At 69.3% G+C, this 54877-nt stretch carries 58 protein-coding genes, 4 tRNA genes and 1 pseudogene (2 of these 63 only partly in view); 38 read left to right on the forward strand and 25 right to left on the reverse strand.

Going from position 1 to position 54877, the window contains the following annotated elements; translation table 11 throughout:
- The 9 genes from AC5L38_RS16580 to AC5L38_RS16620 form a co-directional block, all read left to right on the forward strand.
- Window positions 1-382, forward strand: partial view of a hypothetical protein gene (locus AC5L38_RS16580; RefSeq protein WP_495243688.1) — the final stretch only. The gene continues 1484 nt to the left of window position 1, outside the view; the window shows 382 of its 1866 coding nt (coding positions 1485-1866); the start codon falls outside the window, past its left edge; the stop codon is at window positions 380-382.
- 7 nt (window positions 383-389) lie between these two features.
- Complete coding sequence (locus tag AC5L38_RS16585) at window positions 390-2243, forward strand: hypothetical protein (RefSeq protein ID WP_495243689.1); 1854 nt, start codon at window positions 390-392, stop codon at window positions 2241-2243.
- A gap of 1 nt (window position 2244) precedes the next feature.
- The gene (locus AC5L38_RS16590; RefSeq protein ID WP_495243690.1) at window positions 2245-2655 is read left to right on the forward strand and encodes a hypothetical protein; all 411 of its coding nucleotides are present in this window, start codon (window positions 2245-2247) and stop codon (window positions 2653-2655) included.
- Window positions 2656-2748: 93 nt separating this feature from the next.
- Window positions 2749-3165 (forward strand): hypothetical protein, encoded by a 417-nt coding sequence (locus tag AC5L38_RS16595; protein WP_495243691.1) that lies wholly within the window; start codon window positions 2749-2751, stop codon window positions 3163-3165.
- Window positions 3162-3632 (forward strand): hypothetical protein, encoded by a 471-nt coding sequence (locus AC5L38_RS16600; RefSeq protein WP_495243692.1) that lies wholly within the window; start codon window positions 3162-3164, stop codon window positions 3630-3632. Before AC5L38_RS16595 ends, AC5L38_RS16600 begins: the two co-directional genes overlap by 4 nt.
- Window positions 3633-3663: 31 nt before the next feature.
- On the forward strand, window positions 3664-3876 hold the full coding sequence (locus AC5L38_RS16605) for a hypothetical protein (RefSeq protein ID WP_495243693.1): 213 nt from the start codon (window positions 3664-3666) through the stop codon (window positions 3874-3876).
- On the forward strand, window positions 3860-4585 hold the full coding sequence (locus AC5L38_RS16610; protein ID WP_495243694.1) for a CHAP domain-containing protein: 726 nt from the start codon (window positions 3860-3862) through the stop codon (window positions 4583-4585). The genes AC5L38_RS16605 and AC5L38_RS16610 overlap by 17 nt, the downstream gene beginning before the upstream one ends.
- 89 nt (window positions 4586-4674) lie before the next feature.
- Window positions 4675-4929: a hypothetical protein gene (locus AC5L38_RS16615; RefSeq protein WP_495243695.1), complete on the forward strand. Its 255-nt coding sequence runs from the start codon at window positions 4675-4677 to the stop codon at window positions 4927-4929.
- A 188-nt stretch (window positions 4930-5117) separates the two neighbouring features.
- Window positions 5118-5747, forward strand: a complete 630-nt coding sequence (locus tag AC5L38_RS16620) for a hypothetical protein (RefSeq protein ID WP_495243696.1) — start codon at window positions 5118-5120, stop codon at window positions 5745-5747.
- A 103-nt stretch (window positions 5748-5850) separates the two neighbouring features.
- Here AC5L38_RS16620 and AC5L38_RS16625 read toward each other — a convergent pair whose 3' ends face one another.
- The gene (locus tag AC5L38_RS16625; protein WP_495243697.1) at window positions 5851-6039 is read right to left on the reverse strand and encodes a hypothetical protein; all 189 of its coding nucleotides are present in this window, start codon (window positions 6037-6039) and stop codon (window positions 5851-5853) included.
- Between the two features lie 133 nt (window positions 6040-6172).
- Here AC5L38_RS16625 and AC5L38_RS16630 point away from each other — a divergent pair, with 133 nt between their 5' ends.
- Complete coding sequence (locus AC5L38_RS16630; RefSeq protein WP_495243698.1) at window positions 6173-6442, forward strand: hypothetical protein; 270 nt, start codon at window positions 6173-6175, stop codon at window positions 6440-6442.
- Window positions 6443-6687: 245 nt separating this feature from the next.
- Here the strand turns inward: AC5L38_RS16630 and AC5L38_RS16635 are convergent, their stop codons facing one another.
- The 6 genes from AC5L38_RS16635 to AC5L38_RS16660 all read right to left on the reverse strand — a co-directional run bounded on the left by AC5L38_RS16635 (window position 6688) and on the right by AC5L38_RS16660 (window position 11075).
- Entirely contained in the window at window positions 6688-6810 is a 123-nt protein-coding gene (locus tag AC5L38_RS16635) for a hypothetical protein (protein WP_495243699.1), read from the reverse strand.
- Between the two features lie 145 nt (window positions 6811-6955).
- The gene (locus AC5L38_RS16640) at window positions 6956-8812 is read right to left on the reverse strand and encodes a hypothetical protein (RefSeq protein WP_495243700.1); all 1857 of its coding nucleotides are present in this window, start codon (window positions 8810-8812) and stop codon (window positions 6956-6958) included.
- Complete coding sequence (locus tag AC5L38_RS16645; protein WP_495243701.1) at window positions 8809-9855, reverse strand: hypothetical protein; 1047 nt, start codon at window positions 9853-9855, stop codon at window positions 8809-8811. Before AC5L38_RS16645 ends, AC5L38_RS16640 begins: the two co-directional genes overlap by 4 nt.
- A 149-nt stretch (window positions 9856-10004) precedes the next feature.
- The gene (locus AC5L38_RS16650; RefSeq protein WP_495243702.1) at window positions 10005-10190 is read right to left on the reverse strand and encodes a hypothetical protein; all 186 of its coding nucleotides are present in this window, start codon (window positions 10188-10190) and stop codon (window positions 10005-10007) included.
- A 133-nt stretch (window positions 10191-10323) separates the two neighbouring features.
- Complete coding sequence (locus AC5L38_RS16655) at window positions 10324-10533, reverse strand: hypothetical protein (RefSeq protein ID WP_495243703.1); 210 nt, start codon at window positions 10531-10533, stop codon at window positions 10324-10326.
- Window positions 10530-11075, reverse strand: a complete 546-nt coding sequence (locus AC5L38_RS16660) for a hypothetical protein (protein WP_495243704.1) — start codon at window positions 11073-11075, stop codon at window positions 10530-10532. Before AC5L38_RS16660 ends, AC5L38_RS16655 begins: the two co-directional genes overlap by 4 nt.
- A gap of 134 nt (window positions 11076-11209) precedes the next feature.
- Here AC5L38_RS16660 and AC5L38_RS16665 point away from each other — a divergent pair, with 134 nt between their 5' ends.
- Window positions 11210-11941, forward strand: coding sequence for a GntR family transcriptional regulator (locus tag AC5L38_RS16665; RefSeq protein WP_495243705.1), 732 nt, complete (start codon window positions 11210-11212; stop codon window positions 11939-11941).
- A gap of 299 nt (window positions 11942-12240) precedes the next feature.
- Window positions 12241-12657, forward strand: a complete 417-nt coding sequence (locus AC5L38_RS16670) for a GntR family transcriptional regulator (RefSeq protein ID WP_495243706.1) — start codon at window positions 12241-12243, stop codon at window positions 12655-12657.
- 118 nt (window positions 12658-12775) lie between these two features.
- Here the strand turns inward: AC5L38_RS16670 and AC5L38_RS16675 are convergent.
- Window positions 12776-12848: transfer RNA gene (locus tag AC5L38_RS16675), tRNA-Lys, on the reverse strand.
- Window positions 12849-12964: 116 nt separating this feature from the next.
- On the opposite strand from AC5L38_RS16675, the gene AC5L38_RS16680 reads away from it, so the two are divergent.
- On the forward strand, window positions 12965-13588 hold the full coding sequence (locus tag AC5L38_RS16680) for a 3'-5' exonuclease (RefSeq protein WP_495243707.1): 624 nt from the start codon (window positions 12965-12967) through the stop codon (window positions 13586-13588).
- A 61-nt stretch (window positions 13589-13649) separates the two neighbouring features.
- On the opposite strand, the gene AC5L38_RS16685 is transcribed toward AC5L38_RS16680, so the two are convergent.
- Window positions 13650-14807 carry an acyl-CoA dehydrogenase family protein gene (locus AC5L38_RS16685; RefSeq protein ID WP_495243708.1) on the reverse strand — a complete coding sequence of 386 codons (1158 nt, stop codon included), beginning with the start codon at window positions 14805-14807 and terminating at the stop codon, window positions 13650-13652.
- Window positions 14808-14959: 152 nt separating this feature from the next.
- On the opposite strand from AC5L38_RS16685, the gene AC5L38_RS16690 reads away from it, so the two are divergent.
- A complete protein-coding gene (locus AC5L38_RS16690) occupies window positions 14960-15433 on the forward strand; it encodes a PspC domain-containing protein (RefSeq protein ID WP_495243709.1) in 474 nt (157 codons plus the stop codon).
- A gap of 1 nt (window position 15434) precedes the next feature.
- On the opposite strand, the gene AC5L38_RS16695 is transcribed toward AC5L38_RS16690, so the two are convergent.
- Together AC5L38_RS16695 and AC5L38_RS16700 are read right to left on the reverse strand one after the other, a co-directional pair.
- Window positions 15435-16730, reverse strand: coding sequence for an MFS transporter (locus tag AC5L38_RS16695; RefSeq protein ID WP_495243710.1), 1296 nt, complete (start codon window positions 16728-16730; stop codon window positions 15435-15437).
- A 168-nt stretch (window positions 16731-16898) separates the two neighbouring features.
- Window positions 16899-17249 carry a metallopeptidase family protein gene (locus AC5L38_RS16700; protein WP_495243764.1) on the reverse strand — a complete coding sequence of 117 codons (351 nt, stop codon included), beginning with the start codon at window positions 17247-17249 and terminating at the stop codon, window positions 16899-16901.
- 34 nt (window positions 17250-17283) lie between these two features.
- Between AC5L38_RS16700 and AC5L38_RS16705 the strand changes: the two genes are divergently transcribed.
- The 4 genes from AC5L38_RS16705 to AC5L38_RS16720 all read left to right on the forward strand — a co-directional run bounded on the left by AC5L38_RS16705 (window position 17284) and on the right by AC5L38_RS16720 (window position 19231).
- The gene (locus tag AC5L38_RS16705) at window positions 17284-18786 is read left to right on the forward strand and encodes a metallophosphoesterase family protein (protein WP_495243711.1); all 1503 of its coding nucleotides are present in this window, start codon (window positions 17284-17286) and stop codon (window positions 18784-18786) included.
- A gap of 92 nt (window positions 18787-18878) precedes the next feature.
- Window positions 18879-18951, forward strand: a tRNA-Glu gene (locus AC5L38_RS16710).
- Between the two features lie 103 nt (window positions 18952-19054).
- Window positions 19055-19129 (forward strand) — tRNA-Asp (locus AC5L38_RS16715).
- A gap of 28 nt (window positions 19130-19157) precedes the next feature.
- Window positions 19158-19231, forward strand: a tRNA-Phe gene (locus AC5L38_RS16720).
- 718 nt (window positions 19232-19949) lie between these two features.
- On the opposite strand, the gene AC5L38_RS16725 is transcribed toward AC5L38_RS16720, so the two are convergent.
- Window positions 19950-20693 (reverse strand): tyrosine-type recombinase/integrase, encoded by a 744-nt coding sequence (locus tag AC5L38_RS16725; RefSeq protein WP_495243712.1) that lies wholly within the window; start codon window positions 20691-20693, stop codon window positions 19950-19952.
- 488 nt (window positions 20694-21181) lie between these two features.
- Between AC5L38_RS16725 and AC5L38_RS16730 the strand changes: the two genes are divergently transcribed.
- Together AC5L38_RS16730 and AC5L38_RS16735 are read left to right on the forward strand one after the other, a co-directional pair.
- Window positions 21182-21598: an NUDIX domain-containing protein gene (locus AC5L38_RS16730; protein ID WP_495243713.1), complete on the forward strand. Its 417-nt coding sequence runs from the start codon at window positions 21182-21184 to the stop codon at window positions 21596-21598.
- A 77-nt stretch (window positions 21599-21675) separates the two neighbouring features.
- On the forward strand, window positions 21676-21957 hold the full coding sequence (locus AC5L38_RS16735) for a hypothetical protein (RefSeq protein ID WP_495243714.1): 282 nt from the start codon (window positions 21676-21678) through the stop codon (window positions 21955-21957).
- 330 nt (window positions 21958-22287) lie between these two features.
- Here AC5L38_RS16735 and AC5L38_RS16740 read toward each other — a convergent pair whose 3' ends face one another.
- From AC5L38_RS16740 to AC5L38_RS16760, 5 genes are all read right to left on the reverse strand, one after another.
- A complete protein-coding gene (locus tag AC5L38_RS16740; RefSeq protein WP_495243715.1) occupies window positions 22288-22689 on the reverse strand; it encodes a PIN domain nuclease in 402 nt (133 codons plus the stop codon).
- Window positions 22686-22910, reverse strand: a complete 225-nt coding sequence (locus AC5L38_RS16745) for a type II toxin-antitoxin system VapB family antitoxin (RefSeq protein ID WP_329087211.1) — start codon at window positions 22908-22910, stop codon at window positions 22686-22688. The genes AC5L38_RS16740 and AC5L38_RS16745 overlap by 4 nt, the downstream gene beginning before the upstream one ends.
- A gap of 331 nt (window positions 22911-23241) precedes the next feature.
- Complete coding sequence (locus tag AC5L38_RS16750) at window positions 23242-24507, reverse strand: IS110 family RNA-guided transposase (protein WP_495243716.1); 1266 nt, start codon at window positions 24505-24507, stop codon at window positions 23242-23244.
- Between the two features lie 313 nt (window positions 24508-24820).
- Window positions 24821-25114, reverse strand: coding sequence for a hypothetical protein (locus AC5L38_RS16755; protein WP_495243717.1), 294 nt, complete (start codon window positions 25112-25114; stop codon window positions 24821-24823).
- Between the two features lie 86 nt (window positions 25115-25200).
- Entirely contained in the window at window positions 25201-25509 is a 309-nt protein-coding gene (locus AC5L38_RS16760; RefSeq protein ID WP_495243718.1) for a tyrosine-type recombinase/integrase, read from the reverse strand.
- Between AC5L38_RS16760 and AC5L38_RS16765 the strand changes: the two genes are divergently transcribed.
- Window positions 25490-25750 carry a type II toxin-antitoxin system Phd/YefM family antitoxin gene (locus AC5L38_RS16765; protein ID WP_364213058.1) on the forward strand — a complete coding sequence of 87 codons (261 nt, stop codon included), beginning with the start codon at window positions 25490-25492 and terminating at the stop codon, window positions 25748-25750. The two genes, AC5L38_RS16760 and AC5L38_RS16765, sit on opposite strands and share 20 nt — an antisense overlap.
- The gene (locus tag AC5L38_RS16770) at window positions 25735-26142 is read left to right on the forward strand and encodes a PIN domain-containing protein (protein ID WP_495243719.1); all 408 of its coding nucleotides are present in this window, start codon (window positions 25735-25737) and stop codon (window positions 26140-26142) included. Before AC5L38_RS16765 ends, AC5L38_RS16770 begins: the two co-directional genes overlap by 16 nt.
- A 474-nt stretch (window positions 26143-26616) precedes the next feature.
- On the opposite strand, the gene AC5L38_RS16775 is transcribed toward AC5L38_RS16770, so the two are convergent.
- On the reverse strand, window positions 26617-27546 hold the full coding sequence (locus AC5L38_RS16775) for a hypothetical protein (RefSeq protein ID WP_495243720.1): 930 nt from the start codon (window positions 27544-27546) through the stop codon (window positions 26617-26619).
- A 268-nt stretch (window positions 27547-27814) separates the two neighbouring features.
- Here AC5L38_RS16775 and AC5L38_RS16780 point away from each other — a divergent pair, with 268 nt between their 5' ends.
- The gene (locus tag AC5L38_RS16780; protein WP_495243721.1) at window positions 27815-28375 is read left to right on the forward strand and encodes a hypothetical protein; all 561 of its coding nucleotides are present in this window, start codon (window positions 27815-27817) and stop codon (window positions 28373-28375) included.
- A 175-nt stretch (window positions 28376-28550) separates the two neighbouring features.
- Here the strand turns inward: AC5L38_RS16780 and AC5L38_RS16785 are convergent, their stop codons facing one another.
- Window positions 28551-29615 carry a LacI family DNA-binding transcriptional regulator gene (locus tag AC5L38_RS16785; RefSeq protein ID WP_495243722.1) on the reverse strand — a complete coding sequence of 355 codons (1065 nt, stop codon included), beginning with the start codon at window positions 29613-29615 and terminating at the stop codon, window positions 28551-28553.
- An 808-nt stretch (window positions 29616-30423) separates the two neighbouring features.
- On the opposite strand from AC5L38_RS16785, the gene AC5L38_RS16790 reads away from it, so the two are divergent.
- The 4 genes from AC5L38_RS16790 to AC5L38_RS16805 all read left to right on the forward strand — a co-directional run bounded on the left by AC5L38_RS16790 (window position 30424) and on the right by AC5L38_RS16805 (window position 35742).
- Complete coding sequence (locus AC5L38_RS16790) at window positions 30424-32487, forward strand: cellulase family glycosylhydrolase (RefSeq protein ID WP_495243723.1); 2064 nt, start codon at window positions 30424-30426, stop codon at window positions 32485-32487.
- A gap of 83 nt (window positions 32488-32570) precedes the next feature.
- Window positions 32571-34028 (forward strand): arabinofuranosidase catalytic domain-containing protein, encoded by a 1458-nt coding sequence (locus tag AC5L38_RS16795; protein ID WP_495243724.1) that lies wholly within the window; start codon window positions 32571-32573, stop codon window positions 34026-34028.
- Window positions 34029-34520: 492 nt separating this feature from the next.
- Window positions 34521-35063 carry a signal peptidase I gene (gene lepB / locus AC5L38_RS16800; RefSeq protein WP_495243725.1) on the forward strand — a complete coding sequence of 181 codons (543 nt, stop codon included), beginning with the start codon at window positions 34521-34523 and terminating at the stop codon, window positions 35061-35063.
- 190 nt (window positions 35064-35253) lie between these two features.
- On the forward strand, window positions 35254-35742 hold the full coding sequence (locus tag AC5L38_RS16805; RefSeq protein ID WP_495243726.1) for a barstar family protein: 489 nt from the start codon (window positions 35254-35256) through the stop codon (window positions 35740-35742).
- 145 nt (window positions 35743-35887) lie between these two features.
- On the opposite strand, the gene fmdA is transcribed toward AC5L38_RS16805, so the two are convergent.
- Entirely contained in the window at window positions 35888-37144 is a 1257-nt protein-coding gene (fmdA, locus tag AC5L38_RS16810) for a formamidase (protein WP_495243727.1), read from the reverse strand.
- A gap of 103 nt (window positions 37145-37247) precedes the next feature.
- On the opposite strand from fmdA, the gene AC5L38_RS16815 reads away from it, so the two are divergent.
- From AC5L38_RS16815 to AC5L38_RS16850, 8 genes are all read left to right on the forward strand, one after another.
- On the forward strand, window positions 37248-37442 hold the full coding sequence (locus AC5L38_RS16815) for a hypothetical protein (RefSeq protein ID WP_495243728.1): 195 nt from the start codon (window positions 37248-37250) through the stop codon (window positions 37440-37442).
- Window positions 37443-37720: 278 nt separating this feature from the next.
- A complete protein-coding gene (locus AC5L38_RS16820; RefSeq protein WP_495243729.1) occupies window positions 37721-38656 on the forward strand; it encodes a PaaX family transcriptional regulator in 936 nt (311 codons plus the stop codon).
- A gap of 539 nt (window positions 38657-39195) precedes the next feature.
- Complete coding sequence (locus AC5L38_RS16825; protein ID WP_495243730.1) at window positions 39196-40416, forward strand: cellulose binding domain-containing protein; 1221 nt, start codon at window positions 39196-39198, stop codon at window positions 40414-40416.
- 215 nt (window positions 40417-40631) lie between these two features.
- Window positions 40632-41117 (forward strand): hypothetical protein, encoded by a 486-nt coding sequence (locus tag AC5L38_RS16830; RefSeq protein WP_495243731.1) that lies wholly within the window; start codon window positions 40632-40634, stop codon window positions 41115-41117.
- Window positions 41118-42068: 951 nt separating this feature from the next.
- On the forward strand, window positions 42069-42989 hold the full coding sequence (locus tag AC5L38_RS16835; RefSeq protein WP_495243732.1) for an ABC transporter ATP-binding protein: 921 nt from the start codon (window positions 42069-42071) through the stop codon (window positions 42987-42989).
- A 70-nt stretch (window positions 42990-43059) separates the two neighbouring features.
- The gene (locus AC5L38_RS16840; protein ID WP_495243733.1) at window positions 43060-43845 is read left to right on the forward strand and encodes an ABC transporter permease; all 786 of its coding nucleotides are present in this window, start codon (window positions 43060-43062) and stop codon (window positions 43843-43845) included.
- 74 nt (window positions 43846-43919) lie between these two features.
- Window positions 43920-45200 (forward strand): sensor histidine kinase, encoded by a 1281-nt coding sequence (locus tag AC5L38_RS16845; RefSeq protein ID WP_495243734.1) that lies wholly within the window; start codon window positions 43920-43922, stop codon window positions 45198-45200.
- Window positions 45197-45862 carry a response regulator gene (locus tag AC5L38_RS16850; RefSeq protein ID WP_495243735.1) on the forward strand — a complete coding sequence of 222 codons (666 nt, stop codon included), beginning with the start codon at window positions 45197-45199 and terminating at the stop codon, window positions 45860-45862. Before AC5L38_RS16845 ends, AC5L38_RS16850 begins: the two co-directional genes overlap by 4 nt.
- Window positions 45863-46096: 234 nt before the next feature.
- On the opposite strand, the gene AC5L38_RS16855 is transcribed toward AC5L38_RS16850, so the two are convergent.
- Window positions 46097-48220: an MGMT family protein gene (locus AC5L38_RS16855; protein WP_495243736.1), complete on the reverse strand. Its 2124-nt coding sequence runs from the start codon at window positions 48218-48220 to the stop codon at window positions 46097-46099.
- A gap of 416 nt (window positions 48221-48636) precedes the next feature.
- On the reverse strand, window positions 48637-49377 hold the full coding sequence (locus tag AC5L38_RS16860; protein WP_495243737.1) for a hypothetical protein: 741 nt from the start codon (window positions 49375-49377) through the stop codon (window positions 48637-48639).
- Window positions 49378-49567: 190 nt separating this feature from the next.
- Between AC5L38_RS16860 and AC5L38_RS16865 the strand changes: the two genes are divergently transcribed.
- A complete protein-coding gene (locus tag AC5L38_RS16865; protein ID WP_495243738.1) occupies window positions 49568-50347 on the forward strand; it encodes an SDR family NAD(P)-dependent oxidoreductase in 780 nt (259 codons plus the stop codon).
- A gap of 27 nt (window positions 50348-50374) precedes the next feature.
- Here AC5L38_RS16865 and AC5L38_RS16870 read toward each other — a convergent pair whose 3' ends face one another.
- Window positions 50375-51430, reverse strand: a complete 1056-nt coding sequence (locus tag AC5L38_RS16870) for an SMP-30/gluconolactonase/LRE family protein (protein ID WP_495243739.1) — start codon at window positions 51428-51430, stop codon at window positions 50375-50377.
- Between the two features lie 228 nt (window positions 51431-51658).
- Window positions 51659-52579 carry a helix-turn-helix domain-containing protein gene (locus AC5L38_RS16875; protein ID WP_495243740.1) on the reverse strand — a complete coding sequence of 307 codons (921 nt, stop codon included), beginning with the start codon at window positions 52577-52579 and terminating at the stop codon, window positions 51659-51661.
- Between the two features lie 345 nt (window positions 52580-52924).
- On the opposite strand from AC5L38_RS16875, the gene AC5L38_RS16880 reads away from it, so the two are divergent.
- On the forward strand, window positions 52925-53398 hold the full coding sequence (locus AC5L38_RS16880) for a hypothetical protein (RefSeq protein ID WP_495243741.1): 474 nt from the start codon (window positions 52925-52927) through the stop codon (window positions 53396-53398).
- Between the two features lie 143 nt (window positions 53399-53541).
- On the opposite strand, the pseudogene AC5L38_RS16885 reads toward AC5L38_RS16880, so the two are convergent.
- Window positions 53542-53986: pseudogene (locus AC5L38_RS16885) on the reverse strand (helix-turn-helix domain-containing protein); the annotation flags it as partial.
- A 57-nt stretch (window positions 53987-54043) separates the two neighbouring features.
- Between AC5L38_RS16885 and AC5L38_RS16890 the strand changes: the two are divergent.
- On the forward strand, window positions 54044-54877 hold the 5' portion of the coding sequence (locus tag AC5L38_RS16890) for a hypothetical protein (protein WP_495243742.1). Its footprint extends 90 nt past the window's final position; 834 of the gene's 924 nt are visible here — the first part of the coding sequence; it begins with the start codon at window positions 54044-54046; the stop codon falls past the right edge of the window.

Here is a 54877-nt window from a genome sequence, read left to right on the forward strand (position 1 = left end):
CGTGAACGCGACCGGAGTCACGGTCCCGATCAACAGCATCGTGGAGATCACCAACGCCGGGAACAGCGAGACCAATCCGCTGATCATCTTCCCAGGTCTGACCGTCGGTCCTCGCCTGCACAACCTCACCCTCGACCGGGTGACCGAGTGGAACCTGACCGTCCCGTCCGGCCAGGAACTCATCGTCGACACCGACCTGGGCACAGCCAAACTGCACGACGCCACCTCCGGCGCCGAGCTGGCTGACGTCGGCAACGACATGTCGTTCGGCTCGGTCTCCATCTGGGACTGGATCCTCGACCGCGGCCCCCAGGACGTGGAGTACACCGCGGCCAGTGGGGGCTCGCAGGCCGAGGTCCTCTACCGCGACGCATGGGACTAGGGGTGCCGTGACCGCGTCCTACCGCTCCATCTCCTCAGGCACCACCTCAGGCGCCGACGAGACGATCCTGGTCCCCCGCCCCGCCGGAATGGCGCCCACAGACATCCTGTGGGCGATCCAGGCTGCGCTGTTCGACGACTTCGACGACATCGAAGACCCGGCCGGGTGGATGCCCGTCGGAGACCAGATCATCGACGATTCGCTGGGCCTGTACGCGCGCCTGTACCGGCGTACCGGGCCCGGCGGCGGGACAGGCCCGTACGCCTTCCCTCACGCCGGGCCGAACGCAGGCGCGGTGGTCATCGTCACCGCGGACGGGGCGTCCACCACGGTCCCGATGCGGGTCGCGGTCGGCCCTTGGTATGAGGTCGCGGATCAAGCGCCCACCCCCAACGTCGCCCCGGCCGCCGCCAGTCACCTGGAGATCCGGATCGGTGTCGCGTTCGCCCCGGACACGCTGTCGTGGTCGGCGCCGTCCGGGTACGTGACGCGCCGCGTCACCACCGCAGGCGAGGCCTTGACGGTGCTGGTCGCGACCCGGGAGATCAGCTCCAGCGCGCCGTCCGGCCCGAAGTCGTTCACCGCGTCCGAGTCGCAGGTGTTCGGCTCGCACGGCATCACCATCTCGATCCCGTCCGCGGTGACCGTCCCGGACGTGCCGCCGGTCCCGGTGGATGCGCCCGGCGCGGGCGACGCGCTCTACTCCTACCGGTTCTCCCGCCTGTTTGGCGGCCGGTTGGGTGACCTCGACCTGCACGGCGTCAGCTTCGAGAAGCGCATCAGCAGGCGGGGACAGATCAACGTCGGTAACTTCTCCGCGACCTACCCGATCGCGAACGAAAACGAGGGCGACCTGGTCGCGAAGATCATCCCTCGGCGTCCGTCGGATCTGCTGCGCGGGCCCGGCGTCACCGTGGTGGACATCTGGCGGGCGGGCGACGACCACTGGGGCCGGTACTGGATCATCGGCGCGAAGATCAGCAAGAAGCGCCGAACCAGGCCTGTCCTGACCCTGTCGGGCGTCGACATGATCGCCTACCTGTCCTACGTCGAACTGGAGGAAGCCCTCGGCCCGTTCGAGGACGAAGACCGGGTCGAGATCGTCCGCCAGCTCATCGACCACCTGCAGAGCCAGGAGCACGCCGACATCGGCCTCCTGGTCCAGGGCGGCCTGTCGGAGTCCACGCTGACCCGCACCTACGAGGCCCACAAGGGTAAGTACGGCCAGCATCTGGCCGATGCCACCGCGGGCACCGACGGCATCGAGCTGATGGTCAACACCGAGCTCGGCGCCGAAGGGGTGGAGTTGCACCTGGTGTGGGGCCAACCGCTCGGCGACGCCGACGCCCCGCACATGTTCACCGACTCGCCGGGCGGCGGGGAGATCCTCGACGTCGACATCGACATGACGCCGCTGACGCGGGGCACCCGGTGGCGGGCCCGCGGCGACTCCATCGACACCGACGCCTCCACCACCTCGGAGCCGCTGCTGTCGGCCGCCTACTCCTCGCCGCATCTGGCGACCGGGGTGTGGCCGCGTATCGACCGGACCGTGGACCGGCCCGGGGTGACGAGCCTGGCGCAGTTGAACGCGGTGGCCGCCGAGCTCGCTGCGACCTCCGGCGGCGCCCCGCACGTCATGTCCGTCGCCGTCCTGCTCGGCGAGCAGCCGACCATCCACCCGAACAAGCTCGGCGACACCGCGCGCATCGTCATCACCGACGAGTGGTTCCGGCGAGTCAACAGCGGCGCCGGCCTGGACGAGCGGCGCCGGATCCTCGGCATGAAGGTCACCCCGGTCGGCCGCGAAAACGGTCGTGATGAGGCAGAGCTGTTCATCGACGACCAGGAGGTGGAGTGACGTGGACGGGTTCCCCGCCGACCAGGCCCGCGACATGCGGGACGTGCAGCGCGGCCTGGAGACGGCGCAGCGGTCCGCGGCCACCGGCCGCCCGCTCACCGAGGCGTCCAAGGGCTGGATTCTGCGCGCCATGGACAGCCCGGACCCGGAACAGCTGGAGCCGGGCGACGTCTGGATCTTCGCCTCAGGCGGGCGGCTGCACGCGATGGAGTACACCGGCAGCGAGGAAGTGCTGGAGGTGCCGGATTTCCCGCAGGGCACCGGCGTATCGAACCCGGCGTTTCCCCTGACCAACGCAACACCGTCGTACAACCAGGCGCAGATCCAAACGATCGTTGACACCGTCGACAACCTGAACACCGCGCTCGTGGCGCTGTTGAACTCGTTGCGCGGCGCGGACCTCATCGCCTGACCCCTTGATCGTGCCGTCCGCGCGTGCGGGCTGAATGCGCTCCGAGGGAAGGCGCGCGGCCGGCACCCACTTTCCCTCCGACGAAGGGCCGCCATGCTTCGCGCTCTGAAGGCTCTCGACGCACGTCTCGGCCACCGCGGCGCCGATCTCCTGATGCTCGGCGCCCTCGACTTCGTCTATGGCATCGGCCTGCTCACTCCCACGCCGGAGTCTGCCTCCACCAGCACCTACCTGTACCTGGCCAGCATCGCCCCCCACTCGGTGTGGGCGGGCATGTGGTTCCTCGTCGGCGCCATCTGCCTGCAGCAGGCCTTCTCTGTTCAGGACCGGGTCGGGTTCGCGGCCGCCTCCGCGCTGAAGATCTTCTGGGGGTTGTTACACCTCGTGGGCTGGCTCGCGGCTGATGTGCCCCGTGGCTACGTCTCGGCGGCCATCTGGCTCGCGGCCGCCGCCTGGGTGCTCAACTCGGCTCGCCGTCAGGAGGGTTACGGCGCGGGCGGTACGGCATGACCACGGAGACCATCGCCGCGATCGTCGCCGGCATCGCCGCGGTGTTCGCGGCGATCGTCTCCGGGCGCGCCTCGACGAAGGCCAACAAGATCAAGGCCGAGTCCGACGAGCGGATCGCCGCCCGGCAGGCGGTGAAGGACGCCTACGAGTCGGCCAAGACCTTCTACGAGGGCATGGTCGTGGAGCTCAAGGCCGAGCTGGAGCGGCTGCGCGCGAACATCAGCCGGCTGGAGGAGCAATCGGCCCGGGTCACCGAGCAGCTGGCGCGCGAGCAGGACGTCAGCCAGACCCTCCGGGCCCAGATCGAGGAGCTCCAGACCCAGGCCCACTCCTTGAAGGAGCAGCTGCGCGACCACGACCGGCAGACGGCCCGCTGGCAATCCATGGTCGAGCAGCTCAACACCCGCATTGAGGAGCTCAACACCCAGCTCGCCGAGGTCGGCACCCCGCCCCCGGCGCTGTTTTGAAACCGGGCCCATCGAGATGGAAGGAACCCTGATGACCGACCACCACGCCGAGGACCGCGAGCCGTTTCCTCCGCAGCCCGTCGACGGCGCCGCGGTGCGGCCCGAGGACGGCGACCAGAGCCCGCCCGACGACGTCGACGAGGACGCCGAGGAGGACGGCGCTCACGGCCAGGGCGACGAGGACGCCGAGGAGGACGGCGCTCACGGCCAGGGCGACGAGGACGCCGATGGCGACCGCGGCTGAGCGCGGGCTGATCGGCGCGATCCGCGCCGAGCTCGGCTACCGGGAGAAGGCAGGCGGCTGGACGAAGTTCGCCGCCTGGTACGAGGAGAACAAGCCCGCGCCCGGGTTCAGCCGGGGCGCCTGGTGCCAGATGCTCATCTCGTGGGCGGCCGCGCAGGCGGGCATCCCCGAGAGCGTCATCCCGCGCATGGCCTACACCCCGTACGCCGCGCAGTGGTTCCAGGACCGGGGCCAGTGGGGCCAGACCCCACGGCCGAACGCGCTCGTGTACTTCGACTGGGGCGGCACCAAGCGCATCGCGGCGATCGACCACGTCGGTGTCGTCCTGCGCGTTCTGCCCGACGGGCGGATCCGCACGCTGGAGGGCAACACCAGCAACCAGCTGCAGGAGCACACCCGATCGCTGGCCGGAGTGGCCGGGTTCGGCTACCCCAACTACGCCGCGGCCGCCGCGGTCGCGGATCCCACGGAGGCCCTCGTGGACAAGCTCCCCCTGCTCAAGCCGGGCGCCACCGGCCGCCACGTCAAGACCGTGTTCTTCCTGCTGCAGGCGCGCGGCTACGGCAAGGACCTGAACCCGACGGTCGTCGACCCGACGGTGTACTCGCCGCCGGTCGCCGCCGAGGTGCAGCGCCTGCAGGGCGACAAGGGCCTGACCCGAGACGGCGAGGTCGGGCCGAAGACCTGGCCCAAGCTGCTCGGCCTGTGAGACGCACCGACCCTCACCGCGCCGGCCCGCTGGTCGAGCGCTCCCCACACTCCCCGCCGTGGTGGCGGGCTGTCCCATTGGAGGGACGTATGCACGGAGAACCTGTCACCGAGTCCTCGCCGGTCGAGGCGAAGGTCAAGTGGGCGTCGTTCGGCGGCTACGCCGGATCCGTCGCGCTGCTGGCCGTGCTCCAGGCGGTCGACGCCGATCACTCGCTGATCGCGTTCTGGCCGGACTGGCTGGAGGCTCTCACGATTCCGCTGCTGCCGACGGCGATCGCCGCGGTGGCGGGGTACCGGGCCAAGCACACCGCTCGCCCGGACCTCCCGGACTCACAGCGGTAGATCGGCGCTCGCCCGTCCTCCCCTTCAGGGAGGGCGGGCGATCTTCGCGCGTCCGGCATCAATCGGGCAGATGCCCCCATACACGAATGGTGAGCATAAATGCTCATTGTCCCGGTCCATTGCGCACGCATCTGACACTCTGGTGCAGCCGCGCCACGGCCTTCCCTTCCTCCCCTCTGGAGTCATCCATGCGTTTCAAGACGCCTGCCGCCCTGCTGGCGACCGCGGTCCTCGCGGTCGGCCTGTCCAGCGTCACCACCGCCTCGGCCGCGCAGGCCGCCCCCGGCGACGTGGTGTACTCCTGCGTCCACAAGAAGACGCGCTACGTCCGCATCGTCAACGCCAGCGCGAAGTGCCGGACCACCGAGGCGCCGCTGTCGTGGGGCGGCCAGGGGCAGAGCACGGTGTCGGGCCCCGGCCCGCAGGGCGAGCGCGGCCCGGCCGGCCCGCAGGGGCCGAAGGGTGAGGCGGGCATCGGCACCCAGGGGCCGCGCGGTCTGCGCGGCGTCCCGGGGGCGACCGGTCCCGCCGGTCCGACCGGTCCGGCGGGCAAGCCCGGCGCGGACGGCGAGGACGGCGCGGACGGCGAGGACGGCGCGGACGGCCAGGACGGGAAGGACGGCGGGCTGCCCGCCGTCTACGCCTACAAGGTCGGCCCCGTCTGGACCACCTGCAAGCTGCTGAGCGGCTACGCCATCGCGGCGTATGACTGCAAGGTCACCAAGGAGCCGGCGAAGGGCAACCCGGCGCCGACGCCCACCCCGACGCCGTCCTCCTCCTCGACCGGCGGGCAGGGTACCCCGACGCCGGCCCCGTAGCCCGTACGCACGAAAGCGCCGCCCTCCCCATCCGGGGAGGGCGGCGCTTTTCCGTGTGACAGCAGGACGTCCGCCCCGCCGGGTGGCGGGGCGGGGTGGCCGCTCAGGCGCAGCACTCGCAGTAGCGGTGGCGCAGGGCGTCGCGCTCGATCGCCGCGTCCACGTGGCCCTGCTCCTGCGGGGTGAACCCGGCCACGATGCTCTGCCGGGCGGCGGGGGTGAGGCGCTCCATCAGGCGGGCGACGAGGGCGTCGGCGGTGAGGAGGTTCTCGAGGGGGTTCTGGGTGCTCATGTCGGGCTCCGTTCGTCGTTCCTGCTGTCATGTATGACTGTACCGGAAAAGCTGCATTGGACGTACCGGAAAAGCTGCGATCACGCCATCTGTTACTCACCTGTGACTGTCGTCTTTGTGGTACGGTCAACGCATGGCAGACACCGCACTCGACATCGTGGGAGCCCTGGAGATCTGCGCCAGGGCCGAGCAGGAACACGGGGTACCGGTCAAGGTCGGCACCGTCAGGTCGTGGGAGAAGCGCCGCGCCGCCTGGGTCGAGGCCGGCCGCCCCTCCCGCAACGCCTCCCGCCCGAAGGAGGAGCCGATGCCCGACCCGCTCGGCGAGGTCAACGGCTCTCCGGCGTGGTCCTGGGCCATCGTCGAGCCATGGATGAAGCGCTCCGGCAAGCTCGACAAGTAGACCCCGGACACGCGCGACGCCCGCACCTCGGCCGAGGTGCGGGCGTCGTCTCATCTCACCGGCGGGGGATCTCCCCCTTGCCGCCGCACCGGCGGCACGCGCCGTACGCCTCCCGGTTCCACGCCGACATCCGCCGGCCCGGGGAGGACCGGCAGGACGGGCACCGCCGCAGCGGATGCCGGCGCCGATCCCACCGCCACGCGATCGCCGCCACCGTGATTCCCACGATCACCAGCTCCACGCCGTCACCGGCCCCGGGCGCCGAAGGTGATACCGACCTGGGCGACGTCCTCGCCCGCCTCGTTGACCACGGTTTCGCCGGTCCTGCCGGTCTTCGTGCTCTTGCCGGTCTTCTTGTCCTTCGCCATGGTGCCTCCTTCGGTCCCCCAGGCGGGCGCCCGGGAGTGGTTTCTGGGTGTGCGGGAAATGGCCCTACCGCCCCTACCGCGCAGGTCAGGCACGGTAAGGGCCAGGTAGGGGCAGCTGGTCGGGTAGGGGCCCGGTAGGCCCGGGTCAGACCCCGGCGCCCGCGGCCGCGAGGTCCTCGCGCCGGTAGCCCTGCAAGACCCGGCCGTCGATCTTCACCGACCGCGGCGCGACCCCGTACGGCTTGAGCGCGGCGGCGATCCGCTCCGGAGTCCACCCCGGGCCCAGCGCCTCGACCAGGTCGACGGTGTGCAGCCGCCCCGCCTCCTCGATGGCGGCCAGGATCTCCCGCGCCGGGTCGACGTCGACGGCGGCCGCGCTCTCCCGGGCGGGCAGCGTCCCGGCCGCCCGGCGCAGCTCGTACGCGACGTCGGCGACGTCGGTGAGGTCGGTTCCCTGGTCGTCGAGGAAGTACGAGCGCAGCCGCGCAGGGTCCGCGCCGTCCGCGTCCAGGATGCCGACGCCGCGGTGAGACCGGGGGATCTCGGAGGCGTCGTATCCGGCGCCGACCGCGCCGGGGCCGAGCACCGCGTTGGAGGCGATGCTGTCGGCGCACCGCATCGCCCACCTGAGGGAACACACCCCCTTGAGCTTCGGCGGGATGCCCTCCCGCGTGGTCCGCTGCGTCGCCAGGACCAGGAGCACACCGGCGGCCGGGCCGCGCGAGGCGATGTCCACCATCAGCTCCACGATCTCCTCGCCGTGCTCGGAGGAGACGTAGTAGCGGGTCTCGTCGACCACCGTGAGTTCGATGTCGATGCCGAGCTGGCGGCACAGCTCGGGCGTCAACTTCGTCGAGCCGCCCGCCTCGTCGAGCATGTCGAAGACGCGTTCCATCTGTGCCTGCATCCGCAGCAGGTGGTGCAGCAGTCCCTTGGCGTTGCGCTTCTCGGCGGTGTGCGCGACTCTCCTCCACGGCCGGTGGTCACCGGCGCCCTTGCCGTCCCACAGATGGATGCGCACGGTGGGCGCCAGCGCGGCGGCCGCGAGGATCCCGTTGACCGCCGCCGACTTCCCGGCGCGTGGCTCCCCGGCGACGATGAGGGAGGCGTCGACCAGGCGCAGCCACTCCTCCTCACCGCGCCCGTTGGGACCGGCCGGGACGCCCCGCCAGAAGTCCCACGGCTCGGTGCGGCCGATCAGCGGGTGCGGGTACACCTTGAGGAACGGGTCGGCCTTGGCGACGAACACGGCGAGCTGCCCGGCGTGCTCGTCCAGCGCCTTGAAGAACACCTGGCTCTCGCCAGTGCCGAGCGCGCTGGCGAACGCGCCTTCCTTGCCGAGGGCGGCCCGTGCCCGGTCGCCGGGCGCCAGCTGCAGCACGGTGGACCAGCCGCCGTCCTCGGCCAGCACCGGCGCGGCCAGCTTCATCCCCTCGGGGCGGCCGAGCCGCGCGGCGATCGCCGCCTTGACCACGACGCCCTCGGCCGGGGTCCGGCCGGTCCCAAGCCCGGGGAAGCGCAGCGGCACCGGGCGGGCCTTGACGCGCTTGCGGACCTCGGCCGCAGTGCCGACGCTCACCACGGCACCGGCCGCCAGGAGCGCCGCCGACCCACCCGTGACGTACGCGCCCATCGCGGACGACAGGACGTACCCGCCGCCTACCCACCACGCGGTGCGGCGCCGCCGGGTCCGTACCCGCTCGACGAACTTCAGGTCGTCGGCGCGGGCGTAGTCATCGGCGCGTACCCATCGCCAGTACGCGCGGGCTAGCAACGCGGTCCCGTCGACGGGCGCCGTACCCGCCCGCCACACCAGCCGCCCGGCGCGTACCCCGTACCGGCCCTGCCGTACCCGGTGCGCGGCCGTACGTACCCGCACCCGTACCTCCCGGGTACGGCTGCGGGTACGGCGCTCCCAGAACTCGGTCGGCGTCGACGGGCGGACGAACTCGGCGAGCGGCTCGGCCTCCTCGGCCGGCCGCTCGGTGGTGCTGATGCTCACGCGCTTACCTCGTGCCGGGTACGGGCAGCACCGCGCGGCCCCTCGACTAGATCGGTCAGGTACGCCTGCACCCGCTCGGCCCGCGGCTGCCCGCAGGCGAGCTCCCGCTTGATCGTCTTGATGGGCGGGACCTCGGCCAGCTCGCCGCCGGGCGCGAAGGTCTGCACCGCGCGCAGGTACAGCTCGCGCGGCTCCGGCACCTCGGGGAGCACGGGGATGACCTGCTGCTGGCCCTCGGCCGGAACGGGCGCGGAACGATCCGGAACGACCTCCGACCACTCCGGAGCGGCGCCCAGGTGCGGCTGTACCTCTTCGGGTACGGCGTCGCCGGGGGCGTACCCGCCCGAGTACGGGGCCGGGTCGACCGGCCCGGCCAGGTCCTCGCTGAACTCCCGCCACCGGTCGGCGTAGGAGTCCAGGGGGGATGGGACGGGGGCGACGCCGGGCGGCAGGAGTACGGTCGGCGCGGCCGCGGGTACGACGTCGGGCGCGCGTACCTCAGCGGGTACGGGGGCGGGTACGGCGGGCGCCTGGCGCACCTCGGCGGGTACGTCCTCGGGTACGTCGGCCCGGCCGATCATGCCGAGCAGGTGCACCAGGCCGCCGAGCGCGATCGGCGGCAGGATCGACACCGCGACGATCAGTACCCACGCCGAGTCGCCGAGTACGATCACCCGGGCCTCGATCAGGTGGTACACCGCGTTGCCGAGTACGGAGACGAGCACCGCGGCGAGCGCGTGCCAGAACGCGTGCTGGCGTACCTCGGCGCTGTACCTCGCCTTGTTCGTCGTGATGCGCGCGGCGCCGACCCCGTAGGCGTCCACGCTGAGCGGCACGAGCCAGCTCATCGGGAGCTCGGCGCCGAACACGTCGAAGATCTTGGTCCAGCCCGCCAAGAGGCCGAGACCGGCCAGCGCGGTGAAGGACGCGATGACGGTGGAGCCCGCGACCATGCCGACCGTGATGATCACAGTCCAGTCGCGGCGGTGCGGGGTGGCGCGTATGGGTAGCGCGATGGAGGTGGTGCTCGTACTCTCGGCCATGCTGCTCGGTCTCCAGGTAGGTGGGGATCAGGCGGTGACCCTGCCGGCGCTCGAACGCCGGCAGGGTCGTTGTGTTTTCAGGGGCCCCCGCGCGCGCTGCCCTTCAGCGCGCGCGGGGGCCGGGGCCGGCAGGAAGAGAGGGGGCTCTGCTACCTGCCGGAGTGGGGGGTGGTCCCGTCCTCGCTGTGCTCGTCGGGCGGGGCGTCGTCGGCGTGCTGGGGGAAGCGCTTCTTGATCGCCTCCAGAGCTGCAGCCGGGTCCTTGTCGAGCTGCTCCAGGATCTGGTCGAGGAGATCGTCGGCGCTCTGATCGGGGGTGGGCTCTGGGGTGGTCACATGCTCTCCGGTGAGTAGGGGTGGTCCCGCCCTGCCCATCCGCGCGAGGGGCGTCCACTTCCGTCCAAGTGGTGGGCGGGACCACGGTTGGCCCGGCTGCCGCCGCCCCCGGCGGGCACCGGCAGCCGGGGGATCATAGGCGGCGGGTGATCACCTGGCCGACGTCCGCCGAGGTGTCCAGCGGGGCGTGCTTCTTGTCCGGGCTGGACCTGGAGGTGCAGGCGACCCGGTCGAGCTTCGGGTCGAGCCGCCAGTCCAGATAGATGAACCCGTGCAGACCGGAGCGCCGCTCAAGGTCGAGGTGGCAGAAAGCACAGATCGCGTGGGGGTCGCTGAAGCTCACGTCTTCTCCAACTCGTCGACGAGGCCGAGGGGAGTACCTGCGGTCAGCGTGCGATGGATGCCTGCTTTCACTTCCTCGCGGGTGACGTCGGTGTCGCGGGTGGCCCACCAGTGATCGATGTCGCTGGTCCACACAGTCCAGCCGGGAAAGCGGTCGGCGATCATCGCCCGTACGGCGTCGATCCATGCGGTGCGGGCCTCGGTCTCGGTGGTGAACCACCGGGCTCCGGCTGCTTCGCCGTCGCGGCAGGCGAGGTGGAACAAGCCGGTGCCAGGGTCGATCAGTACAGCCGCCTCGACGTCGGCCGTGGGCCAGATGACAGAGACGACGCGCTGGTCGTGGGTCAGGATGCTGCTGGCGACGCTGCGCCAGAACGCGGCCTCAGCCTGCGCGAGGGTGGGGTAGGGGTCGCCCTTGGACACGCTGGAGGAGACCAGGACGACGGCGGGATCTGGAGTGTCGATCAGGTGCCAGTACTCGTCGCGCCAGGTGTAGGACAGGTGAGCGTGATGTGCCGGATCATGGGGGACAGCAGCAGGCATGGGCGCTCCAAGGCGACGCCGTATACAGAGTGAATAAGTTTGTATACGAACTTGCCCGACCGTGTACGGTGCTGTCAAGCCAATCTGAAGTTCGGGGGGTAGAAGTGACCGAGAGGCCACACGCCTATCTCCGCGTGGCTGATCATCTGCGCGACCTGATCACAACGGGCGAGCTCGCCCCAGGCACGAAGCTTCCAGCGCAGCGACTGCTCGCCGAGGAGCACGGAGTCTCGGACATCCTCATCCGGCGGGCGCTGGAGATCCTCCGCAACGAGGGCTTGATCGAATCGCGGCAGGGCTCCGGCACGTATGTCCGGGAGCGCCCGCCCGTGCGACGCATCTCCATGGACCGCTACCTCGCCGACGCCGGCCCCCAGGAACAGCCCCAGACGTCGTTCACGTACGACGCCGGGATCGCCTGGTCGCAGTACAGGCTGGACAAGGCGTTCCGGTGGATCGAGGCCGACGAGCGCCTGGCCGATCTGTTCGGTGTCGACCCCGGCGCCAGAGTGCTGGAGCGCCGGTTCGTCTTCTATGCCTCCGGCTCGCCGTCCCAGATGTCGCGCTCGTGCCTGCTGGCCGTCGACGTCGAGGGCACGCCGGTCGCTGACCCGCACAACGAGCCGTGGCCCGGCGGCAACATCGGCCAGCTGCGGACGCTCGGCATCGAGGTGGACCGCATTACCGAGGACACCGCGACGCGCATGCCGACGCCGGAGGAGACTGACCTGCTCGGGATCGCGGTCGGGGTGCCGGTGTTCTCGATCACCCGTCTGATGTACGCGGCCGGGCGCGTGGTCGAGGTCGCGGACCCGATCGTCATCCCTGGGGATCGCGCCGTGCGGGTGGACCGCATCGTCCTGTAAGGAGCGCGGTGCGCTGGCCGATGCTGGCCATGATCGAGTTCGCATAACCTCGCTGCCACTTGATCGGCAGAGGGACGATTGAGAGGCGACCCCGCACACTCCCAGCGCGGGGTCGCCTCTCGCCCAGACCGGACATGGTGCTCCTGGACATGCCCGGACGGGCCGCCTGACCCTGCTTGCTAGCGACTGATCGCAGCAAGTTGGACGCTCACCGTAACCTTGGTACTGACAAGCGCACAAGAGTATCAGCGCTTATAGTCATTTACACAGGCGCTGACCTGCGCCTATACCCTCGCCGTGTGTCCATAGATCGTGACTCCTACACACCTGCGTATCTCCAGCTCGCGGATCTCCTGCGGGCGCGGATCGGCAAGCTCCCGCCCGGGGAGAAGCTGCCGAGCGAGACGGAGCTGATGAAGGAGTACGACCTCGCGCGGATCACGGTGCGCGCGGCGATCAAGGAGCTCCGAGGCCAAGGCCTGGTGGAGACCCGGCGCCGTGGGGGGTCGTACGTCCGGAGGGAGATTCGGGTGCCCATGGACATCGAAGGGCCGGCCGACGTGAGTGCGCGGATGCCGACGCCCCAGGAGCGCAAGGAAATGAAGATCCCCGAGGGGGTCCCGCTGCTCGTGATCGAGCGCGAGGGACCGGAGGGTCCGGTGACGGAGCTGGTGCCGGCGGACAGGGCCGTCTTGAAGATCAACAGACGGGACTGAGGTACGGATTTCCGCGAGGATCCGCGAGGTTCCGCATCCCTTCAAGCTGTCACTTTATGCTGTCACGGGGCCTGACCTGGCGATCATCAATAGCCCGTATCGCCAGGTCAGGCAGGGGTAGGGCGCCTGGGACTCGAACCCAGAACCTACGGATTAAAAGTCCGCAGCTCTAACCATTGAGCTAACGCCCCGCAGGTGACAGCGTACCGAGGATAGTGTCCACTAACGTCCGTCGCCAGGCCCATTCATGGTCATCTGTTTGTGGAACGCCCGGTGAGAGGCGGGGGCGGCTCCTAGAGTGGCAGGCATGACGAGCTCGGGGCTTGAGCCCGCCCTCACCTCCCATGTCTCCACGCGCCCAGGTTATGTGGTGGTCGACGTGGAGACCACAGGTTTCTCGCCGTCGAGGGGCGACCGGATCTGCGAGATCGCGCTCATCTCGCTGGACGCCGGGGGCGAGATCGTCGACGAGTGGCACTCGCTGGTCGACCCCCGCCGCGGCACCGGGGCCGTTCACGTCCACGGCATCACCAACGCGATGGTCCAGGGCGCGCCGGTGATCGAGGAGGTGCTGGACGAGATCTGGCGGCGGGTCGCGGGCCGGGTTCTGGTGGCCCACAACGCCTCCTTCGACCTGCGCTTCCTGCGGAGCCTTCCCGGCAGCGAGTGGGTGACCGAGACCCTGTGCACGCAGCGGCTCGCGCCCGCCTTCATCCCCGAGGGCAGGTGGACGCTCGCCGCGTGCTGCGAGCGCGCCGGAATCCCGCTCCTCGGCGCGCACGCCGCGCTGGCCGACGCCCGCGCCGGCGCCGAGCTGCTCCGCTTCTACCTACGTACGGGCGCCTCCTGGGAGGCGGAGCTCGCCAGGGCGGCCCAGGCCCCCGAGTGGCGTCCCTCCGGGCTGCCCCAGCGGCCTCCCCGCCGCCGATGAGCCCTGAGCGGGAGCCACGGGCGAACCTCGGACGGGAGCCGCGGGCGAACCCCGGGCAGGATCAGCGGTAGGCGGCGATCCCGGTCAGGGCCTCGCCGAGCACGAGCGTGTGGATCTCCTCGGTCCCCTCGTACGTCAGGACGCTCTCCAGGTTGTTCATGTGCCGGATCACCGGATACTCCAGCGTGATGCCGTTGCCGCCCAGGATGGAGCGTGCCTGGCGGGCGATGTCCAGGGCGGCGCGGACGTTGGCGAGCTTGCCGAAGCTGATCTGGCGCGGGGTGAGGGTTCCCGCGTCCTTGAGGCGGCCCAGGTGGAGGGCGGTGAGCTGCGACTGCCCCAGGCCGACGTACATCCAGGCGAGTTTCTCCTGGGTCAGCTGGAAGCCGCCGATGGGCCTGCCGAACTGGACGCGGGAGACGGCGTAGTCGGTGGCCGACTCCAGGCAGGCGCGGGCGGCGCCCACCACGCCCCACACGATGCCGAAACGGGCCTCCGACAGGCACGACAGCGGGCCCTTCAGGCCGTGCACCCCGGGCAGTACGGCGGACGCGGGCAGCCGGACGTCGTCGAAGTACAGCGACGAGGTCACCGAGGCCCGCAGGGACATCTTCCGGTGGATCTCCGGGGCGGTGAAGCCCGGGGTGTCCGTGGGCACCACGAAGCCGCGGACGCCGTTCTCGGTCTGCGCCCAGACCACGGCGACATCGGCGATGGAGCCGTTGGTGATCCACATCTTGGCGCCGTTGAGGAGCCAGTCGCCCGAGGGGTCCTGCTTGGCGTGGGTGCGCATGCCCGCCGGGTCGGAGCCCTGGTCGGGCTCGGTCAGGCCGAAGCAGCCGATCGCCTCGCCCGCGGCCATCCGGGGCAGCCACTCCTCCTTCTGCTCCGCGGAGCCGTACTTCCAGATCGGGAACATCGCGAGCGAGCCCTGCACCGACACGAACGACCGCAGCCCGGAGTCCCCCGCCTCCAGCTCGCGGCAGGCCACGCCGTACGAGACGGCGTCGAGGCCCGCGCAGCCGTACCCCTCCAGGTGCATGCCCAGCACGCCGAGCGAGCCGAGGGCCGGGGCGAGCTCGCGGGCGGGGAAGACGGCCTCCTCGAACCAGTCGCCGACGTGGGGGAGGATCCGGTCCGCGACGAGGTCCCGTACGGTGTCGCGGATGAGGCGCTGCTCCTCGGAGAGCGTGTCGTCGATGCGCAGGAGATCGTCCATGGGCTTCCCTCTCTCTCGGCCCTGTCAGGGTATTACCGGTGCGGGTGGGACGGGGGTCAGGGTCACTTTCGGCCCGGGGCGGGGTGTATGTCAGGGTCGTGCCAGGGGGAATCCCGATGTGAGGAACGTCCCCCCTCGGGCAGTCTGAGGACATGAACGAAAACGACTTCGCAGGCGTCAAGAAGCTCCAGCGGACCAGGGACGGTCGCATCATCGCGGGTGTGGCCTCCGGCCTCGGACGCTACGTCGGGGTGGACCCCAACATCATCCGGGCGGCCCTCGCCATCGCCACCTTCTTCGGTGGCCTCGGGGTGGCCGTCTACGCGATCGGCTGGGTGCTCCTGCCCGACGAGAACAAGGACAGGTCGGTCCTGCAGGACGTGATCGACAAGAACAAGGACAACCCGATCTGGGTGGACGCCAGGACCAAGGCCGAGCAGAGCTGGGCCAAGGCCACCAGCAAGGCCGCCGACAAGGTCGCCGACCACCACCGCGCGCCGTACCAGCCGGCCCCGGAGTACACCACCACCCACCAGACCCCCTTCCCGCCCGCCCCGCCCGTCGCCCCCCAGGCGCCGTACGGCACGGCGCCGCGGCAGGACGACGACACCCGCCCCCAGGTGTGAGTCAGGAGGTCGCCTCCGCGCGAACCCTCTCGATGATCTCCCTGCGGGACCTCCTCCAGAACACGGCCAGCGCGGCCGACAGGGCGAGCCCGGCCGCGCCGGCCAGCGCGACGACCGTCTCGGGACCGAGGTGGTCGGCCGCGGCCCCACCGGCCAGGATGCCGATGCCCTGGGAGGCCAGCAGGCCCGACTGGACCAGGCCGAAGGCCTGTCCCCGCTGCTCGGCGGGGACGCACTGCACGAAGGCGGCGTTGGCCGCGAGCTGGTAGGCCCCGCCCAGGCCGGACACGAACCACAGCAGCAGCACCACAGGAAGCGGTGGCTGCGCGGCGCACAGGATCAGCGGCGCGCAGGTCAGCATCGCCATCCAGCCCATCGACCGCAGCCGGTTCGATGGGCTGACGTAGCGGCTGTAGAGGAACGCGCCGACGACCGTACCGGTGGGCATGGCGCCCATCAGCAGGCCGGTGACCAGCGATAGCTCCTGGGGATTTCCGGTCAGCTCGTCGGCGTACGGGCTCGCGATCCCCTCGGGCAGCACGTAGAAGCCGCAGAGCCAGGCGAAGAGCACCAGCGTACGCAGCCGGGGGTCGCCGAAGACCAGCCTGGCGCCCGCACGGGTCATCGTCCACATCGAGGGCCGGTTCTCGTCGGCGGGGATGGGGGCGGGACGCCGCCGTACCCCCGAGACGATGATGAGCGCGGAGGCCAGGAAGGTCGCCGCGTCCAGCGCCAGAGCGCGGTACGGCCCCATTCCCATGATCAGGACGCCGCCGGCGGCGAAGCCGAGCATCTGCGCGCCCTGATTGGTCATGTTCTGCAGGGCGGACCCCGCCACGTAGCGGTCGCCTTCGAGCAGCTCCGGCAGCAGGGCCGCCCGCGCCGCGGAGAACGGTGCGCTGAGCAGCACGACGCAGAAGACCAGCGCGCACAGCGCGGCGAACGAGACGCCGGGTACCGCCATGAGCGCGACCAGGAGGGCCCGCAGCAGGTCGCAGGAGATCATGATGCGCCGGCGGGCGTAGCGGTCGGCGAGCCCCGCGAGAAGCGGCCCGCCGATGATCGGTGGCAGGTAGGTCAGGGCGTAGACCGACGCCGTCGCCAGGGGAGAGTCCGTCCGTTCGAAGACCAGGACGGACAGCGCCACTCGTGAGAGCTGGTCACCGAGGAGAGAAAGCCCCTGGCCGAGCCAGAGCGCGCGGAACTCCCTGATGGCGATGACCTCGCCGTAGGTCGCTTGGCGTTCCGCCGGACGGCGATGCCGCCCGGGTAGTCGGCCGGACTTGGTCGCCGCCATAGGACTCCGCTGAGCTCGCAGGCACACTGACTGTGGGTGTTCACTGTGTAACCTACGGTGCCTGTTGCGAAGCCCGCGCGCAACCGAAAGCAATCAAGCGCATGCAAACCGTAATGATAAGCGGCGACATTCCGGAAAGAAGGGCTTTGAGATGCTGTGCGGGGTTACTTACCAGCCCAGCTCGTGCAACCGGTCATCGTCGATGCCGAAATGGTGGGCGATCTCATGAACAACGGTTATCTGCACCTCTTCGACGACCTGTTCCTCTGTGTCGCAGATCGAGCAGATGGGGTTGCGGTAGATCTCGATCCGGTCGGGTAGCACTCCTGCGTACCACTCGCCACGCTCGGTGAGTGGGATACCCGTGTAGAGACCTAGAAGATCCGGTTCTGGTGGGTCGTCGACGACGACGAGCACCACGTTGTCCATGACTTTCGTCAGCTCGGGGGGAATGGTGTCCAGGGCTTCTGCCACGAGCTCCTCGAACTTCTCCCGCGAGATCTCGATCACACCCGTCATTCTGCCCCGTGAACCCGGGTAGAGGTGGAGGCGCATGAAATTCGCTGATTGGACCCAGAGAGCCCGCCGTCTCGTCACCGGGCGAATCGCCCGCGGTGTGGTCGTCGCCGCCGTCGCCCTGGCCGGGGCGTGGCTCGGCATCATGCTGGGCGGGGCCGTACGGTCCAACGTCGGCCCTGTGGAGCTCGGCATGTCGGCCGAGCCCTCGTGGGCCGGGGAGACCGTCGTGGACGCTCACCCTTTCGGCACACTCCTGTTCGACACCCATGACGCCCCGGTCGGCCTCCGCGTGACCCTGGAGAACATCAACCCCGACCGGGCCCGCGGCTTCCTGGACGACCCCAGGTTCTCCGCCGACCGGCTCCCCGCGCTCCTGGAGGAGGAGCTGGGCGCCGGCGTCAGGACGCTGATCCTGCGCGCCGCGCTCTGCGGCGTGACGGGGGCCCTGATCACGTCCCTGATCGTCTTCCGGCGCCCGGGACCGGCCCTGGCGGGCCTGCTGGGCATCACCGTCGCGATAGCCGGTACGGGCGCCGCCATCGCCCTGACCTTCCGGCCCGACTCCGTGGTGGAACCCAAGTACACCGGCCTGCTGGCCGGCGCGCCGTCCCTCGTCGGCGACGCCGAGTCGATCGTGACCAGGTTCGAGTCCTACCGGGTCCAGCTCGCCAAGCTCGTCAACAACGTCTCCCAGCTCTACGACGTCGTCTCCGCCCTGCCGGTCTACGACGCCGACCCCACCTCGATCCGGGTGCTGCACGTCTCCGACATCCACCTCAGCCCCATCGCCTGGAACCTCATCCGCTCGGTCACCGCCCAGTTCAAGATCGACGCGATCATCGACACCGGCGACCTGACCGACCACGGCACCGGCCCCGAGGACAGGTTCACCGAGGAGATCGGCACCTTCGGCGTCCCGTACGTCTTCGTCAGGGGCAACCACGACTCCATGGTCACCCAGCGGGCCGTGGCCAGGCAGAAGGGCGCGGTCGTCCTCGACGGCGAGGCCAAGACCGTGGCGGGGCTGCGCATCTACGGCATGGGCGACCCCCGGTTCACCCCGGACAAGTCCGTCCCCGTCGACTCCAACCTCGAATCGCTCGCCGCCCTCGGCCGCTCGCGCGCCGCCGAGCTGGCGAAGCTGCCCAAGCGGGTCGATCTGGTCGCGGTCCACGACCCGACGATCGCCAAGGGGTTCTCCGGGGCGGTCCCGATGGTCCTCACAGGTCACTCCCACGAGCGATCCACCGAATTGCTGCCCTCGGGCACCCGCGTCCTGGTCCAGGGATCCACCGGCGGAGCGGGCCTTCGGGCCCTCGAACACGACGAACCCACCCCCGTCGCGGCCTCCGTTCTGTACTTCGACGCCAACACGCACCGCCTGCGGGCCTGGGACGACATCACCCTGGGAGGGCTCGGCGAGCAGTCGGTTCAGATCCAGCGTCACGTTGAGACCGACCCTGGCCGTACAATTTCTCCTGTGCCGACGATCGCTCCGTCTCCAACGGCGTCGATCACCGTCACACCGACGCCGTAGGCCGCAAACCGCTTTGGCATCGGGGGCAAAAGTCCCCTATGCTTCAGAGGTCTCCAGCGGAAGACGGCGACGGAACGAGACGAGAGTCTCGAGCCCCCATCGTCTAGTGGCCTAGGACACCGCCCTTTCAAGGCGGCGACACGGGTTCGAATCCCGTTGGGGGCACGGCCGAGCCAAGGCTCGCCAGGGAAACGGCAGGTCGAAGACCTCCGGAAAACTGGTAGGCTAAGCAAGGCAAGAAAGACCGGGACAAAAACCCCGGAAGCAAGGTCCTGTAGAGCAGTTTGGAGTGCTCGCCACCCTGTCAAGGTGGAGGTCGCGGGTTCAAGTCCCGTCAGGACCGCTCTGGTAGGTGTTCGATCCACCACCGAGGTCAGGTAGCTCAGTCGGTACGAGCGTCCGCCTGAAAAGCGGAAGGTCGGCGGTTCGACCCCGCCCCTGACCACAGCAACTGAGCAGCACAAACGCCCCGAGCCGACTATGGCCCGGGGCTTTTTGATGTCTGGTGACAGCAACGTCCCGGCGGAACGTGGGCCAGCTTCTATCGAAGTTTGTAATGCCTCAAACGAGGAGCCTCGGTGATGCGGGTAAGCGGTAGCGCTTACCCGAGGTCATGGGCCGAATCGACTGGGTGCCGCAGAGTGAGTTCAGCACTGCGAGCGAGGCGGTTGACAGTGCAGGGGCACTGAGATCTCAAGCCCGTGTGCGAGTTCGGGTAAGCGGTGACGCTTACCCTGATCCGGGACCAGGACGACTCGCTTGTCGCGAGGCCGTAACTGGCCCGGGGCTGCCCGTTCAATCTCACTTGTAAAGTGAGATCACCGTCGCGGTCACGGTAGCCAACCCTGCGAGCAGAGTGACTATCGCTGTGACAGCATCAAGATCCGGCAACCACCGTGTCCACACATTGTGGGATTTTTTCCGATGGCGAGCCACCGACGTTACCTCCTCACTCCCGTCATTCTTCAGGTGACGGACATCCCGACACCTGCGAGTGACGAAGAGGAAGCGGTTCCCACTTTGTGTGCACTTGGCCTCATCGTAAGTGAGTCGGCTTTGATCTGGCGCCACATCAGCGACTTCTATTGACAGTTGTCGCTAAAGAGCTTGAGAACGACAAGACGCCTCGGCCAAAGCCGAGGCGTCGGAGTAGGGCTCCTGTTCTATGCGAGCGCGTCGCCGAGTTTGCCGAGGGCGTTGCGCTTGTCGTCGAGGGAGACGTGGGCGTAGATGGTCATGGTCACTTCGATGTCGCTGTGGCCGACGATGTCGCGGACGACCTGGGGCGGGACGCCGAGGTTGAGCAGCAGGGTCACGCAGGTGTGTCGGAGGTCGTGAAAGCGCATGTCCCCGAGGCCGGCAGCCTTGCGAATGGCTCCCCAGCTTCGCCGGAGGTTGTCCGGCTCCATCGGGGTCCCGCGCCGGGACGGGAAGACCAGGCCGTGTTCCTCCCAGTCGTCCCAGCGGTCGGAGCGCTCGGCGAACTGCTGCTTGCGATGCACCCGGAGTGCTTCCACGCAGATGGAGGGGAGCGGGACGGTTCGCTCGGAGTCGTTGGTCTTGGGCCGGACGAACTGAAGACGGCCCTCGACACGCTGAAGGGTCTGGATCACTTCGAGTTTCGCGCCGTCGAGGTCGATGTCCACCCAGCGCAGCCCGAGCAGCTCCCCGCGCCGCAACCCGAGACAGAGCGCCAGGACGTAGAGAGCGGACAGCCGGTGCTCGTGGGCGGCCTTGAGGACCAGGCGGGACTGAGGGACGGTCAGGCCGCGGTTGACCGTGTACTTGGGAACCGGGACCTTGACGAGCTTCGCCGCGTTGCGCGGGATGATCTCCTCTCGTACCGCGGAGTACGGCGTGCACGGACTGGACCATGCGAATCGACAGCCTGGACTCGCAGCACTCACCGTCCTTGATCGCGCAGCAGGCGGGAGTCTCCCGGGAGGCGTCCCAGCCGTGCTTGCAACACTGGCACTCGGCACGGGGCCGGGTGATGAACAGCCGGATGACAGCAACGTCGTTCGATTACCGGTGAGCGTGAGACACGTGGATGATGTCCAGCCGAAGTTTCTGCTGATTGACGCAGATAAGCAAATCTGTGGCTCCTGACTTGATGCCGAGGGCGTCTTCGTCGAGGCGCCGGAGGACGACGAGCTTGGGACCGTCGAAATCCTGGGGTGTCTGGCTTTGCTCGTGAGTTCCGGCACCAGATGTCGCTGAGTTTCGGCACCAGCGGGCATCTCGCCGATCTCGATGTTCGTGGGTTTGGGCGTCACCCCTCGGTGGGGGCGGGATACGTCTGTCGTCGGCCAGCGCACCGCTCACGCACGGTGACGGGTGTCGGAGGCGGGACGCGCCTTGTCCGCGGCAGATCCGAATGAGTCAGAATGTGCCGATGACGATATCCGTTGACGACTCCGGTCCGGTCCGGATTGTGACGGCCGTTCTTCGCGACGGCGATCGGGTGTTGCTGTGTCATCGAAGCGCCGGACGCCGTTGGTATCCCGACGTGTGGGACCTGCCGGGCGGTCATGTTGAAAAGGGGGAGGATCCGAAAAAGAGCCTTGTCCGCGAGCTTCGGGAGGAGTTGGGGATCACGGCATCGGAGCCGTCCAGCCCGCCGATGCATGAGATCCGGGCCGCGACGTTCGACATGCAGATCTGGTTGGTCGACAGGTGGACCGGAACACCCGTCAACGCCGCGCCGGACGAGCACGACGCTGTGGCGTGGTTCGAGACGTCCGACCTCGACAACCTGCGTCTCGCCCATGAGTCGTATCTCTCAATGCTCACCGCAGTGCTCGTCACGTGACGTCGCTCCGGAGCTACCGCCGGCGCCACCGATGGGCAAGATCTACAAGCGGTGCCGGTTCTCACGAACATCTCGGCATGCGGCGTCGGCAACGTGGCGCCGAAAGTCACGAACAGCTGGCGCCTAATCTCGCGAACGAAGCCAGGTGTCTCCCCTTCCAGCGGCTGCGCGACTACCTCAGCGGGTCCAAGCGCTACCGCCGGAGGAATCCGCTGAGACCGGGTGCGCTGCGGATGCTTGATACGGCGGGGAATCGGCTCGCGGAGTTCTGGATGGGCGAGATCATCGACTGGCTGCCCTCATCGCTCGGCCATGAACGGGTGAACCCGCACCTTCTCCGTCATATTTCAATGAGCTAGGGGGCGAACGACTCCTTTTTGATGAAGTAGGGCGAGACGGGACGATCGTGACGATGGCCATCGTTGGCGAGTAGGCCTGCCCTGTTCCGGCCGCCTCGGCAACTGCCAATGGGTGCTTGAGTAAAGCGGTGGCGCCGATTCAATCCCCAGGGCGCATCGACACTGTTGCTCACCCCCACTGCCAATTATGGCTTTAGGTGTGCATGTCGTTGCTTTAGGTTAAACAACAGGGGATGGCATTTCGAGGATCTGACCCGATTTGCTTCCTGAGCCGACCGGCCCGACCGGACAAGGCGTGCTTAAGAACCCCTGAGATCTTCTGTCGGCGCGTCAGCTGATCCAGCGCGTCGGTTGTCCGGTCAGGCGGGAGATGGTGTCGAAGTCGGCGTCGGCATGCAGAACGGTGAGCTTGTGATGCCGAGCCGTCACCGCCATGAGGAGATCGACCGGAGAGGCGCTCTGGTGCCATCCCTTGTCGGCGAGATCGCGCTGCAGCCCGCTCGTCTCGTCCCAGGCCGATTCGGGGGTGACGTAGTACGGGAAGGTCTCCTGGAGCAGATTGCCGGCTTCGTAGAAGGCTGGTCGGCCGCCGACAGCTCGGAGGTACTCCTGCCTGACCGGCTCGCAGATGCCTACGAGCCCGGCAGAGACCGCCTGGTCCCATTCTGTCCCGACCTGGCCGCGATAGAAGCGGACCAGGGCGCTGGTATCCATGAGATAGAGCTCTGTCACGCCACGGCCTGGTGCGCGCTGTCACCCTTGTCGATGGCTGAGAAGTCGATCTCACCTTCAGCCACCATCTCGCGCATGCGAGCCACGGCCGCGGCCCGCTTGCGTCGATCGATGATCTCTCGTAGGGCGGCGTTGACCGTGTCTTTCTTGGACGAGGTGCCGAGCAGCTTCGCGGCCTCCGCCAGGGCCTCGTCATCGAGGTCGATCAGGGTCTTGGTCATGATGCCCCCACCTGTATATACGAACTGAGATTAGTATATCAGCGATGTTGATCTGGAGACGTTGTTCGCAACTTGAACGCGCGAAAAGGAGGATCAGGTTCCTGCTATGAGGTCGAGGGTTGTCGGTTGCCGAGGGTGACGGCAGTCCTGACAGCAACGTCTCCACACACGGGCTCACTTCGACCACCGTCCATCGCCCTCTGACCACGGTCCTCGCTACTTGACCAGGGTGATCGGTCCGCCTGGCTCGAAAATCGGTGCGTTAGTGGGCAGGCGGCAGCGAACCCTGGCCAGTGATGTCGGGGCAGGGTCTGCTGGGCGGGAATTGGGGTCAGGCGGTTGGTTGCAGGGTGACGGTTTTGCCGGTGAGGCGTTCGAGCTGGCGGACGAGGTCGTGTTCGCGCCGTCTGGTGGCGATACGCGATTGGTAGAAGTCGGGGCCCAGGTCGCGGTAGCGGGCCTCGGGGTTGGACAGCAGATGCCAGACGATGGTGAGGACGGAGTTGCCGACGGCGACGATGGCGCGTTTTCGCCCGCGGCGTCTGGACAGTCGCCGGTAGCGCTCGCCCAGGAAGGTGTTGGAGCGGGAGGTGGCTGCGACGATCTCGCCGAGGGTGGCGCCGAGCCAGGGATTGCCCTTGCCGGTGGAGCCGCCCTTCTTCTTGCCGGCGGAGTTGTTGTCGATGGGCGCGAACTTGGCCCAGGAGGCCAGGTGGCCGGCGGTGGGGAAGCGGCTCATGTCGATGCCGATCTCGGCGATGAGTTCTTGGGCGGCGATGGTGCCGACACCGATGATCTCGTCGAGTTGAGCGACCGCGGCGGCATACGGGGCGATCTTGTCCTCGATCCGGCGGGACACGGCCTCGATCCGAGCGGTGAGGTCATCGACTCGATCGGTCATCATCTGACATAGGAAGCCGTGCTCGTCGGTGAAGTGGCCGGTGAGTGCTTCGTGCAGTAAGGGGATCTTCGAGCGCATCGGGCCGCGTGCCATCGCGGCCAGCATCTTGGGATCACGTTGTCCGCCGATCAATGCGGCCAGCATCTCGCGGCCGGAGACGCCGAAGATGTCGCTGATCACGCTGGACAGCTTGATCTGCGCGTCTTCCAGCAGCTTTTCCACGCGCTGCTTTTCGCGGGTGCGCTCGCGCACCAGGCTGCGCCGATAGCGGGTCAGGTCGCGTAGCTGGCGGATCGGCTTGGGGTGGACCAGGCTGGGCCGGCACATGCCACGCTCGACGACCTTGGCCAGCCACACCGCGTCCAGCTTGTCGGTTTTCGGGCGGCCGGGGACGTTCTTGACGTGCTTGGCGTTCAGCAGCCAGCAGGTGAATCCCTCGGCTTCCAGCAGGTGGTAGACCGGCTTCCAGTAGTCGGAGGTGGCCTCCATCGCCACCAGGGTGACGGCTTGGCAGCGCAGCCAGTCGGCCAGGGCGAGCAGGGAGGCGGTCAGCGTGGTGTACTCGCGTACCTCTTGGCGGCGCCGTGCGGGTTTGTCGTCGTGGGGGACGCGCACGCACACCACCAGGCCGCTCTTGCCGATGTCGATCGCCGCGACCCGCTCCACCAACTCCAGTGGCTCATCGCTTTCCTGCACAGGTGTCCCTCATCTCCTCCGTGATGGGCAGGGATGGTTGCCCGGGGAGCCGGTAGGGGAAGGATCAAGAGCCGGGCTCTCGTGCTCGAAGCGACAGTTCAGGGCCCCTTGGGCGGCTCCCGGCGTCAGACTGAAAACCGGCCTCGACCAGGCACCAGGCGGCCTCGACGTCGGCGGGCAACCACCCCCGATTTTCATGCCCGCAGGGCGTGCGCGCAGCCACATCAAAGACTGAAAAGCGGAAGGGCGGCGGTCCGACCCCGCCCACTGCAACTGAGCAGTAACTGAGCAGCACAAACGCCCCGAGCGACTATCATTCGGGGCTTTTGATCTCCAGTGACAGCAACGTCTCTGCTGCTTCGAACCTCAGGTTTTTCGTGTCCTGGACGATCCCGCCCAAACGCAGGATCATGAGAACGTGAGCAGGACGGACAACACAATGCCGCTTCGCTTGCAGGAGCAGGATGGTCGCCGCTACAGGCACGATATGGGCGGGTCTTATTCGGGCATCGGTGAAGATGCCAGCCTGGCGGAGCGCAAGGCCCGGCAGCGCGTACGACTTGCATTGCTGCGCGGTGAGGAACCAGAGCCGACCAGGCATCGCCATTGCGAAAAGTGGCTCTATTGACGAGGGCAAGCAATGAAGCGTCCCGGAGGTGACCTTCGGGGCGCTTCATCCACGTATGTGCGATGTCAGCCGAAGACGTTGTGCTTGTCGTCGAGAGTGACATGGGCGTAGATGGTCATGGTCACTTCGATGTCGCTGTGGCCGACGATGTCGCGGACGACCTTGGGCGGGACGCCGAGGTCGAGCAGCACGGTCACACAGGTCTGTCGGAGGTCGTGAAAGCGCATGTCCCCGAAGCCGGCGGCCTCGCGGATACAAGAAAAGTCGCGCGCCTCGTTCGTCTGTGATCCAGGGGCCCAAAGGCCGGTAAGAACGATCAACGAGTCCCCGCCAAAAATCAGATAGTCTGATTTCATGAAGGTGATGACTGCCACTGAGGCATCTCGAAGCTTCGCGGTCGTTCTGGACGAGGCGGAGCGAGGGGAGACGATCGTGGTCACTCGGGGAGGTAAGCGGATCGCGGTGATCGGTCCCGCGCCCACGGCGCCGGGACGTATGGTCAAAGCCTTCCTGGCCAGAGCCGCGGGGACGCTGGACGCCGATTTCGAGGCCGATGTCGCAGCGGCCCGGGAGGCCGTCGACGACGAGATGAGGAGCACGTGGCCCGACGCCTGATCCTGGACACGGGCGTACTGATCGCGGCGGAGCAGGGCAAGGCCTCCGTGGACGCGGTGATCGGGGATGCCGACGATGTGGCGGTCGCCGCGATCACTGTGGCCGAGCTGCTCGTCGGCGTGGAGCTGGCGGATGAGGCGCGCCGCCCAGGGCGACAGGCTTTCGTGGATGAGGTTCTGGCGTTGATTCCGGTCGAGGAGTACACGGTGGACGTCGCCAGGGTCCACGCCCGTCTCATGGCACATGTGCGCCGGTCGGGAAAGACGCGGGGAGCGTACGATTTGCTGATTGCCGCGACGGCGGCCGCCACCGCCAGAATCGTGATCACGATGGATTCGTCCGCCGCGTTCGACGACCTGCCCGGAGTCCGGGCGCAGGTCGTTCCCCGCTGAACGTCGACGGTGATCTTGCCGATAACGTTCACGGTGGTCAACCGTCTCATCAAGCTCGTCGGTGGTAGGAACGTCGGTTTCTCCGCGTGGGTTGTGAGGGAGGAAGGCGCGGAGTTGGCGACGGTTGTGCTTGGACGTGGCCTTTTCCATCTTCTGACCTTGTGTCCGTCGAGAGGAACAAGGTGGTCGCTCCGCCCGAAAAGCGGAGGGTCTGCGGTTCGACCCCGCTCCTGACCACAACAAAGGTTGAGCAGCAGGGTCACGCAGGTGTGCCGGAGGTCGTGAAAGCGCATGTCTCCACGGGCGGCCTTGCGGATGGCTCCCCAATTTCGCCGATGGGGTACCGCGCCAGGACGGGAGGACCAGGCCGTGTCGTGTCCGTCGGTTTGCCCCGCGACCACGGCGGCCCGCTCGGCGACAACCTGTGAAGCACCGGGTAAGGGCATTGTGGCGGTCGCCGCGCGCTCAGGATGGTCAGGGTGGGGCGAGGCGGAGGATCTGATCGCGGACGTGATCGTCCAGGTCGGCCTGGAGCAGGCCGTTGTTGATGGCGGGGGCGCAGTTCATCGAGATGCTCACCGCGGCGGCGGGTCCCTGTGGATAGTCGAATATGAGCCGGATGTGGCGTTCCGGAGCGCCTCCGAGTCCTTTGCAGGTGTTGTCGCTCGGCACGGTGTCCAGGGAGTTCAGTGTCGCGGCCAGCGCGCGGGCGATGTCCCTGTTGTGCCGCTTGCGGTAGGGCGGCCTTGAGTACGTGGCGTCCCTGCACATGGTGAGGCGGCCGGGGCGTCCGGGAACCATCAGCTCGTCCTGCCCCCGGCGGTCACCGGGGCCCCGGCAGGGGTCCTCCGGCGGTACGGGCTTCCAGATCCCGTCCTTGTAGGCGGTGGTGATGGCGGGCCCGACGTACGAGTTGCTGTCGGCCGTGCCGTTGGTGGTCCGCACGCAGCGGTTGACCTCCTCGGCGCTGCCCACCCACAGGGCACGGCCGTCGGGGTAGGCGAACCGAATGAGGTAGTTGGTCATCGGTCCTCCCATCAGCGAGCATGGACGGCCCCTGGGGGTGGTGGTCACCGGGAGGTAGGCGAGGTCGCGGGCCATCGCCGTCGCCTGGTCCGTCAGTGTCCGCGAACCGGCCAGCCGCTCACCGCCCGAATGCGCGTTGTCCCTCCCGGGGTAGGCGCAGATGAGGGCCTTCACCGGTGAACCGGGGACGAGCGACTTCTCCACCCCGTCGATGTCGGCGGCGGCCGGCACCCAGCCGCCGATGTGGTCGCTGTCCCAGCGTTGCGGGCAGGTGGCCGGTACGGGTGGCGGCTCGCTGATCGCTCCCGAGAGGACCACGGCCGCCCCGCACACTCCGGCCGCCGCGAGGCCGAGCCCGATCGACGTGGAAAGCTTCATGGTTCATAGACGTCGCTTCCCGGCCGATCGGTTCGCCTTTCTCATCCTTATGCGGGGACCGGGTGAATGAGATATGAGGTACGAGACCCCCTGTGAAGCGTCAGACGACCACGTACCACCCGAAGCAGACCGGCCGAAGGGGTGAACCGCGCCAGGATTGCCGGCGGCTTCGACGTGCCTTAGGTTCGGTGAGCCGGCTTGGCCGGTTCTCATGTCGGCGGAGGCGGACACCATGGGGCGACGGCGCTACTCAGCCGCGGATATCACGGTGCTGAGCGGGGACGATGTCGTTCGTAAACGCCCGGCGATGTATTTCGGAGTCGGTCAGCGGCATCCGGATCTGCCGACCAGGATCCTGGCCGCTCTGATGACGGACGCACTCCATCTCCAGGACGGCGAACACCGGAAGACGAGCGTCGAGATCATCGGCGATCTGCGATTCACCGTCGTCGACGATCAGATCCGCGAAACAGACGAGCAGGGCGTGCCCAGGCTGGACGGTGTCGGGTCACTCCTCGATCGGCGAAGGTGCCATCAGGCCGCCGCGGCAGCGCTGAGCACACATACGGTCATCGAGGTGTGGGCGGAGGGGCGCGGCCATCGCCAGGAGCTGGCCGGCACGCGGCCCTTGGCCCCTCCACGGGCGATCGCCGCTCCCGTAGGAGACGGAACGCTGGTGACGTACGAGCTTGATTCCTCGTACTTCGTTCCGGGCGCGGCGATCGCCACCTCGCTCGAGGATCTGGACCTGCATGGCGAGTGGTGCGCGGGACGTCCCCCGGTCGGCTCGGTCGTGGTGAGGGATCTGCGGCAGAGCACGGCGGGGTGACCCTGGTCGGGTCGACAAGCAAGGGAAAACCGGATCCGGTGTTCGTACGCGGACGTGCGTCCTGGGTTGATGCGCGTCCCATGGCTGTGGACACGCATACGTCGCGGTGGAGTCATGGCGAGGGCTGTGTGGGCGTCGGTGCCGGGCCCTGTGGTTCTGTGTACGGCGACGCGGGTCACGTCCCGGTCGGCCGCTCGTCGGCCAATCTTGCCGTGCTCTCCCGGATCGTGAGAGTGGTGGCGAGTTCGAGACCGACCTGCGTCGGCTCCTCGCCGCGTCCCAGGGCCAGCGCGAGTTCGGTGGCGGCGGCGGCCATCTCGGTGAGCGGCTGATGGACGGTGGTGAGCGGGGGGTCGACGAGGGCGGTGACGGGCAGGTCGTCGAAGCCGACCACGCTCAGGTCGGCGGGAATGCGCAGGCCCAGCTCGCGGGCGGCCTGGTACACCCCGAGCGCCTGCAGGTCGTTGCACGCGAAGATCGCCGTCGGCCGGTCGGCCGCGCCGAGCAGGTCGAGCGCGGCCACGCGCCCGTCCTGCAGGGTGAGGTCGGCGCGCACGATCAGAGCCGGGTCGACCGGCAGGCCCACGGCCTCCAGCGCGGAGCGGTAGCCGTCGAGCCTGGCACGGCAGCACAGGACCTTGTCCGGGCCGGCGATCATCGCGACGCGACGATGTCCCAGCTCGATCAGGTGACGGGTGGCCGAACGGCCGCCGGCCCAGTTGGTGGCGCCCACGAACGGCACGCCGTCCGGCAGTTCGCCGGTGGGGTCGAAGACCACGAACGGGATGTTCTTGGCGCTCAGCTGGTCGCGCTGCTCCTGCGACAACTGCGCGACCGTCACCACACAGGCCGGCCGGCGCGCGACCGTGTCGTCGATCGAATGGTTCAGCGGATCGTGACGCGGGCCGAACTCGGTCAGCATCACGCCCACGCGCTGCTCGCGGGCCACCCGCTCCACGCCGCGGATGATCTCCATTCCCCACATGTCCTCGAGCTGGCCGAAGACGAGTTCCAGCACGTTCTTGCGATTGCTCCTGCGGTAGCCGTACTCCGTGATCAGGGCCTCGACGCGAGCGCGGGTGTCGGCGGCGACGCCGGAGCGGCCGTTGATGACTTTGGAAACGGTCGGTATCGACACCCCGGCGCTCTCGGCGATGTAGGAGATGGTCACGGGACGGGACGGGTCGCCCTTCTGTCGTGTCGCGTCGGTGGCCGGTCCGCCCGGCTCGTCATGTGACACCTGGGCCCCTTTTCGTTTTGGCGCGAAGAACTTCGATGAGGGACGCCGGTGAACGACGTCGATCGCTGCGTACGTACAAGCTGTGGATCCGGTGCGGCAGTCGCCGGTCTTCCGCCGGCGGGTGTCAGATCCTCACATTCTGGCGCAGGACACCGACGCCGTCGCACGCCGGACGCGGCACACCGGGGGTTTCGACGGTGCCGGGCACGGGGCGGTCGCTCCTCGGCGGTCCGGCGGATGCTCGATCAGGCACATCGCAGGCGCCGCGGGTCCGATGCGTTTCCGCGGGTCGCGCTCCCGCGGCCGTGGTCGTACCGGAGCCACTTCTCTGAAAGATTCATCCTGAGAACCAAGAAAGTTTCTCGACGTTTTTCGCGCTCGCTTCGCTGACCTGGCTCGAAGGGGCGGCGGTCTTTTCGATCTCAGGATCATCCGGCCGGGCTGTATCAGCGTGGTTGGCGGCGATTCTCTCCCTCACTACATTATGTTTCGCGCCAATCGATAGAAAGTTTCCATCGACCCGGCCCGGTGTTCGGGATCGGGCCGCAGGCCGCGCCTCGGCGATGGGAGAGCAGATTGTTCACGTCGGTGCCGCGTGCGAGCGGCGAGAACGACACCACGACACGGCTCCCGTTCGCGAGGTCTCGTCCCGGGCGCCGTGACCAGCGCCTCCGCCGGCCGGAACGGGCCTGAAGCCGCGTCGGCACCCGCCACGCGCATTCCCTCATCAACACGTTCGCCCGACGTCGTTTTCCAAGGGCAGCCGATCGGCGCGGTCGAAAGGGCGACGCGCCCAAGGGAGTGAGAAATGCACAGCTTACGGAAGGTCCGCCAACGGATCGGCGCGATCGCGGGCATCGTCATCGCGTTGCTGACCGTGGGAACGATGACGGCCGTGAACGCGCGGGCGGTGGCCGGCTGCGGTGTCGTCTACACCGTCTCCACGCAGTGGCCGGGCGGGTTCACCGCCAACCTCGACGTCACCAATCTCGGTGACCCGATCAACGGCTGGAGGCTCGCCTGGACCTTCCCGTCGGGCCAGCGGGTGACCCAGGCGTGGAACAGCACGGTCACCTCCTCCGGCGCGCAGGTCACCGCGGCGAACACGAGCTGGAACGCGGCCATCGCCACGAACGCGACCGTCTCCCTGGGTTTCAACGGATCGTGGACGGGCGCCAACACCGCGCCCGGGTCCTTCACGCTCAACGGTGTCACGTGCACGGGAAAGGTGGTCGGCCCCTCACCTTCACCCAGCCCGACCCCGACCCCGACACCGACTCCGACGACCGCGATGGAGACCGTGGCCGCCATGCAGCCGGGCTGGAATCTCGGCAACACCTTCGACGCCATCCCCGACGAGACGGCATGGGGCAACCCGCTCACCACGCAGGCGCTGCTGCGCCACGTACGGTCGCAGGGGTACAAGAGCATCCGAATCCCGATCACCTGGAGCAACCACCACGGTCCGGCCCCCGACCACACCATCGACGCCGCGTGGCTGAACCGCGTCCGCCAGGTCGTCGACTGGTCCCTGGCCGAGGACTTCTACGTGCTGATCAACCTTCACCACGACTCCTGGCAGTGGATCAACACCTACCCGTCCGACTCGGCGACGGTGACGAACCGCTACACCGCGCTGTGGCGCCAGCTCGCCGGCTCCTTCCGCGACCACTCGCCGAAACTGCTGTTCGAGAGCGTCAACGAGCCGCAGTTCACCGGCACCTCCGGCGACGAGCAGGGCGACCAGCTGCTGAACACCCTCAACACCGAGTTCGTCCGGCTCGTCCGCCAGACGGGCGGCGCCAACGCCACCCGCGTCCTGGTCCTGCCCACGCTGCACACCAGCAGCGAACAGGGCCGGGTGGACGCGCTGGCCGCGACCTTCAGCGCGTTGCGCGATCCCAACCTCGCCGCGACGGTCCATTTCTACGGCTGGTGGCCGTTCAGCGTGAACATCGCGGGCGGCACCAGATACGACAGCAATGTCGAACAGGACCTCACCGCCGGGTTCGACCGGGTGCGTACCGCCTTCGTCTCCCGCGGCATCCCGGTGATCATCGGGGAGTGGGCACTGCTCAGCTGGGACCACACCCGTCCCGGCATCATCGAGCGCGGGGAGTTCCTGAAGTTCCTGGAGGCCGTGGGTTATCACGCCCGCACCCGCGACCTCACCACCATGGTCTGGGACGCCGGTCAGTTCCTGAACAGGAACGAACTGCGATGGCGTGACCAGGGCGTGTTCGACATGATGAAGGCGAGCTGGACCACGCGTTCCGGCACCGCCTCCACCGATCAGGTGTACGTTCCCTCCAGCGGCACGATCGCCGGCCGGACGCTCACCCTCAACCTCAACGGCACCACGTTCCAGGGCCTGCGCCAGAACGGCACCCCGCTGAGCCAGGGCAGCGACTACACCGTGTCGGGCACCACGCTGACCCTCACCTCGGCCGCCCTCACCCGCCTGGCCGGCGACCGGGCCCACGGGGTCAACGCCACCATCGAGGCACGGTTCTCCCAGGGCGTGCCCTGGCGGATAAGCGTCATCTCCTCCGGCACGCCGACCCAGGCCGCCGCGAGCGGGACGACGACCTCGTTCGCCATTCCCACCCAGTTCCGCGGTGACCAGCTCGCCACCATGGAAGCCAGGTACGCCGACGGCAGCCCGGCCGGACCGGCCAACTGGACCACCTACAAGGAGTTCTGGCAGAACTTCCAGCCCGACTACGGCGCCGGCACCATCATCATGAAGCCCGAGTTCTTCGCCGAGGTCAACGACGGTCGCGTCACGCTCACCTTCCACTTCTGGAGTGGGAAGCAGATCACCTATTACGTCACCAAGTCCGGCACGACGGTGACCGGCGCCACCACCTGACCACCATCCGGCGACCACCGTGACGGATGCCGCGCTTCTTCGCGCGGCACCGTCACCGGTGTGCGGTCCGACAAGGAGGCATCATGTCCCTCGCAGGTTCGAGAAGGGTGTTCGCGGCCGGTGCGAGCGTGTTGATCGCCGCAGCCTGCCTGACCGGCGGCGGCGGTACGGCTCAGGCCGCCACCACCGGCCCGTGTGACATCTACGCCTCGGGCGGGACGCCGTGCGTGGCGGCGCACAGCACCACCCGGGCGCTGTACGGCACCTACAACGGCCCGCTGTACCAGGTCAGACGTTCCTCGGACAACACCACTCGCGACATCGGCGTGCTGAGCGCCGGCGGTGTGGCCGACGCCGCCGCCCAGGACTCGTTCTGCTCCGGCACCAACTGCGTCATCACCGTCATCCACGACCAGTCCGGCCGAAACAACCGCCTCACCCAGGGGCCCGGCGGCGCCGTACCCGGCCCCGGTCCCGGCGGATCGGACAACCTCGCCGACGCCAAAGCGGCCCCGATCACCGTCGGCGGCAGCAAGGCCTACGGCGTCTACATCGCTCCGGGCACCGGCTACCGCAACAACACCACCAACGGCGTGGCGACCGGCGACCAGCCCGAGGGAATGTACGCCGTCCTCGACGGCACGCACTACAACGGAGGGTGCTGCTTCGACTACGGCAACGCCCAGACGAACGGACAGGCCGACGACATCGGCATCATGGAGGCCATCTACTTCGGCAACAACAACTGGTGGGGCTACGGCGACGGAGCCGGCCCCTGGATCATGGCCGACATGGAGTGGGGACTGTTCAGCGGGATCAACGCGCGATACAACCCCATGCCGCCCATCAACCACCGCTTCGTCACCGCCATCGTCAAGGGCGAGCCGAACCACTGGGCGATCCGGGGCGGCAACGCCCAGTCGGGCGGCCTGACCACCTACTTCGACGGGCGGCGCCCCAACGGCTATCACCCGATGAAGAAGGAGGGCGCCATCCTGCTCGGCATCGGCGGCGACAACAGCAACGGCGCCCGCGGCACGTTCTACGAGGGAGTGATGACCTCCGGCTATCCGACGGCCGAGACCGAGAACGCCGTCCAGGCCAACATCGCCGCCGCGGCCTACGCGCCGACGACCGGTGGCAACTCGCGGCAGAACGTCCAGATCGTGGGCGGCCAGTCCAGCCGGTGCCTCGACGTGCCGAACAACAGCACTACCAACGGCACCCAGACGCAGCTGTGGGACTGCGGCAGCGGCACCAACCAGCGCTGGACCCACACCTCCGGCAGGCAGTTGCAGGTGTACGGCAACAAGTGCCTGGACGCCTTCGGGCAGGGCACCGCCAACGGCACCCAGGTGATCATCTGGGACTGCAACGGCGGCACCAACCAGCAGTGGAACGTCAACGCCGACGGCACCGTCACCGGCGTGCAGTCCGGCAAGTGCCTCGACGCCAACGCCGCCGGCACCGCCAACGGCACGAAGCTCATCCTCTGGTCCTGCAACGGCCAGGCCAACCAGCGCTGGACCCTGCGCGGCTGACCCGCCGGCAGGCGGAAGGCCCGGACTCCGTACGGACCTGGCCGCACCGGACTCCGTACGGACCTGCCCGCGCCGGCCTTCGCGGTGGCGAAGGCTGTGACAGGCCCGGCGGCGAGATCCTTCTCGCCGCCGGGCCCGTGGTCACCGTTCACCACCCTCTGACCACGGTCTCCGCTACCCGGCCAGGGTGATCGCTCCGCCTGGAAAGCGGAAGGCTGGTGGTTCGACCCCCTGGCCGCAGCAGCTGAGCAGCACGAACGCCCAGGGCCGATCACGGCCGGGGTGTTTCTCGCCGTGCTCGACGACAGCGGGTTCCGGCGTTCCGAGCGGAGATCGGCCTCGACCACAGCGGTCCCGGCATCCACAGGGCCGCCCAGGTCGCCTGACCACCACCAGGGGTGTTCGCCGGAGCGGAACGAGCTCGGACACCTGCTACAAGATCGCAACGAGACGCGAGTCATCGAAGTGATGTTCAGCCCGGATAATGCTCTGATGGTGTTTCGCGGGCTGCATATCCTGATCGTTTCGTTCGTGGTCGCGGGGGTTTCCGCGTGCTCGGTCATACCTGAGCCGTTGATTTCCAAGGCGACCGGAAGAGAGTCCTACCGCGAATCGAGCGAGGCGATGATGCCCACGCTCAAGAAGGGTGACGTGGTCACCGGCACGGTGACCGACGGGACGTACACCCCCAGGGCGGGGGACGTCATCGCCTTTCTGCCCCCGAAGTCGTGGGGCGGCAGTGGCGGCTACATGATCAAGAGAATCATCGGCGTTCCAGGGAACACGGTCGGTTGCTGCGATCCGCGGCATCGGATGGTCGTTGACGGCGAGCCGGTGGATGAACCGTACGTGACCGACGAACAGGCTTCGAATTTCACCTTCGAGCCGGTAGTCGTCCCGGAGGGGCGTGTCTGGGTCCAGGGCGACAACCGCGACGTCTCCATCGACTCGCGCAGCCATCACCGCGCGGGGGTTGACGGCACCGTCCCCGTGTTCGACGTCATCGGAGTCATCGACGTCGGCACCGCGCGGTAGGACCCGCCCATGAGGCGTTCGAGGACGCGACGGGAGAGGAGTGCGGCGGCGACTACGAAGTACTCGTGAGCACTTCCGTGGACGGCCGGAGCCGGTGGTGTTGACACCGCGAAGTCCTTGAGTGCTTCACGGGTCCGAGCGCCACCGCTGGGCCGGGTGCGTCCCGGATGCTCGATGCGGCCGTGAACGGGTGGACCTGGTCGCCCGCTGCGGGGATGACGTCCCCTCCTCTCGTACGCGGCACCTCTGGGAGCGCTGGCGTACGGCCAGGCCCGACAGGATCAACCAGTGGGCCGGCTACACGGGGGCGGACAGGGAAGAGTGGCTGACCGTCGTCTTCCACAACAGCCGCCGGCGGACAGGTCACCCCGATCGCCCGTCGGGACGCGTCTACGATCTCGACGGAACGCACGTCACCGACAAGGCGAGCTTCTACCTGGCGATCGGGGAAGCGGTCAACGGGCCGGGCGGTTACTTCGGTTGGAATCTCGACGCGCTGGACGACTGTCTGTGCGGGCACTTCGGGGCGGAGGCGCCCTTCACCCTGGTCTGGCACCATTCGCATATCGCTCGGGAATCTCTCGCCTTCCCGTTCGAGGGAGCGGGTGCCGACGCGACCTGCTTCGATGTCATCCGCACCGTCTTCGAGGAGAAGAGGGTGGATGTCGTGCTGAGGTGATCCTCCGCCGCCCGGATGTTCGCCGTCTTGCGGGCCGATCCGGCGTCGTCGTAACCGGTGCCGAGGTTCGCGCGTCCGCCGTTGTCCGAGGCGTTGAGCCGCGTGAATGCCCGATCTCAGGGGCCGGCAGGACGGGCGGCGGTTCTCAGTCGAAGCCGGCGTGCGGTGTGCCGGTGCCCTGTGGCACGCGGAACGGGCCGGACGCGCCGGGCCGGACGTCGAAGTCGAAGATCGCGGTTGGCAGGTAGACGGTGGCGCAGGAGTTGGGGATGTCCACCACCCCCGACAGCCGGCCCTCGATCGGCGCGGCCCCGAGCAGCAGATACGCCTGCTCGGGGCTGTAGCCGAACGCCGTCAGGTAGTCGATCGCGTGCAGGCAGGCACGCTGGTAGGCCAGCTGCGAGTCGAGATAGCGCTGCTCCCCGTCCAGGGTGACGGACACCCCGGAGAAGGCGAGCCACTCGCTGTATTGGGGGTCGGTGCGGCCCGGCATGAAGACGGCGTTCTCGCCGACGCGGTACGTTTCCATGCCGTCCTTGATGACCTCGACCCGCAGGTCGACGAAGCCGCCCATCTCGATGGCACCGCAAAAGGTGATCTCGCCGTCGCCCTGCGAGAAGTGCAGGTCGCCGACCGACAGGTTCGCGCCGGGGACGTACACCGGGTAGAAAACGCGGGAGCCCCGGGTGAGGTTCTTGATGTCCTGGTTGCCGCCGTTCTCCCGCGGCGGCGCGGTGCGGGCCGCCTCGGCCGCGACCCGGTCGAACTCGGACGGGGAGACGGAGCCGAGGACGGCGTCCCGAGGCTCGGGAGGCAGGGCCAGCGGCGGCACTCTCCGAGGATCCGTCGCTATCAGCGCCGATTCCCGCGCGTTCCATCTCGACAGCAGCGCCGCCGACGGCGCGGTGCCCATGAGCCCCGGGTGGGTGATGCCGGTGAACGACACCGCTGGGATATGACGTGATGTAGCAGTCTGGCCGGAGAAGTCCCAGATCGCCTTGTAGGCGTCCGGGAACTGTTCGGTGAGGAACCCGCCGCCGTTGCGGGTGGGGAAGATCCCGGTGTAACCCCAGCCCTGGCCGGCCAGCGGGCCGCTGTCCTCCTGGGGGATGGGCCCCAGGTCGAGGATGTCCACGACCAGCAGGTCGCCCGGCTCGGCCCCCTCGACCGCGAACGGGCCGCTGAGCGCGTGCACCGTCGTCAGCGGGGCGTCACGGATGTCCTCGGCGGAGTCGTCGTTGTGGATCGCGCCGTCGAACCACTCCCGGCAGTGGACCCGGAAGCTGTCGCCGGGTTTGACCCGTGCCACGGGCGGGATCGCGGGGTGCCAGCGGTTGTGACCGATCTTGGCCTGGTCGGTGAACTTCCTCTTCGAGTCGAGCGGGAAAATCAGCTCCGGCACGGCTGGACTCCTTTCGGCGCTGCGAGACGGTCACGGCCGCGGCAGGCGGCCGGTGGCGGGATGGACGACCGCCGTGCCTCCGGCACGGCGCCGAGGGGGGGACGTGACGACCTCGGGCTCGAAGGCGCTGCGCTCCGCGCGCTCCAACCGGCTGGACAGGGCGGCCGGAGTACGCGTGAGCATCGGCGCCGAGAACACCCGAGCCGAGGTCGCGCCGCAGCCGGGGCACGGCACCGCGGCGGGTGCGGTGCCGATCGGAAGGGTGACCTCGATCGCAGGGCAGCACGGGCACCGATAGACATACACCGCCATAGCGCGCCCTTCGCGTGGATCCGAAATGGGTTTCCCGGTCGCGACCCTCTCCGCCGACGTGAACTCGGGAAACAGGCTCAGAGTCGGATGTATCCGCAATTCAATGTATGAATGCGATGCGGTCCATCTTGCTTCCGCCAACTTGCTCGCACGGCGAGGTAGATCGCCGAGCTCACGGTCACCAGGGGAAAGAGCGAGGGCGCGAGCCCGGAATCGTTCGGCAGGAGCGTTGCCGTGGGGCAAGCTGATGACGTGAGTGTCCATGTGTCTTCGGACGATGTCGCGGCCCCGCGGACGCAGGTCGGCCCCAACCCGCAGCACCTGCTGACGACCCTGCTCGGTGAGTATCTCGACTCCTCGGACGCCGACCTTCCGTCGGGGGCGGTGGTCGCGATGCTCGGGGAGTTCGGCATCAGCGAGTCCAGCGCGCGGGCCGCGCTGTCCCGGCTGACCAAGCGTGGCCTGATCGCCGTGCGCGGATCCGGCCGCCCGCCCGTGTACCACCTCACGCCTCAGGCGATCGCCAGGCATCGCTCCCGGATGGACCATTTCCTGGGCTTCGGCGCACGCCCGCCGCGGTGGACCGGCGACTGGGTGACCGTCTCCTTCTCGATCCCCCAGTCCGGCCAGGCCCCACGGCACGCGGTCCGCAGGGCTCTGGGGTCGCTGGGTTTCGCGCGGCTGTACGACAGCGTGTGGATCCGGCCCGGATCCGACTCCGGTCCGGTGACTCGGGCGCTGCACGACATCCTGGACGACGTCGACGGTAGCCGGTGGTCGGTGATGCGCGCCTGTTTCGACGAGGAGACCGGCCCGCACGGCCCGGCCGCCGCCTACGATCTGGCCGGTCTCGCCGCGGCCTACGAGGCTTTCATCGCGCGGTACTCGGACCTGCTGGTCGCCGTCCGCGACGGGGAGGTCGACGCGCCCCGGGCGCTGGTGGCCCGGACCTCCGTCATGGACTCCTGGCGGAAGTTCCCCGACATCGACCCGAACCTCCCCGAGCACCTCCTGCCGGCACCGTGGCCCCGCCAAGCTGCCAGGGACCTCATGCTGGAGATCCATTCCGCTCTCGGCTCGCTCGCCGAGGCGCGGCTCATCCAGGTCGCGACACCGTACTGGCCGGAGGCCGCGTCCTGGATCACCCATTTCCAGGCGTCGGAGAACTCCGTGTCGGCCCCGGCCGACGAGGACGGTTGAGAGAAACTTTCATTCGCTCGAACGACCGCCCGGCCGCCGGGGCGCGTTTCGTGACGGCCGCGGCGCGTCGGCTTCCCGGCCGGCCGCCGCCCGCCGAGATCTCGCCGGAGCGTCAGGCCGGCCAGGCGTCGTGGCCCGTGCCGGAGCTTTCTGACCTGCGCCGGAGCCGCCCGCGCCGGTGCGTCCTCCCGGCGCCGGGCAGGGGGTCGGTGGTGCCGTCCCGGAGCTTCGAGTGGCCGGCCGGCCGGCCCCCGCCCGGAGCCGGGTGCGTCAAAGGCGTTCGCGGTCCGCGCGCTCACCGCTCAACCGGCCGGGTCACGCTTGCTTGACACTTTTTATCACCGCAGTGATAGTAACTGCACGTTGCTCTCGTCGGCCCGTTCCGCCTGACACGAGCGCGACTTGTAGTCGATGGTCCGCCATGTCGACCTCCAGATTCGGTCGGCGCCGATCGGCCCGGCCGCGCCGGGTTCCGTCGGCGTGCGCCGCGCACGCCACATCGGACATGGAGCGCTGTCTTGACACCCTTGGAGGGCGAAATGAGAAAATGCTCGATCATCAGCGCGGCACTGGCGGCCGTGGTCGCCACGGTCGGTGCCGGAATAGTGGCGCTCACCATGACGCCGAGCGCGGCGGTCGCCGACACGGGTCCCTACCCGGCTGGTTACGAGACCTCCACCGGCCTGCCCAACCACACCATCTACCGGCCCGGAACCCTCCCGTCCGAGAGGCTTCCCGTTTACGTATGGGGCAACGGAGGCTGCTCCGCCAACGGATTGTCGCAGCAGAACTTCCTCCGCGAGATCGCCTCGCACGGGTTCCTGGTCATCGCGAACGGCGGCCCGAACGCCTCCGGCTCGACGACGTCCCAGATGCTCACCCAGTCCATCGACTGGGCGGTCGCGGAGAACAGCCGCCAGGGCGGCAAGTACTACGGCAAGCTCGACACCGGCAAGATCGCCGCAGGGGGCTTCTCCTGCGGGGGGCTGGAGGCCTACGCCGTCTCCAACGACTCACGCATCACCACGACCACCATCTTCAGCAGCGGGTTGCTGAACGACGCCGACGACTACCAGCTCCGCCGGCTGACGAAGCCGATCGCCTACTTCATCGGCGGGCCCAGTGACATCGCCTACCCGAACGCCATCGACGACTGGGGCAAGTTGCCGGCGGGGCTGCCCGCGTTCATGGGCAATCTGAACGTAGGGCACGGCGGCACCTACGGCCAGACCAACGGCGGCGAGTTCGGCCGCGTGGCGGTGCTGTACCTCAAGTGGCGGCTGAAGGGCGACACGACGGCCGGCACCAACTTCGTCGGCGCCAACTGCGGCCTGTGCGGCACCCAGTGGCAGGTCCAGCAGAAGAACCTCACGCTCGACGGTGGTACCCCCACCCCCACCCCGACCCCGACCCCGACCCCGACGCCCACCGCCACCCCGTCCCCCTCCCCGACGCCGAGCGGGCCCCAGGGCTGCTCGGCGACCTACTCGGTGCAGGATCAGTGGGCCGGCGGGTTCGTCGCCGCCGTCAACGTCACCGCGGGCGGGACCGCGATCAACGGCTGGAGGGTCGCCCTCACCCTGCCCGGCGGAGCCACGATCACCTCCTTGTGGAACGGCGTCAACTCCGGTACCAGCGGCGCCGTGACCGTCGCCAACCAGAGCTACAACGGGCGGCTGTCGGCGGGACAGAGCACCAACTTCGGGTTCCAGGCCAACGGAAGCGGCGCCGGAGCCACCGTCACCTGCACCGCCGGCTGATCGACTCGCCTGGGGCGGGGGCCGCCCAGGGTGGGCCGGACAATCACGGACCGCGCGGGGGCGGTCGGTGTCCTGCCGCCCGGTGGGTGTACGGCGCCGGCGGCCGGCGCTCCGGGGGAGGGGCGCCGGCGGCGACCACGGGAGACGAGCCGGTACGGTCCGACGGCCCAGGCCTGCACGCCGGTGGTGGGCGACGGGTTGCATAGGCTGACCTCGTGATCAGGACGCGGGCCACGGGGTACGACGGCCTGTCGTCCCACCCCGTTCCGGAGGACGAGCTGCGGGGATTCCTGCTGGACTGCTTCGGGATCGCCGGGCACGAGTTGTTCGTCGGTCACGCCGACCGGGTCGCCGAGGACCTGCGGGACGTCCCGGAGGACGTGGTGTTCGCCGCGTTCTGCACCTACCGGCAGGTTCGCGGCCACTTCGCGATGAGTTTCTGCGTCGGCGTCGAGGGACGTCTCGTCGAGCGGGTGGGCCGCCGGGAGTTCGCCGAAAGGTTCGCCGCGAACTTCGGTGTGCACGTGTTGTACGGCGACACCGAACCGCCGGGACTGTGGACGGTGATCCTGGCGGACGGTGGCCGTCTCCGCGCCGCGATGGAAGAGGAAGACGACCTGTTCACGCTCCACGCGGCCACGGCACCGGTGCCGTGGCTGCCCGAGGTCCGCGTGGACGAAGGACTCTGGCAGCTCCGATGAGACTTGGCCCGGACCTGCCGAAGAGGAGGAACCGGCGTCGGCACCAAGGGCTGGACGAGTGGTGTGAGTGCCTGGCTCCGGCTCCGGAGTCACGTCCGGTGCGGTGGCGCACAGAGGTCGCGTACGACGACACCGCCCTGTGTGATCACACGCCGCCGGCCCCGGCCCCTCCGCCGGAATCTCCGGCTGAGCCGAAACGGGATCCGGCCGAACGGTCGCCACGTCGACCTGCCCTGACACCGCCTTACGCGGTCGCGGGCCCCGTGTCCCGCTCGCCTCGAACCACCTGTCAGGCGGCGCGTACGCCTGTACGGGGAGCCCTTCGGACAGGCTGACAACACGATCTTGTTGTGGACGGCGTGCTGGCACTGCCCGGGTTCGTGGGGGTCGAGGCGGGGCGACGAGTATCCCTTCCACGGCACGGTCCCGGCGTTCTTGAGCCGCCACACCCTGGTCGTGGTCTCGCCGGGACCGACGCGCGTGCGGTCGGGGAGCGCGATGTCCCCGACGGACACCGCCGAGTCACCCTCGTGCGCGAGCGCGGCCGCGGCCAGGTGGGTCAGCCGGAACCGCCCCCCGGCCCCCGGCACGGGGAGGACCGGCTGGGTTCGGTCCTCACCGCGGTGGGCCTGGTCAACCACCCCACCGAATGGTGGCACTGGTCGTACGGGGGATCGTTACCGGGCCCACGCCACCGGTGCTCCGGCCGCCTGTTACGGCCTCCTCCACGCCCCCGCCCTGGCCGGCTGACCCATCCGGCCCGCGGATCCCGCGGGGTCATGGTGGTGGCCGCGATCAGCCGATCGGTTGATCGCGGCCACCACCCGGTGGGGCCGATCTCCCCGCCGACCGGCGGCCAGGTCCCGTCCACCGGTCAATGTCGGAACGAGCGCCGCCGTAGAAGGCTGGACACAGCAGGTCGCCGAGGTCCAAGCCCGAGAGGAAACGCTCATGCCAGCAGTGATCGAGGTACGCAACCTCCACAAGCGATACGAGGACAAGGTCGCCGTCGACGACGTCTCGCTCACCGTCCAGGAGGGTGAGATCTTCGGCATCCTCGGCCCGAACGGCGCGGGCAAGACGACGACCGTGGAGTGCGTCGAGGGCCTCCGCGTGCCGGACCGGGGCGAGATCAAGGTGCTCGGGCTCGATCCCCGCAGGGACCACGCCGAGCTGACCCGGCGGCTCGGCGTCCAGCTGCAGGCCGGCCACCTCCCCGAGCGGCTGCAGGTCGCCGAGGCCCTGGAGCTCTACAGCTCCTTCTACCCCCGGCCCGCCGACTGGCGCGCGCTGCTGGACGGCCTCGGCCTGGCGGACAAGGCGAAGACCAGGTACGGCAAGCTGTCCGGCGGCCAGAAACAACGGCTCTCCATCGCGCTGGCACTCGTCGGCAGCCCCCGGGTGGCGATCCTCGACGAGCTCACCACCGGTCTCGACCCGCAGGCCCGGCGCGACACCTGGGACCTGATCGAGGGCGTACGCGCCCGCGGGGTGACGATCGTGCTGGTCACCCACTTCATGGAGGAGGCCGAGCGGCTGTGCGACCGGCTCGCGCTGATCGACGCCGGCCGCGTCGTCATGGTGGACACCCCGGCCGGTCTGACCGAGCGGGCGCGCATCGAGCAGCGGATCCAGTTCCGCCCGTCCAGGCCGATGGACGACGAGCTGCTGACGAGCCTGCCCGACGTCTCCGGCGTCACCCGGCGGGGTGAGCTGGTCGTCGTCACCGGCAACGGGAACGCGCTCAACGCCGTCACCACCGTCCTGGCCCGCGGCCAGATCGTGGCCGAACAGCTGCGCGTCGAGCAGGCGAGCCTGGAGGACGCGTTCGTCCAGCTGACCGGCAAGCGCCTCGAACCCGGCTCCCGGTAACGAATCCCCGGCCCCCGGCAACGAATCCCCGGCCCCCGGCAACACATCACAGCGAGAGGACCTCATACCCATGTCATCCCTGCGTGCCACCGCACCCCCCGTCACCGCCGAGCGAGGTTCCGCGACGTGGCGGCTCGTCAAGGCCGAGAGCACGTTGTGCGTCCGGGACAAGGTCGCCCCCCTGTGGGGCATCGGCTTCCCGCTGGTCCTGTTGATCATCCTCGGCAGCGTCTCCGACCTGCGGGAGCCCGTGGAGGGCAGCGGCGGCCTGACGTACTTCGACCTCTACGTCCCTGTTCTGATCCTGTTCAATTTGGCCATCCTGGCCACGGCCTCCCTTCCGACCACGCTCGCGGGATACCGGGAGAACGGCGTGCTGCGGCGCATGCGGACCACGCCGGTCGGCCCGGCCCGCGTGCTCGCCGCCCAGCTCGTGGCCAACTTCGCCATCGCGGTCGTCGCGATGGTCCTGTTCCTCGCGGTGGCCGGGTTCGGCTTCGGCGTCGACCTGCCGCGGCACCTTCCCGGTTTCGCCCTCGCCTGGCTGCTCGCGGCGGCCGCGCTGCTCGCGATCGGCCTGCTGATCACCGCGCTCGCGCCCGGCCGTGGCCCGGCCACGGCGATCGGCACGGTGATGTTCTTCCCGATGATGTTCTTCGCCGGGCTCTGGGTGCCGATCTCGCAGATGCCGCCGCTGCTGCGGGACATCGCCCCCTACACCCCGCTCGGCGCGGGCATGGGGGCGTTCCAGGACGCGTACCTGGGTCACTTCCCGTCCGCCGCGCCGCTGCTGACCCTGGCGGCCTACGCGGCGGTGTGCGCGTTCGTCGCGGTCCGCTGGTTCCGCTGGGAGTAGACGCCGGGAACGGAGACCGGGGACGAACGCCGGAAATGGACGCCGGGAATAGAATCTCGCGAGGAGAGGGAATCTTGAGCAGGAAGACTTCGAGACAGCCGCCGTTCCTTCTGGTCAACGTGGTGCCGTACGCCCTGCTGGTGCTCCTCGTCGCGATCCTGGTGGTCGCGGAGGACTGGGCGGGCGGTTCCCTGCTCGTCGACCTCGGCCTGTGCGGGCTGGCGGCCGCGTGGATGCTCGGCATGTTCACCCTGCGTCCCGGCTGGTGGGACCGGCCACGGATCATGGGCGTGTTCGTCGCGGGGCTGCTCGTGATCACCGCGGTCCTGGTGGCCCGTCACCCCGCTTTCGGGCTCTTCACCCCCGCCGCCTACATCTACTCCTTCACGGTCCTGCGCTGGCCGTGGCGGCTGCTGGGCATAACCGCCGCGGCGGTCCTGGCCGGTACGGCGCAGGCGTCCGACGTCCCCAAGACCGACGCGCTCGGCCTGATGCTGTACGTGACCATCGTCGCCTTCAACGTCGCGATGATGTGCGGCTGCGCCTGGGTCCTGCGGTTCGCCGAGAAGGAGGAGGAACGGCGCGAGCGGACCCTCGAAGAGCTGAGCCGGACGAACAGGTTGCTGGAGGCGACACTCGCAGAGAACGCCGGCCTGCACGCCCAGCTGCTCGTCCAGGCCAGGGAGGCGGGGGTCCTCGACGAGCGCCGGCGGATGGCTCGCGAGATCCACGACACCCTGGCGCAGGGGCTCACCGGGATCATCACGCAGCTCCAGGCCGCCGAGCAGATGCACGAGGTCCCGGCGCGGTGGCAGCGCCCCTTCGAAGCGGTGAAGACGCTGGCGAGGGAGAGCCTGGCGGAGGCCCGGCGCTCGGTCGACGCGCTCCGGCCCGAGCCGCTGGAGACCGCGCGCCTGAGCGACGCGCTCGCCGACGTCGTCAACCGCTGGTCGACGCTGCACGGGCTCGCCGTCCAGGTCACGACGACCGGTACGGTACGGCAGATGGCGCCGGAGACCGAGTTCGCGCTGCTGCGCACGGCACAGGAGGCGCTCGCCAACGTGGCCAAGCACGCGGGCGCGACCAGGGTCGGGGTGACGCTGTCCTATCTGGAGAACGAGGTGGCGCTGGACGTGCGTGACGACGGCCGGGGCTTCGACCCCGTGGATCTCGAAGCCGGCACGGCCGGAAACGGCGCGCCGCGACCGGAGTCCCGCGACGGCGGGTTCGGCCTGACCATCATGCGACAGCGCGTCGAGGCGCTGTCCGGAAGCCTGCGGATCGAGTCCGAGCCCGGAGCCGGCACCGGGGTCTCGGCCTGCGTCCCCACCCCGCCGGCCGGGAGCCACACATGACCGACCGCACGGCCGAGTCCCCGATCCGGCTGCTGATCGCGGACGACCACCCCATCGTCAGGGACGGGCTGAGCAGCATGTTCGCCTCCGCGCCCGGATTCGAGGTGCTGGGCGAGGCCCCGGACGGCGCCGCGGCCGTGCGGCTCGCCAGGGAGCTCAAGCCCGATGTGATCCTGATGGACCTGCGCATGCCGGTCATGGACGGGCTGACCGCGATCACCGAGCTGGCCAGGCTCGGTGTCACCGCGCGCGTGCTGGTCCTGACCACCTACGACAACGACGCCCACGTGCTGCCGGCGATCGAGGCGGGCGCGACCGGCTACCTGCTCAAGGACTCGCCCCGGGAGGACCTGCTGCGAGGCGCGCGGGCCGCCGCCAGGGGCGAGAGCGTCCTGTCACCGTCGGTGGCGGCAAGGCTGATGAACCGGGTCAGGACACCCGCCCCGCAACTGCTCAGCCAGCGGGAACTGGAGGTCCTCGCGCTCGTGGCGGCCGGGAACACCAACCGCGAGACGGCGGCCCGGCTGTTCATCACCGAGGCCACGGTCAAGAGCCACCTCCTGAACATCTACGCCAAGCTCGGCGTGGGAGACCGCGCCGCCGCCGTCGCCGAGGCGTTCAACCGGCGGCTGCTCACCCCCGAAGCGCGGGAACCGTCCTGATAGGGCTTCCCCGATCCACCTGAGGCCGCACGCGACAGACGCGGGCCCGTGCCGTGACGACCGCTCGCCTCGCCACTCGCCGGCCGCGGCCCGGGCGATCGGTGCCGAGACCCTCCGTCGCCAGCCCCCGCACGGGTGATCCTCGCCGAGGTGACGGCGCCCCTGACCGCGGCGTCTCCGTACGCGGCGAACCGCGCCGAAAGACATCAAGGCTTCCGGCAACCCAGGAGCGGTTCAAAAGGAGCCGGACTTGAGCGCCTGGAGCCCGCGCTCGCAGACCGCCCACTGGATGTTGTCGCCTCCGGCGTTGGCGAGAACGACGCTTGCGACGATGTCGGCGTGACACGGGGGAGTTCCGTGCTGGCTGCAACCGCCCCGGGCACCCGTACTCCTCGGATTCTTGTACCACGCGGGAGGTTGGGGAGGGAGTATCCGGACGACGCGCGACTTCACCGCCAGGAGATCATCGAGCGCGACGGTCACGACCTCTGAGGTGCCAGGTTGCGCGAGCGCGGCCGGGGTGAGAGATGGGCGCCTCGCATAGTTCGCGGTGAGGAGCTGTTCGGGGATCCGCGCCCATCCCTGAAGGGTGCTCAGGGCATTGGCGAGTCGTGCCAGTCGTTCCCGGGAAGCCCCGCGGTTGTGCATCCATTCGAAGTTGACCGAAAGAACCGACTTGCTCACCCCTGTGTAAATGCTCCAGACCGCCGCCTCGTCGGTGCCGAGACTGAACCACGCCGTGACCGAGGGATACTCGGCCTCGCCGAAGTAGTATCCGCGGAACAACGGATGGCGTTCCGCGTGCCGGTAGACCGCCAGCAGGGTGCCGGCCACGTCTTCGGGGCAGTACTGCTCAAGTGCGTGGAGAAGGCTGCCCTCGTCCCACTTGCTCTGGCCACGTGACAGCGCTGCCCGATGCTCGTTGTTCATCGGAGGGACGGCGCCGAGGGTGCCCGCGTCGATCGGCGCGGCGTCGTAGTCCGCGGCCGGAAGCGGGTCGCCGAGGGCCAGATGGATGGCGATCGCGATCGACTCAAGCCAGGAGATGGTCTCCTCCGCCTCGCTCGCGCTGATGGCCACCTTCTGTCCGGGCCGGTCCGGGTCGTGATCGGCCGTGTGCGCGATGTTGTTCCGGCGCCAGGCGATCTCACGCAGCTTGCTCCGCACGCCGTCGGAGGTGATCGGCGCCACCGAGTCCTGACTGGTGAGGATCTCCGCCACCTTCACCCACAGGTTGACCGTACTGACATGGCTGAACCCCTCCTTGATCTTGTCCGGGTTCTGGAAGGTCATGTACGCGAATGCCTGCTCCAGGTGGGCGCGAAAGGCCTCGCCCAGGGGCTCGTCGTGATGGTGAACCCTCTCGAACAACTCGACGGGGATGGAGAGCTTGCTGAACCTGGGAGGACGAGCCACCCGCGGCTGCAACGCGAGAGCGACCGCCCGGTCGACGATCTCCCGCGTGACCCAGTGGTCCAATGCCGCCACGGACTGGGTCCAGGCGGCTCGGTAGAGATCGCTGACGTCGAAGGCACCCACTCTGAGCCGTTCCAGGTTTCGGCCCCCGTGCACGAGTTGCCGGGCATATCCGAGGTTCTGCTGAAACTGCTCGAACGCCGGCGGAACGTCATCGGGTTCGGGGGCGGGCGCCACGTCACCGGTCACACCCGGTGCGAGTCCCGCCTCGGTGAGCACCTTGCGGAAGTCGTCCGCCGTGACGCGACGCGCCGGGTTCGCCCGTCCTGCCTGGTCGAAGGTGAGTCCCTCCTGCTCCAGGACGGCGCGCGGCTCGTCGGTGCGCATGGGGTCGAGCCAGCGAAACTGCGGCGAGACCCGGCCCCCGGCCTGGAGGACTCGATGGGCGTTGTACCCCTCGGGAGCCTCGGCCATGAACCCGCCGACCGACTGTGCCGACATGCCGACCAGATCGGCCAGCTCACCGTAGGTCGTCCAGTGCCCGGGCTTCAGGTGCTCCAAGGCCTTCAGGACCAGGTTCCAACGCGGGTCGGCATACTTGCGCCCCTGTGCGGGCACTCGCCGGGCCCGGTACTGACGCCCCAGCTCCCGATAGAGCTCGACGCCCGGAAAGCTCTCCAGCGCCTGGATCCCGGCGGGTGTGATCGCCCATCCGTTCCTTTTGCTCATCCAGCCGAGCGACGCGGCCTCCCCCGTTCGAAATCCCAGCTGCGCCCACCAGCGTGTCTGACCGTGCGCGTTGAGATCCTGGTGCTCCGGGGCGATGGAGACCCGTTCGGCCACCGCCTTCCGTACCTCGTCGGGCTGTAGCGGGCGGCCGGCCTCCTGGAGGATCTCCAGGGTCGTACGAAGAATCGGTGCGATGTGCTCGGCGAAGGACACGGGGGCTCCTTGATCTTCACTTGCCGGCCGTGGCTGGGAGGGGCTGGGGCCGCCACTGCTGAGCGGGTTCGTGGCAGCGTGGACGAACCGGCAATGGTGCGGTGTTCTCCGCAAGATTGATCCGGACAATCGGAATTTATAACCTTTAGAGGGTCTGGCTAATAAAAGACTGGAACGAGCATAGTTTCCGTGAACAGCTATGGAGCTCCGGCAGATGAGAATTCTTCAGGAGATCTCCACCGCTTCCGGAAATCCATGTCGGCCACTTATCGTGTCACGGCCGATGTCCGTCCAGAACCGGTTCGCCGCGTTGCCGCACGACCGGCGGCCGGGTGCCGCTGACGCGGTCCTCACGCCAGGACGCCAATCCGCTTCCGACCGGCCTCGGTCGGCGCGAGGGCCTTTCGCGATTTCTCCTATCGCGGTCGCATCAGGTCGAGATCCTCGCCCCACGCGTCCAGCACCGCGTCGTGCCCGGCGCGGCGGGCCGCCGTCTCGACGTGGGCGAAAAGGCGCCGTTGCAGGGGCACGTCGCCCGTTCCCGAGATGCGTCCCACGGTGTCCAGCAGCATGCCGGTGTCCCAGCCGGGCAGCGGGTGCCGGGCGAGTTCCCATTCCAGATACTTGTTGTAGGGGCGGGGACGACGGTCGAGGGCGAAGAGCAACTCAAGGAGGAACCGGACGCTGTCGGCGGCGTCGAGGGGGGCGGCGAGCGAATGCCCGTCACGGTCGTTCTTGACGGAGCGGTAGAGGGAGTTGGCGTAGGCGTCGAGCCATTCGGCGGAGTCCCGGAACGCCTCATCGGCGTCGAGGCGCGCCTTGGCCGCCAGGATCCGGGAGATGCCCCCGTCGAGCCTGTCGAGCACGACGTCGGCGCGCGCGAGGGCGTAGCGCTCGAAGCCGGGCATTCCGGCCGCGCGGAACCCGGCGAGGGAGACGACCACGAGATCGAGCTCAGGGGTGCGGTGGCCGCCGAACCGGGTGAGGTCCGTTGTCGCGTCGTCGGCCAGGACCACGTACAGGTCGTGGTCGGAGTGCTCGGTGGGCATGCCGTCGTGGGCGTGGGAGCCCTTGAGGACGAGACCGACGACGGCGGGGTCGGCGGCGGCGAGTTCGACGAACGCGTGGTAGGTGAGGGGCTGCTGGGCCGGCGTCATGGGATCCACGGTGGCATGCCTGCCGGGAGTCGTCACCGGCGTCCGGGGTGGCGCGTGGCCGCCACCCGGAAGGCGGGCGCACGCGCGGAGGACGCCGTCCCGGTGCGGGAACCGTTCGAAAAACCGGGTCAGAACGTGAACGGTGTGGGTAGTCGACCGTGACGGTGGTGATTCTCGATCTTGCCAGGGGGTGGATGTGGGTCGTTCCTACGTCGTGACGGGAGGCGGCCAGGGCATCGGCCGCGCGATCGTCGAGCGGCTTCTCGGAGACGCGGACATCGTCGTCGTCATCGAACTCGACCCCGCGGCGCTCGCGTGGACCCGCGACCACCCGGCCGGTTCCCGGGTGGTCGCCCTGGTCGGCGACGCCGCCGACGAGGCCGTCACGGAACAGGCCGCCGATCTGGCGCAGGCCACGGGCGTGCTCACCGGCTGGGTGAACAACGCCGCGGTGTTCCGCGACGCCTCGGTGCACGAGGTGACCGCGCGCGAGATCCTGGACCTCATCGCGCTGAACCTCGACCCCGCCGTCGTCGGGTGTGCCACGGCGATCCGCCGCTTCCTGGCGGCGGGCCGGGGCGGTGCGATCGTCAACGTCTCCTCGCACCAGGCCCAGCGGGCCGTTCGCGGATCCCTGCCGTACGTGACGGCCAAGGCCGCCACCGAGGGGCTGACCCGGGCGCTGGCCGTCGACTACGGGCCGCAGGGCATTCGCGTCAACACCGTCGCGCTGGGTTCGATCGCCACGGAACGCTACGAGGCCTTCCTCGACCGGCAGGAACCCGCGGCGGCCGCGCGCGTCCAGGACGAGATGCGCCTGCTCCATCCGCTGGGCAGGGTGGGACGCCCGGAGGAGGTGGCGGCCGCCGTCGCGTACCTGCTGTCGGACGAGGCGAGCTTCGTCAACGGGGTGGTCATGCCCGTCGACGGCGGACGGTCGGTGCTCGCGCGCGATCCCGAGGAGGCCTGAAGACCGTCCGCCGGGCCGTGCCGGCGCTTACGAGTGGCCGCGCAGGCGTGCGCGCAGCAGGTTGGGGTCGGTGGCCGTGGTGTAGGCGGCGCTGAGCACGTACACGTCATCGCCGCGCACCGCGACGGAGGTGGGGTTCTGGAGTCCGTCAGCGGCGTCCAGAACGGTGGCGCCGGTGCCGTCGGGCCGGACACGTACCACCGTGTTGGGACCGTTGAGGGCGGCGAGGACCTCGTCGCCGCGGCCGGTGAAGGCGAAGTCGTCGATGCCGACCATGCCTGAGGCCTTGACCCGCGGCGTTCCCGCGCGGTTTCCGGGACGGATCGGGATGCGCAGGAGGGTGCCCCGGTCGAGGTTGGTCACCCACAGCGCGCCACCGCGTACCTTCGCGCCGTTGGCTCCGAGGAAGCCGGTCGAGGCGAGTTCGGGAGCCGTGGACCACGCGGTGGGCTTGCCGCCGGTGAGGGGTACGGTCCACACGGTGCCGAGCACCGAGTCGGTGACGTAGAGCCGCTCGCTCTTCCCGTCCAGCGCCAGGCCGTTGGGCAGGCCGTCCGCGGGCAGCGCGGCGACGCGCCGCGGGGCCTTCCCGGGACGCAGCCGCCACAACCCCGTCAGGTCGGCCGTGCCGGTCGCGTACAGCACGTACACGGTGCCGTCCGGGGCGTTGACGATGCCGGTGGCCAGGGGGAAGCCGAGGACGGGCGTGTTGACCCCGCCGTCGGCGGGTGCGGGCAGCGTCGCCAGGACGCGCGTCCTGCCCAGGGGGGTGACCTGGGCAACCTGGCGGCCGGCGGCGAAGGTGACGTTCGCCGTGCCGTCGGGCAGCAGGGCGATGTTCTCCGGCATCTGGCCCGCTGACAGGTCGAAGTGGGTGGCGATCCGCACGTCCGCCAGCGGGCTCCCGGTGGAGCCCGCGTCGGTCCTCGCCGATGGTCTTTCGGCGGAGGTCGCGTCGACCGGCGTGGTCGTCATCGTCAGTGGTCCTCCCGCGGACATCGCGTTGGTCGGTGTGGCGGTCGTCAGGGCGGCCGCGGCCACCAGAACGGCCGACACGGTGGTCTTGATGATTCGTGCGGACATGATTCCTTCACTGTTTTCCGGCATGCGGCAGCCGCGGCGCGGCGCCGTGGTCAAGGGAGCGTCCGACCGGCGGGGCGGGCATGGGAGCGGTTTTCGGCAGGGGTGACCCGGCGGCGGGGACCATGGCGGATGCGTACGCGCCCGGTGTCTTCGGCCGGCGGAGGGTTTCGGGTCAGGTGGTACGAGGGATTCGCCGCGGGGTGCGGGGTGCGGGGTTCGGGCCGCGGGTCAGGTGGTTCGGGACCGGGGGCGGGTGGTCCGGGGCTCGGCGTCGTGGTCCGGCCGGGCCGCCTCCCACTGCGCGGTGACGTGGGAGAGCAGGGTCAGGGCCGTCGCGGAGGGGGAGCCGGGCTCGGCCGTGGCCACCACCAGGGACGGACCGTTCCCCTGCGGGCTCTGCAGTGTCTGCTGGGTGACCGTCAGCGCCCCGACCAGGGGGTGGCGCATCTCGTAGTCGGCGACGTCGCAGGCCACGACCCGGTGGTCGGCCCACATCGAGGCGAACTCCGGACTGCGCATGGTCAGCTCACCGATCAGCCCGGCCAGCAGCGGGTCGTCCGGGTGCCGCCCGGCCGCCAGACGCAGGTTGCCCACCACGGCCCTGGCCTTGGCGGGCCAGTCGGCGTACAGGTCGCGGGTGTGCGCGTCGAGGAACACCAGCCTGGCCATGTTCGGCCGCCGGCCCGGGAGGTTCGGGCCGTCCGGGTCGAGATGGCCGGCGAACAGCCCGTGACCCTGGCGGTTCCAGGCCAGGACGTCGCTGCCACGGCCGATCACGATGGCGGGTGTGCTTCCCAGGGCCGCGAGGAGAGCGCCGGTCGCCGGGGTGACGCGTTCGGTACGTGACGGGCCCGCAGGTCTGTCCCGTCTCGGTGCGCGGGCCAGGGCGTGCAGATGGGCACGCTCGGACTCGTCCAGCCGCAGGGCGTTCGCTATGGCGTCGAGCACCTCACGCGAGGCGTTGTGCGACTGGCCCTGCTCCAGGCGGGAATAGTAGGGCGCGCTGATGCCCGCGAGCATCGCGAGCTCCTCCCGCCGCAGTCCGGGCACCCGGCGTCGCTCGCCGTAGGTCCGCAGCCCGACGTCCTCGGGCTGGAGCCGGCCCCGGCGGGTCCGCAGGAAGTCGGCGAGGCGCCCTTGCTTGTTCATGAGTCGAGTATGCGCGGCGCGGATGATCCGTGCCTCACCCCGCCGGGGTGAGGGTCCGCGGGGTCCGGCTCGCCCGGCCCTGGTCCCCGGTCCCCGGTCCCCGGGATGGGCGTGCCCCTCCACGGTCGACGGTCGCGCGGGCCGCCCCGGTCTCGTCGAGATGCCAGGTCAGAGGGCTTTGTGTGCCGTAATGCACGTTCGGGCTTATGTGTGCGTTTGTACGCAGAACGGGACTTCTCTTCTGCCTAATGTCAGTGCTGTCCGGAGCGCGCAGCACCAGAAAGGCGCACCGGACGCAGGTCACACAGGTTGTTCCCGAACACCCTCGCTCAAAGGAAGAATCCCATGCGTAAGCTTCGCAGCGTCCTTGCCGGTGCGGCTCTGGCCGGCGCTCTGGCGGCCGGTGTCGTCGCCGCCCCCGCCCAGGCGGCCACCGCGACCACCACGGCCACCGCGGGCACGGCCTCGGTCGCCCAGGCGCAGTACGAGAAGCACTGGTTCTCCGGCTACTCCAGCTTCGGCCGCGGCGAGTCGCGCGGCGAGCGCTCCTACTACAAGGGCTACTGGTACTACTCCAACGGCCGCTACTACTTCGACATCAACACCTGGGACCGTGACCGCGACCGGGAGAAGACCTTCATCGACTTCTACTACCACGACGACCGCGGCTGGCACAACCGCCGCTTCAACACCGGCGGCCACCACGAGTGGAAGTTCAGCTACAGCGCCAAGGGCGGCTTCGACGGCTTCCGCGTCCGTGTCGGCGAAGGCCGCTCCGGACACTTCGACTGGGGCAACTACCACCGCGACTCCTTCTGATCTTCCCGTGAGGTCATGAACCGCACCACACTCGACGCCGGTCCGGCGGAGGCGACCGCCCCCGCCGGACCGGCGTCGTTCCTCACAGGCCGGACCTGCGAGCGGCCGGCGCGAGTCGCGGGGACCGGCCGAACCCGGGACGCACGGGCCACCCCGTCAGGTCGCGGTGCCGGGCTCCGGGGCGTGGTGGTCGCGGAAGGTGTTCCGGTAGGTGTCGGGGGGCACGCCGAGGGCGCGGTGGAAGTGCCGGCGCAAGGTGGCCGCGGTGCCCATGCCGGTGCGGGCGGCGATGTGCTCGACGCTGTCGTCGGTGGTCTCCAGGAGTTCCTGGGCGCGGTGGACGCGTTGGGTGTGCAGCCAGCGCAGCGGGGTGAGGCCGGTGGTGGCGGTGAAGCGCCGGGTCAGGTTGCGGGTGCCCATGTTCACCTGGCGGGCCAGGTCGGACACGGTCAGCGGCTGGTGCAGCCGCCCGCCCGCCCAGTGCAGCAGGGCGGCGAGCGCGTGGCCGGTGTCGGCGGACGCCGGGAGGGCGACGAACTGGGCCTGGCCGCCGGCGCGGCGATGGGCGACTGGCCGGACGCGGACGACATCACGATCGCGATCGCGCTCGACAGCTGGCGGCCGACGTACGGGACCCGGGAGACCGTGCGGCGCAACGCCGGCCGGCACCTGGTCTTCACCGGGAACAGGCTCGTCCCGCCCGTGGGCCCGTCGCGGGCGGACACCTGGCGGTTCCCGCCCCCGCTGGGCGTCCAGGAGGTCGTCGAGCTCTCCACGGCCGACCAGGTGACCATCTCCCGCCACCTGCGGGTGCCGGAGATCCGCGTCCACACCAACCGGGCGCCCCTGCGCGACCTGGGCGACCCCGCCACGCCCCCGCCCACGCCGGTGGACGCCGGCGGGCGCTCGGCGCAGACCTTCCTCGTCGACGTGGTCGCGCGCCGGTCCGGCACGCGGCGCCGCGCGACGGCGTCCGGCCGCGACATCTACGCGGTCACCGCGCCCATCGTCGTGGAGGCGCTCGTACGGATCCTCGACGGCCGGGTCCGCGGGACCGGGGTGGCCGCCGCCGGAGAGCTCTTCGACGTCGCGGACTTCCTGCGGGCGCTCGACCCCGCCCACCTGACCTTCACCGCACCTGACCTGCGTCTTTGGCCTGCGTCTTTGACCGGCGTCTTTGAAAAGCGCGGACGGCCCGGGCACGCCCGCCGGGATCGCCGGCGTCGTGCTCCCCGGTCCGGCCGGCCTCGGATGGGACCGGCGGGCCGTGCGCGGGGATCGGCGGCAGGGGGTTCCCGTGCCGCGAGCGGAGGTTCCGGGTGCGGAGGTCGCGGGGGGTGGACGTGCCGGGAGGGGAGGTTCCGGGCCCTGCCGGAGTCCCCGGGCACCAGGAGGCGTGCCGCCTGGTCGTGGTCCCGGGGACTCCGGCTCCTGTCACCCGTTCGGGGTCACGAGGAGTGGGAGATGAGGCACTTCTTG

The sequence above is a fragment of the Streptosporangium nanhuense genome (assembly GCF_059358815.1).

Excerpts from the sequence above, each read along its gene's own strand:
- AC5L38_RS16730 (WP_495243713.1), top strand. The coding sequence starts at position 21,182 with ATGACGATATCCGTTGACGACTCCGGTCCGGTCCGGATTGTGACGGCC.
- lepB (WP_495243725.1), top strand. The coding sequence starts at position 34,521 with ATGGTGTTTCGCGGGCTGCATATCCTGATCGTTTCGTTCGTGGTCGCG.
- AC5L38_RS16635 (WP_495243699.1), bottom strand. The coding sequence starts at position 6,810 with ATGGCGAAGGACAAGAAGACCGGCAAGAGCACGAAGACCGGCAGGACC.
- AC5L38_RS16705 (WP_495243711.1), top strand. The coding sequence starts at position 17,284 with ATGAAATTCGCTGATTGGACCCAGAGAGCCCGCCGTCTCGTCACCGGG.
- AC5L38_RS16795 (WP_495243724.1), top strand. The coding sequence starts at position 32,571 with ATGTCCCTCGCAGGTTCGAGAAGGGTGTTCGCGGCCGGTGCGAGCGTG.
- AC5L38_RS16630 (WP_495243698.1), top strand. The coding sequence starts at position 6,173 with ATGGCAGACACCGCACTCGACATCGTGGGAGCCCTGGAGATCTGCGCC.
- AC5L38_RS16870 (WP_495243739.1), bottom strand. The coding sequence starts at position 51,430 with ATGTCCGCACGAATCATCAAGACCACCGTGTCGGCCGTTCTGGTGGCC.
- AC5L38_RS16610 (WP_495243694.1), top strand. The coding sequence starts at position 3,860 with ATGGCGACCGCGGCTGAGCGCGGGCTGATCGGCGCGATCCGCGCCGAG.
- AC5L38_RS16620 (WP_495243696.1), top strand. The coding sequence starts at position 5,118 with ATGCGTTTCAAGACGCCTGCCGCCCTGCTGGCGACCGCGGTCCTCGCG.
- AC5L38_RS16695 (WP_495243710.1), bottom strand. The coding sequence starts at position 16,730 with ATGGCGGCGACCAAGTCCGGCCGACTACCCGGGCGGCATCGCCGTCCG.
- AC5L38_RS16840 (WP_495243733.1), top strand. The coding sequence starts at position 43,060 with ATGTCATCCCTGCGTGCCACCGCACCCCCCGTCACCGCCGAGCGAGGT.
- AC5L38_RS16645 (WP_495243701.1), bottom strand. The coding sequence starts at position 9,855 with ATGGCCGAGAGTACGAGCACCACCTCCATCGCGCTACCCATACGCGCC.
- AC5L38_RS16875 (WP_495243740.1), bottom strand. The coding sequence starts at position 52,579 with ATGAACAAGCAAGGGCGCCTCGCCGACTTCCTGCGGACCCGCCGGGGC.
- AC5L38_RS16660 (WP_495243704.1), bottom strand. The coding sequence starts at position 11,075 with ATGCCTGCTGCTGTCCCCCATGATCCGGCACATCACGCTCACCTGTCC.
- AC5L38_RS16860 (WP_495243737.1), bottom strand. The coding sequence starts at position 49,377 with ATGACGCCGGCCCAGCAGCCCCTCACCTACCACGCGTTCGTCGAACTC.
- AC5L38_RS16595 (WP_495243691.1), top strand. The coding sequence starts at position 2,749 with ATGCTTCGCGCTCTGAAGGCTCTCGACGCACGTCTCGGCCACCGCGGC.
- AC5L38_RS16735 (WP_495243714.1), top strand. The coding sequence starts at position 21,676 with ATGCGGCGTCGGCAACGTGGCGCCGAAAGTCACGAACAGCTGGCGCCT.
- AC5L38_RS16600 (WP_495243692.1), top strand. The coding sequence starts at position 3,162 with ATGACCACGGAGACCATCGCCGCGATCGTCGCCGGCATCGCCGCGGTG.
- AC5L38_RS16680 (WP_495243707.1), top strand. The coding sequence starts at position 12,965 with ATGACGAGCTCGGGGCTTGAGCCCGCCCTCACCTCCCATGTCTCCACG.
- AC5L38_RS16790 (WP_495243723.1), top strand. The coding sequence starts at position 30,424 with ATGCACAGCTTACGGAAGGTCCGCCAACGGATCGGCGCGATCGCGGGC.
- AC5L38_RS16775 (WP_495243720.1), bottom strand. The coding sequence starts at position 27,546 with ATGAAGCTTTCCACGTCGATCGGGCTCGGCCTCGCGGCGGCCGGAGTG.
- AC5L38_RS16850 (WP_495243735.1), top strand. The coding sequence starts at position 45,197 with ATGACCGACCGCACGGCCGAGTCCCCGATCCGGCTGCTGATCGCGGAC.
- AC5L38_RS16825 (WP_495243730.1), top strand. The coding sequence starts at position 39,196 with ATGAGAAAATGCTCGATCATCAGCGCGGCACTGGCGGCCGTGGTCGCC.
- AC5L38_RS16605 (WP_495243693.1), top strand. The coding sequence starts at position 3,664 with ATGACCGACCACCACGCCGAGGACCGCGAGCCGTTTCCTCCGCAGCCC.
- AC5L38_RS16615 (WP_495243695.1), top strand. The coding sequence starts at position 4,675 with ATGCACGGAGAACCTGTCACCGAGTCCTCGCCGGTCGAGGCGAAGGTC.
- AC5L38_RS16765 (WP_364213058.1), top strand. The coding sequence starts at position 25,490 with ATGAAGGTGATGACTGCCACTGAGGCATCTCGAAGCTTCGCGGTCGTT.
- AC5L38_RS16835 (WP_495243732.1), top strand. The coding sequence starts at position 42,069 with ATGCCAGCAGTGATCGAGGTACGCAACCTCCACAAGCGATACGAGGAC.
- AC5L38_RS16690 (WP_495243709.1), top strand. The coding sequence starts at position 14,960 with ATGAACGAAAACGACTTCGCAGGCGTCAAGAAGCTCCAGCGGACCAGG.
- AC5L38_RS16625 (WP_495243697.1), bottom strand. The coding sequence starts at position 6,039 with ATGAGCACCCAGAACCCCCTCGAGAACCTCCTCACCGCCGACGCCCTC.
- AC5L38_RS16880 (WP_495243741.1), top strand. The coding sequence starts at position 52,925 with ATGCGTAAGCTTCGCAGCGTCCTTGCCGGTGCGGCTCTGGCCGGCGCT.
- AC5L38_RS16745 (WP_329087211.1), bottom strand. The coding sequence starts at position 22,910 with ATGACCAAGACCCTGATCGACCTCGATGACGAGGCCCTGGCGGAGGCC.
- AC5L38_RS16755 (WP_495243717.1), bottom strand. The coding sequence starts at position 25,114 with ATGGCGATGCCTGGTCGGCTCTGGTTCCTCACCGCGCAGCAATGCAAG.
- AC5L38_RS16685 (WP_495243708.1), bottom strand. The coding sequence starts at position 14,807 with ATGGACGATCTCCTGCGCATCGACGACACGCTCTCCGAGGAGCAGCGC.
- AC5L38_RS16700 (WP_495243764.1), bottom strand. The coding sequence starts at position 17,249 with ATGACGGGTGTGATCGAGATCTCGCGGGAGAAGTTCGAGGAGCTCGTG.